The sequence below is a fragment of the Sphingomonas sp. 3P27F8 genome (assembly GCF_005502745.1).
GTDB lineage: Bacteria > Pseudomonadota > Alphaproteobacteria > Sphingomonadales > Sphingomonadaceae > Sphingomonas.
The window spans coordinates 57672-112532 of the sequence record NZ_SCNL01000004.1 but is presented as its reverse complement, the minus strand read 5'-3'; the positions used below and the strand labels follow the sequence as shown (position 1 = coordinate 112532).

Annotated in this window: 59 protein-coding genes (2 of these 59 running past the window's edge); 23 read left to right on the top strand and 36 right to left on the bottom strand. The window is 65.7% G+C overall.

The window, feature by feature from the left end; translation table 11 throughout:
- Together hmgA and hppD are read right to left on the bottom strand one after the other, a co-directional pair.
- On the bottom strand, nucleotides 1–1101 hold the 5' portion of the coding sequence (hmgA, locus tag FFS35_RS06620; RefSeq protein ID WP_137786347.1) for a homogentisate 1,2-dioxygenase. It extends 213 nt beyond the left edge of the window; the window shows 1101 of its 1314 coding nt (coding positions 1–1101); its start codon is at nucleotides 1099–1101; its stop codon lies off the left edge, out of view.
- A gap of 85 nt (nucleotides 1102–1186) precedes the next feature.
- Complete coding sequence (gene hppD / locus FFS35_RS06615) at nucleotides 1187–2224, bottom strand: 4-hydroxyphenylpyruvate dioxygenase (RefSeq protein ID WP_137786346.1); 1038 nt, start codon at nucleotides 2222–2224, stop codon at nucleotides 1187–1189.
- An 82-nt stretch (nucleotides 2225–2306) separates the two neighbouring features.
- Here hppD and FFS35_RS06610 point away from each other — a divergent pair, with 82 nt between their 5' ends.
- Together FFS35_RS06610 and FFS35_RS06605 are read left to right on the top strand one after the other, a co-directional pair.
- Nucleotides 2307–2750 carry a MarR family transcriptional regulator gene (locus tag FFS35_RS06610; protein WP_137786345.1) on the top strand — a complete coding sequence of 148 codons (444 nt, stop codon included), beginning with the start codon at nucleotides 2307–2309 and terminating at the stop codon, nucleotides 2748–2750.
- Entirely contained in the window at nucleotides 2750–3649 is a 900-nt protein-coding gene (locus FFS35_RS06605; protein ID WP_137786344.1) for an ROK family protein, read from the top strand. Before FFS35_RS06610 ends, FFS35_RS06605 begins: the two co-directional genes overlap by 1 nt.
- Before the next feature lie 3 nt (nucleotides 3650–3652).
- On the opposite strand, the gene dinB is transcribed toward FFS35_RS06605, so the two are convergent.
- From dinB to FFS35_RS06580, 5 genes are all read right to left on the bottom strand, one after another.
- Nucleotides 3653–4732 carry a DNA polymerase IV gene (gene dinB / locus FFS35_RS06600; protein ID WP_137786343.1) on the bottom strand — a complete coding sequence of 360 codons (1080 nt, stop codon included), beginning with the start codon at nucleotides 4730–4732 and terminating at the stop codon, nucleotides 3653–3655.
- 121 nt (nucleotides 4733–4853) lie between these two features.
- On the bottom strand, nucleotides 4854–6032 hold the full coding sequence (locus FFS35_RS06595) for an acetyl-CoA C-acyltransferase (RefSeq protein WP_137786342.1): 1179 nt from the start codon (nucleotides 6030–6032) through the stop codon (nucleotides 4854–4856).
- Between the two features lie 84 nt (nucleotides 6033–6116).
- Nucleotides 6117–6551 (bottom strand): MaoC family dehydratase, encoded by a 435-nt coding sequence (locus tag FFS35_RS06590; protein ID WP_137786486.1) that lies wholly within the window; start codon nucleotides 6549–6551, stop codon nucleotides 6117–6119.
- Between the two features lie 194 nt (nucleotides 6552–6745).
- Nucleotides 6746–7918 (bottom strand): mechanosensitive ion channel domain-containing protein, encoded by a 1173-nt coding sequence (locus FFS35_RS06585; protein ID WP_137786341.1) that lies wholly within the window; start codon nucleotides 7916–7918, stop codon nucleotides 6746–6748.
- Nucleotides 7919–7931: 13 nt separating this feature from the next.
- Nucleotides 7932–8936 (bottom strand): DNA topoisomerase IB, encoded by a 1005-nt coding sequence (locus FFS35_RS06580; protein WP_137786340.1) that lies wholly within the window; start codon nucleotides 8934–8936, stop codon nucleotides 7932–7934.
- 110 nt (nucleotides 8937–9046) lie between these two features.
- On the opposite strand from FFS35_RS06580, the gene FFS35_RS06575 reads away from it, so the two are divergent.
- On the top strand, nucleotides 9047–9604 hold the full coding sequence (locus tag FFS35_RS06575; protein WP_137786339.1) for a type 1 glutamine amidotransferase domain-containing protein: 558 nt from the start codon (nucleotides 9047–9049) through the stop codon (nucleotides 9602–9604).
- A 6-nt stretch (nucleotides 9605–9610) separates the two neighbouring features.
- Here the strand turns inward: FFS35_RS06575 and FFS35_RS06570 are convergent, their stop codons facing one another.
- Both FFS35_RS06570 and FFS35_RS06565 read right to left on the bottom strand, forming a co-directional pair.
- Nucleotides 9611–10972 carry a putative O-glycosylation ligase, exosortase A system-associated gene (locus tag FFS35_RS06570; protein ID WP_137786338.1) on the bottom strand — a complete coding sequence of 454 codons (1362 nt, stop codon included), beginning with the start codon at nucleotides 10970–10972 and terminating at the stop codon, nucleotides 9611–9613.
- Nucleotides 10965–11207 (bottom strand): hypothetical protein, encoded by a 243-nt coding sequence (locus FFS35_RS06565; RefSeq protein WP_137786337.1) that lies wholly within the window; start codon nucleotides 11205–11207, stop codon nucleotides 10965–10967. Before FFS35_RS06565 ends, FFS35_RS06570 begins: the two co-directional genes overlap by 8 nt.
- On the opposite strand from FFS35_RS06565, the gene FFS35_RS06560 reads away from it, so the two are divergent.
- The 4 genes from FFS35_RS06560 to FFS35_RS06545 all read left to right on the top strand — a co-directional run bounded on the left by FFS35_RS06560 (nucleotide 11200) and on the right by FFS35_RS06545 (nucleotide 13996).
- Nucleotides 11200–12438: a TIGR04063 family PEP-CTERM/XrtA system glycosyltransferase gene (locus FFS35_RS06560; protein WP_137786336.1), complete on the top strand. Its 1239-nt coding sequence runs from the start codon at nucleotides 11200–11202 to the stop codon at nucleotides 12436–12438. The two genes, FFS35_RS06565 and FFS35_RS06560, sit on opposite strands and share 8 nt — an antisense overlap.
- 2 nt (nucleotides 12439–12440) lie before the next feature.
- Nucleotides 12441–13106, top strand: coding sequence for a hypothetical protein (locus FFS35_RS06555; protein WP_137786335.1), 666 nt, complete (start codon nucleotides 12441–12443; stop codon nucleotides 13104–13106).
- A gap of 62 nt (nucleotides 13107–13168) precedes the next feature.
- A complete protein-coding gene (locus FFS35_RS06550) occupies nucleotides 13169–13732 on the top strand; it encodes a DUF2141 domain-containing protein (protein ID WP_171007542.1) in 564 nt (187 codons plus the stop codon).
- Nucleotides 13733–13825: 93 nt separating this feature from the next.
- Nucleotides 13826–13996, top strand: a complete 171-nt coding sequence (locus FFS35_RS06545; RefSeq protein WP_137786333.1) for a Flp family type IVb pilin — start codon at nucleotides 13826–13828, stop codon at nucleotides 13994–13996.
- A 46-nt stretch (nucleotides 13997–14042) separates the two neighbouring features.
- Here FFS35_RS06545 and odhB read toward each other — a convergent pair whose 3' ends face one another.
- From odhB to creD, 9 genes are all read right to left on the bottom strand, one after another.
- Nucleotides 14043–15254, bottom strand: coding sequence for a 2-oxoglutarate dehydrogenase complex dihydrolipoyllysine-residue succinyltransferase (odhB, locus tag FFS35_RS06540; protein ID WP_137786332.1), 1212 nt, complete (start codon nucleotides 15252–15254; stop codon nucleotides 14043–14045).
- A gap of 80 nt (nucleotides 15255–15334) precedes the next feature.
- Nucleotides 15335–18301, bottom strand: a complete 2967-nt coding sequence (locus FFS35_RS06535) for a 2-oxoglutarate dehydrogenase E1 component (RefSeq protein WP_137786331.1) — start codon at nucleotides 18299–18301, stop codon at nucleotides 15335–15337.
- Nucleotides 18302–18396: 95 nt separating this feature from the next.
- Nucleotides 18397–19287, bottom strand: a complete 891-nt coding sequence (gene sucD / locus FFS35_RS06530) for a succinate--CoA ligase subunit alpha (protein WP_137786330.1) — start codon at nucleotides 19285–19287, stop codon at nucleotides 18397–18399.
- 85 nt (nucleotides 19288–19372) lie between these two features.
- The gene (gene mdh, locus FFS35_RS06525) at nucleotides 19373–20335 is read right to left on the bottom strand and encodes a malate dehydrogenase (protein ID WP_137786329.1); all 963 of its coding nucleotides are present in this window, start codon (nucleotides 20333–20335) and stop codon (nucleotides 19373–19375) included.
- Nucleotides 20336–20520: 185 nt separating this feature from the next.
- Nucleotides 20521–21612: a cell division protein ZapE gene (gene zapE, locus FFS35_RS06520; RefSeq protein WP_137786328.1), complete on the bottom strand. Its 1092-nt coding sequence runs from the start codon at nucleotides 21610–21612 to the stop codon at nucleotides 20521–20523.
- The gene (locus FFS35_RS06515; protein ID WP_137786327.1) at nucleotides 21609–21872 is read right to left on the bottom strand and encodes a hypothetical protein; all 264 of its coding nucleotides are present in this window, start codon (nucleotides 21870–21872) and stop codon (nucleotides 21609–21611) included. The genes zapE and FFS35_RS06515 overlap by 4 nt, the downstream gene beginning before the upstream one ends.
- 35 nt (nucleotides 21873–21907) lie before the next feature.
- A complete protein-coding gene (locus tag FFS35_RS06510) occupies nucleotides 21908–22369 on the bottom strand; it encodes a PaaI family thioesterase (protein ID WP_137786326.1) in 462 nt (153 codons plus the stop codon).
- An 88-nt stretch (nucleotides 22370–22457) separates the two neighbouring features.
- On the bottom strand, nucleotides 22458–23240 hold the full coding sequence (locus FFS35_RS06505; RefSeq protein ID WP_137786325.1) for a succinate dehydrogenase iron-sulfur subunit: 783 nt from the start codon (nucleotides 23238–23240) through the stop codon (nucleotides 22458–22460).
- A 13-nt stretch (nucleotides 23241–23253) separates the two neighbouring features.
- Complete coding sequence (gene creD / locus FFS35_RS06500; RefSeq protein ID WP_137786324.1) at nucleotides 23254–24639, bottom strand: cell envelope integrity protein CreD; 1386 nt, start codon at nucleotides 24637–24639, stop codon at nucleotides 23254–23256.
- A gap of 155 nt (nucleotides 24640–24794) precedes the next feature.
- Between creD and FFS35_RS06495 the strand changes: the two genes are divergently transcribed.
- Nucleotides 24795–25283 carry a hypothetical protein gene (locus FFS35_RS06495; protein WP_249341493.1) on the top strand — a complete coding sequence of 163 codons (489 nt, stop codon included), beginning with the start codon at nucleotides 24795–24797 and terminating at the stop codon, nucleotides 25281–25283.
- 60 nt (nucleotides 25284–25343) lie between these two features.
- On the opposite strand, the gene moaC is transcribed toward FFS35_RS06495, so the two are convergent.
- The 4 genes from moaC to FFS35_RS06475 are packed head-to-tail and all read right to left on the bottom strand — an operon-like array spanning nucleotide 25344 to nucleotide 28142.
- Nucleotides 25344–25814 (bottom strand): cyclic pyranopterin monophosphate synthase MoaC, encoded by a 471-nt coding sequence (gene moaC / locus FFS35_RS06490; RefSeq protein WP_137786323.1) that lies wholly within the window; start codon nucleotides 25812–25814, stop codon nucleotides 25344–25346.
- Nucleotides 25811–26590, bottom strand: coding sequence for an indole-3-glycerol phosphate synthase TrpC (gene trpC, locus FFS35_RS06485; RefSeq protein WP_137786322.1), 780 nt, complete (start codon nucleotides 26588–26590; stop codon nucleotides 25811–25813). Before trpC ends, moaC begins: the two co-directional genes overlap by 4 nt.
- Nucleotides 26587–27576 carry an anthranilate phosphoribosyltransferase gene (gene trpD / locus FFS35_RS06480; RefSeq protein ID WP_137786321.1) on the bottom strand — a complete coding sequence of 330 codons (990 nt, stop codon included), beginning with the start codon at nucleotides 27574–27576 and terminating at the stop codon, nucleotides 26587–26589. The genes trpC and trpD overlap by 4 nt, the downstream gene beginning before the upstream one ends.
- On the bottom strand, nucleotides 27573–28142 hold the full coding sequence (locus FFS35_RS06475; RefSeq protein ID WP_137786320.1) for an aminodeoxychorismate/anthranilate synthase component II: 570 nt from the start codon (nucleotides 28140–28142) through the stop codon (nucleotides 27573–27575). Before FFS35_RS06475 ends, trpD begins: the two co-directional genes overlap by 4 nt.
- A gap of 137 nt (nucleotides 28143–28279) precedes the next feature.
- Between FFS35_RS06475 and FFS35_RS06470 the strand changes: the two genes are divergently transcribed.
- The 9 genes from FFS35_RS06470 (at nucleotide 28280) to FFS35_RS06430 (ending at nucleotide 37272) form a co-directional block, all read left to right on the top strand.
- Nucleotides 28280–28759, top strand: a complete 480-nt coding sequence (locus FFS35_RS06470) for a hypothetical protein (RefSeq protein ID WP_137786319.1) — start codon at nucleotides 28280–28282, stop codon at nucleotides 28757–28759.
- 139 nt (nucleotides 28760–28898) lie between these two features.
- Entirely contained in the window at nucleotides 28899–30833 is a 1935-nt protein-coding gene (locus FFS35_RS06465) for a heme lyase CcmF/NrfE family subunit (RefSeq protein ID WP_137786318.1), read from the top strand.
- Nucleotides 30830–31357, top strand: coding sequence for a redoxin family protein (locus tag FFS35_RS06460; RefSeq protein ID WP_137786317.1), 528 nt, complete (start codon nucleotides 30830–30832; stop codon nucleotides 31355–31357). Before FFS35_RS06465 ends, FFS35_RS06460 begins: the two co-directional genes overlap by 4 nt.
- Nucleotides 31354–31779 (top strand): cytochrome c-type biogenesis protein, encoded by a 426-nt coding sequence (locus FFS35_RS06455; protein WP_137786316.1) that lies wholly within the window; start codon nucleotides 31354–31356, stop codon nucleotides 31777–31779. The genes FFS35_RS06460 and FFS35_RS06455 overlap by 4 nt, the downstream gene beginning before the upstream one ends.
- A gap of 74 nt (nucleotides 31780–31853) precedes the next feature.
- A complete protein-coding gene (locus FFS35_RS06450; protein ID WP_212742177.1) occupies nucleotides 31854–33065 on the top strand; it encodes an LLM class flavin-dependent oxidoreductase in 1212 nt (403 codons plus the stop codon).
- Nucleotides 33062–33856 carry a glutathione S-transferase family protein gene (locus FFS35_RS06445; RefSeq protein WP_137786314.1) on the top strand — a complete coding sequence of 265 codons (795 nt, stop codon included), beginning with the start codon at nucleotides 33062–33064 and terminating at the stop codon, nucleotides 33854–33856. The genes FFS35_RS06450 and FFS35_RS06445 overlap by 4 nt, the downstream gene beginning before the upstream one ends.
- 1 nt (nucleotide 33857) lies before the next feature.
- Entirely contained in the window at nucleotides 33858–34928 is a 1071-nt protein-coding gene (locus FFS35_RS06440) for a zinc-binding dehydrogenase (protein WP_137786313.1), read from the top strand.
- Complete coding sequence (locus FFS35_RS06435; protein WP_137786312.1) at nucleotides 34925–35905, top strand: alpha/beta hydrolase; 981 nt, start codon at nucleotides 34925–34927, stop codon at nucleotides 35903–35905. Before FFS35_RS06440 ends, FFS35_RS06435 begins: the two co-directional genes overlap by 4 nt.
- An 11-nt stretch (nucleotides 35906–35916) precedes the next feature.
- Nucleotides 35917–37272, top strand: coding sequence for a cytochrome P450 (locus FFS35_RS06430; protein ID WP_137786311.1), 1356 nt, complete (start codon nucleotides 35917–35919; stop codon nucleotides 37270–37272).
- A 50-nt stretch (nucleotides 37273–37322) separates the two neighbouring features.
- On the opposite strand, the gene FFS35_RS06425 is transcribed toward FFS35_RS06430, so the two are convergent.
- A complete protein-coding gene (locus tag FFS35_RS06425) occupies nucleotides 37323–37706 on the bottom strand; it encodes a VOC family protein (RefSeq protein WP_137786310.1) in 384 nt (127 codons plus the stop codon).
- A 133-nt stretch (nucleotides 37707–37839) separates the two neighbouring features.
- On the opposite strand from FFS35_RS06425, the gene cysQ reads away from it, so the two are divergent.
- Nucleotides 37840–38676, top strand: a complete 837-nt coding sequence (cysQ, locus tag FFS35_RS06420) for a 3'(2'),5'-bisphosphate nucleotidase CysQ (RefSeq protein ID WP_137786309.1) — start codon at nucleotides 37840–37842, stop codon at nucleotides 38674–38676.
- A gap of 8 nt (nucleotides 38677–38684) precedes the next feature.
- Here cysQ and FFS35_RS06415 read toward each other — a convergent pair whose 3' ends face one another.
- A complete protein-coding gene (locus FFS35_RS06415; RefSeq protein WP_137786308.1) occupies nucleotides 38685–39425 on the bottom strand; it encodes a glucose 1-dehydrogenase in 741 nt (246 codons plus the stop codon).
- A gap of 122 nt (nucleotides 39426–39547) precedes the next feature.
- Between FFS35_RS06415 and FFS35_RS06410 the strand changes: the two genes are divergently transcribed.
- Nucleotides 39548–39862 (top strand): HNH endonuclease, encoded by a 315-nt coding sequence (locus tag FFS35_RS06410; protein ID WP_249341491.1) that lies wholly within the window; start codon nucleotides 39548–39550, stop codon nucleotides 39860–39862.
- 205 nt (nucleotides 39863–40067) lie between these two features.
- A complete protein-coding gene (locus tag FFS35_RS06405; RefSeq protein WP_137786306.1) occupies nucleotides 40068–40676 on the top strand; it encodes an opacity protein in 609 nt (202 codons plus the stop codon).
- 90 nt (nucleotides 40677–40766) lie between these two features.
- Here FFS35_RS06405 and FFS35_RS06400 read toward each other — a convergent pair whose 3' ends face one another.
- The 5 genes from FFS35_RS06400 to FFS35_RS06380 all read right to left on the bottom strand — a co-directional run bounded on the left by FFS35_RS06400 (nucleotide 40767) and on the right by FFS35_RS06380 (nucleotide 43132).
- Nucleotides 40767–40973: a hypothetical protein gene (locus FFS35_RS06400; RefSeq protein WP_137786305.1), complete on the bottom strand. Its 207-nt coding sequence runs from the start codon at nucleotides 40971–40973 to the stop codon at nucleotides 40767–40769.
- Between the two features lie 311 nt (nucleotides 40974–41284).
- Nucleotides 41285–42349, bottom strand: a complete 1065-nt coding sequence (locus tag FFS35_RS06395) for a ribonucleotide-diphosphate reductase subunit beta (protein ID WP_137786304.1) — start codon at nucleotides 42347–42349, stop codon at nucleotides 41285–41287.
- A gap of 5 nt (nucleotides 42350–42354) precedes the next feature.
- The gene (locus FFS35_RS06390) at nucleotides 42355–42621 is read right to left on the bottom strand and encodes a hypothetical protein (protein WP_137786303.1); all 267 of its coding nucleotides are present in this window, start codon (nucleotides 42619–42621) and stop codon (nucleotides 42355–42357) included.
- Nucleotides 42618–42818 (bottom strand): hypothetical protein, encoded by a 201-nt coding sequence (locus tag FFS35_RS06385; protein WP_137786302.1) that lies wholly within the window; start codon nucleotides 42816–42818, stop codon nucleotides 42618–42620. Before FFS35_RS06385 ends, FFS35_RS06390 begins: the two co-directional genes overlap by 4 nt.
- Nucleotides 42815–43132, bottom strand: a complete 318-nt coding sequence (locus FFS35_RS06380) for a hypothetical protein (protein WP_171007541.1) — start codon at nucleotides 43130–43132, stop codon at nucleotides 42815–42817. The genes FFS35_RS06385 and FFS35_RS06380 overlap by 4 nt, the downstream gene beginning before the upstream one ends.
- Nucleotides 43133–43203: 71 nt before the next feature.
- On the opposite strand from FFS35_RS06380, the gene FFS35_RS06375 reads away from it, so the two are divergent.
- Nucleotides 43204–43455 carry a DUF2171 domain-containing protein gene (locus FFS35_RS06375; protein ID WP_137786301.1) on the top strand — a complete coding sequence of 84 codons (252 nt, stop codon included), beginning with the start codon at nucleotides 43204–43206 and terminating at the stop codon, nucleotides 43453–43455.
- A gap of 312 nt (nucleotides 43456–43767) precedes the next feature.
- Here FFS35_RS06375 and FFS35_RS06370 read toward each other — a convergent pair whose 3' ends face one another.
- Both FFS35_RS06370 and FFS35_RS06365 read right to left on the bottom strand, forming a co-directional pair.
- Entirely contained in the window at nucleotides 43768–45081 is a 1314-nt protein-coding gene (locus FFS35_RS06370) for a nitrate/sulfonate/bicarbonate ABC transporter ATP-binding protein (RefSeq protein WP_137786300.1), read from the bottom strand.
- A gap of 22 nt (nucleotides 45082–45103) precedes the next feature.
- Nucleotides 45104–46852, bottom strand: coding sequence for an ABC transporter permease subunit (locus FFS35_RS06365; RefSeq protein WP_137786299.1), 1749 nt, complete (start codon nucleotides 46850–46852; stop codon nucleotides 45104–45106).
- 755 nt (nucleotides 46853–47607) lie between these two features.
- Between FFS35_RS06365 and FFS35_RS06360 the strand changes: the two genes are divergently transcribed.
- A complete protein-coding gene (locus FFS35_RS06360) occupies nucleotides 47608–48639 on the top strand; it encodes a phosphatase PAP2 family protein (protein WP_137786298.1) in 1032 nt (343 codons plus the stop codon).
- A 365-nt stretch (nucleotides 48640–49004) separates the two neighbouring features.
- On the opposite strand, the gene FFS35_RS06350 is transcribed toward FFS35_RS06360, so the two are convergent.
- From FFS35_RS06350 to FFS35_RS06330, 5 genes are all read right to left on the bottom strand, one after another.
- Nucleotides 49005–49280, bottom strand: coding sequence for a UvrB/UvrC motif-containing protein (locus tag FFS35_RS06350; protein WP_137786297.1), 276 nt, complete (start codon nucleotides 49278–49280; stop codon nucleotides 49005–49007).
- 70 nt (nucleotides 49281–49350) lie between these two features.
- Entirely contained in the window at nucleotides 49351–50457 is a 1107-nt protein-coding gene (locus FFS35_RS06345) for an NADH:flavin oxidoreductase (RefSeq protein ID WP_137786296.1), read from the bottom strand.
- A gap of 172 nt (nucleotides 50458–50629) precedes the next feature.
- Nucleotides 50630–51289, bottom strand: coding sequence for a TetR/AcrR family transcriptional regulator (locus FFS35_RS06340; RefSeq protein ID WP_171007540.1), 660 nt, complete (start codon nucleotides 51287–51289; stop codon nucleotides 50630–50632).
- Between the two features lie 5 nt (nucleotides 51290–51294).
- The gene (locus FFS35_RS06335) at nucleotides 51295–52740 is read right to left on the bottom strand and encodes an efflux transporter outer membrane subunit (RefSeq protein ID WP_137786294.1); all 1446 of its coding nucleotides are present in this window, start codon (nucleotides 52738–52740) and stop codon (nucleotides 51295–51297) included.
- Nucleotides 52741–54360 carry a DHA2 family efflux MFS transporter permease subunit gene (locus FFS35_RS06330; protein WP_137786293.1) on the bottom strand — a complete coding sequence of 540 codons (1620 nt, stop codon included), beginning with the start codon at nucleotides 54358–54360 and terminating at the stop codon, nucleotides 52741–52743.
- A 72-nt stretch (nucleotides 54361–54432) separates the two neighbouring features.
- On the opposite strand from FFS35_RS06330, the gene FFS35_RS06325 reads away from it, so the two are divergent.
- Nucleotides 54433–54861, top strand: the 5' portion of a protein-coding gene (locus tag FFS35_RS06325; RefSeq protein ID WP_137786292.1) for an HlyD family secretion protein. Its footprint extends 711 nt past the window's final position; only the first 429 of its 1140 coding nucleotides appear in the window; its start codon is at nucleotides 54433–54435; its stop codon lies beyond the right edge, outside the window.

Here is a 54861-nt window from a genome sequence, read left to right as displayed (position 1 = left end):
AAGCCCGCCGGGGCGAAACCCTTCCGCCTTCGCATCATAGGCGCCGGTGATGAGCCCCATCGCCTCCGACATCACGTTGCGGTGGAACCACGGCGGCCGGAATGTATCCTCGGCCACCATCCAGCGCGGCGGGAAGATCACGAAATCGGCGTTGGCGCGCCCAGCCACATCGCTGGGCGAGGTAAGCACCGTGAAGATCGAGGGATCCGGATGATCGAAGCTGACGGTGTTGATCGTATTGAACCGCGCAAGATCATAGCGATACGGGGCTAGATTGCCGTGCCATGCCACCACGTCCAACGGTGAGTGGCTGAGTTCGGCATGCCACAAATGGCCGAGATATTTCTGGATCACCTCGATGCGCTCGTCGCGATCCTCGAACCACGCCACCGGCGTTTCGAAATCGCGCGGATTGGCGAGACCGTTGGCGCCGATCGGGCCGAGATCGGGCAGGCGAAACATGCTGCCGTAATTCTCGCAGACATAGCCGCGCGCCGCGCCGTCCGGCAGGAGCGCACGGAAACGCACGCCGCGCGGAACCAGCGCGATCTGCCCCGGCGCGATCGCGATGCGGCCCATTTCTGTCAGCAGCTCAAGCCGCCCTTCCTGGGGCACGAACAGCAATTCCCCGTCGGCATTCACGAACACGCGGTCGATCATGTCCCGATCGGCGGCGTAGAGATGGAGCGCGACGCCTTCCAGATGCGCCGGATCGCCGTTGGCGAGCATCGTCGTCATGCCGTCGATCAGATCGGCGCCGGCGGGGAACCCGGCAACCGGATCCCAGCGTAGCCGGTTCGGTGCCAGCGGCTCCGGCGGCGTCGCGGGCGAAAAGCGCGGCGCGCCGTCATAGGCGGTGAACGCGGGATGCTCGGCGGAGGGACGCAGCCGATAAAGCCAGGAGCGGCGGTTCTCATGGCGCGGGGCGGTGAAGGCAGTGCCGGAAAGCTGCTCGGCATACAGGCCGAAAGGCGGCTTCTGCGGCGAATTGCGGCCGATCGGAAGCGCGCCGGCCACCGCCTCGGTCGCGATATGATTGCCGAAGCCGGGTGTGTAGGCGGCGGCGGCCGCCTGCGCGTCGATGCGGGAATGGTCGTTCATCCTGTGCCTCTCTAGTTCACAGCCAGGCGGTCGATGGCCGCGCAATCGCGCCGCATAGCGCGCAAGCCTACACCTCCGTCACCGGTCAGGCATCGACCTTGATGACGCCACGCCGGATCTGATCCAGTTCGATGCTCTCGAACAGCGCCTGGAAATTGCCGTTGCCGAAGCCCTCATTGCCTTTGCGCTGGATGATCTCGAAGAAGATCGGGCCAAACATGTTCTCGGTAAAGATTTGCAGCAGGATACCCTCGTCATTTTCGACCGAGCCGTCGATCAGGATGCGGTTCCTGCGCAGCCGCTCCAGATCCTCGCCGTGGCCCGGAACGCGCTTGTCGACCAGCTCGTAATAGGTTTCGATCGTGTCCTGCAGCTTCACGCCACGCGCGCGCAGGCGCTCCACCGTGTCGTAAATGTCCGGCGTGGTGAGCGCGAGATGCTGGATGCCTTCGCCCTGATATTCGCGGATGAATTCCTCGATCTGCGAATTGTCGTCCTGGCTTTCGTTGAGCGGGATGCGGATCGCCTTGTCGGGCGCGATCATCGCCTGGCTGAACAGGCCGGTGGCCTTGCCCTTGATGTCGAAATACTTCTGCTCCTCGAAGCCGAAGAGCGTGCGGTAGAATTCCGACCACACCCGCATCTGCCCGCGCCGCACATTGTGGGTAAGGTGGTCGAGGAGATCCAGCCCGACGTTGTTCTTCGCCTCCGCCTCGCGCCAGCCGGGCATTTCCGCCCAGTCGGCATAAAGGTCGATGCCGTCCGCGATGAAATAGAGGTAGCTGCCGCCGATACCCTGGATCACCGTGTCGTCTTCGTCGGTGGGCTTCGCGCCATGCTCCAGCGCCCATTTCATCGCCGCCACCGGGTCGGCGACGCGGAACGCCATCGCGCTTGCCGACGGCCCGTGCTCGCCCCGGAAAGAGGCGACGCGCCCCGCCTCGTCGCGGTTGAGCATCAGGTTGATGCGGCCTTGCTTGTAGCGGGTGATGTTCTTGGTCGGATGGCGATGCGTCGCCGTGAAACCAAGCTGCTCGAACTGCCTGCCCATCCCTTCCGGATCGGGCGAGGTGAACTCGACGAATTCAAACCCGTTCAGGCCAAGCGGATTGTCGGCGGTCATGGCGATTCTTTCCGTGATATGGTATCAATTGAAACCAATATCGCGTGTTGAGCCTGTGGTGTCAAATGCTACGCTATCCACGATGACCAAGCGCCTGCAACTCGATCGGTTCCTGCCGTATCGCCTGTCGATCACCTCCAATCTGGTGAGTGACCGGATCGCCCGAGCGTATGAGTCGATGTTCGGGCTGACCATCCCGGAATGGCGGCTGGTTGCGGTGATCGCGGAGGGTGATGGGATCAATCAGGCGGACATCGGCGAGCGGACCCGCATGGACAAGGTGACCGTCAGCCGCGCCGCGATCGCGCTGGTGGAGCGCGGGCTGCTGCAACGCGCCCCCAATACCGCCGACAAGCGCTCGCATCTGCTGTCGCTCACCGATTCGGGCCGGGAACTATACGCGCTGATCGCGCCCAAGGCGCTGGAGCTGGAACGGCGCATCTTCGCGAGCTTTGATCCGGCGGAGCTTGAGGGTTTCATGGCAATGCTGCGGCGGATCGACGCGGCGGTCCTGGAAACCGTCTGATGTCGCAGGCTCCGCTTGTCGCGGGGATCGAACTTGGCGGCACGAAGTGCGTCGCGATCCTGGCGCGCGGGCCCGACGAGATATTGGAGCGCGTTCGCGTGCCCACCACGCGACCGGAAGAAACGCTGCCCGCGCTGGAAGCGGCGATCGACGGATGGCGCGATTTCGCCGCGCTCGGGATCGCCAGCTTCGGGCCGATCTCGATCGATCGGCGCTCGCCGGATTTCGGCAGCATCACGATCACCACCAAGCCGCACTGGTCGCACACTGACATCGCGAAGCGGTTGGGCGCGCGCTATGGCGTGCCGGTGGGCTTCCACACCGATGTGGCCGGCGCGGCGCTTGGCGAGGCGCGCTGGGGCGCGGCGCGAGGGCTGGGCGATCTGGCCTATGTGACGGTGGGGACGGGGATCGGCGTCGGGCTGGTGGCCGGCGGGCGACCTGTGGACGGGATGACCCACGGCGAACTGGGCCATGTGCGCCCGGTTCGCCTCGCGGGTGATGACTGGCCCGGATCATGCCCGTTCCATGGCGCCTGTGCGGAGGGGCTTGCCTCCGGCACCGCGATCGGTGCGCGGACGGGTGTGGAGGGGCAGAGCCTGTCGCCCGATCATCCCGTGTGGGAATCGGTGACGCATGCGCTGGCACAATTGCTCCATACGCTGGTGATGACGGGGGTGCCGCGCCGCATCGTGATGGGTGGCGGCGTGATGGTGGGCAACCCGTTCCTGCTGCCGGTGATCCGGGCGGGCCTGCGGCGCTCCCTGGGCGGCTATGTCGCGCTGCCCGAGGTGGAGGAGATCGAGACGTTCGTCGTGGGCGCCGGGCTTGGCGCGGATGCCGGGCCGCTGGGCGCGATCGTGCTCGGCGAACTGGCGCTGGAGCAGGCGGACTGCTGAGGCTCAGCCGAGCGGCAACGCCGGCTGCGCCCCTTCATGTGCGTCCAAAATCCCTGAAAGCGTCAGCCCGAGCAGGCGTATGCCGCCGGCGACGGGAAATTCGCGCGCGAGCAGCGTCTGGCCGATGGCGACCAATTGTGCCCGATCCGTCACTGGATCGGCGAGCGATCGCGAGCGGGTGAAAGTGCGGAAATCGGCACGGCGGAATTTCAGCGTCACGGTCCGCCCGCGCTCGCCGCTGCGCGCGATCCGCTCCCACGCCGCCTCCGCGACGCGATCGAGCGCCGCGATGGTTTCGGCGGCATCGGTCAGGTTGCGATCGAAGGTGCGCTCCGCCCCGATCGATTTGGTGGGGCGGTCCGCGCGCACCGGGCGCTCGTCGATCCCGCGCGCCGCATTGTAAAGATAATCGGCGTAGCTGCCGAAATGCGCGCGCAGGAACTCGCGGCTTTGCCCGCGCAGATCCTCTCCGGTCTCGATCCCGAGCGCCGCCATGCGCCGCGCCGTCACCGGCCCGACGCCGTGGAAGCGTGAAACCGGCAGCGTCGCCACGAACGTCGCGCCTTTCGCCGGCGGGATCACGCACAGGCCGTCGGGCTTGTTCTGGTCCGAGGCGAGCTTGGCGATGAACTTGTTGTAGCTGACGCCGGCGGACGCGGTCAGCCCGGTGTCGGCGCGGATCCGGCCGCGTATCTGCTCGGCGATCGCGCGCGCGGAGCCGAGCTGGCGGGTGTCCTCGGTAACGTCGAGATAGGCTTCGTCGAGCGAGAGCGGTTCGATCAGCGCGGTATAATCCGCGAAGATCGCGCGGATCTGCTGGCTGATCGCGCGATAGACGTCGAAGCGCGGGCGTACGAAAACCAGATCGGGGCAGCGCCGCAGCGCGGTTGCGGAGGGGAGCGCGCTGCGGACACCGAAAGCGCGCGCCTCATAGCTTGCCGCCGCGACCACCCCGCGCGCCTGCGCGCTGCCCACCGCGACCGGGCGGCCGCGCAGCGCGGGATCGTCGCGCTGCTCGACCGACGCGTAGAAGGCGTCCATGTCGACATGGATGATCTTGCGCGGGGAAGCGGCGTCCGACACGCCGTGCCTGATGCCACAATATCCGCTTGAGGAACAGGCCGGGAACACCAACAAAAACCCCGGCCGCTGATCGCGACCGGGGTTCCCGGCAAAGGCGCCTGATGCGCCGTTGCGCCGGCGTTTAAAGCACTTCGAACAATCCGGCCGCGCCCATGCCGCCGCCGATGCACATCGTGACCACGACATATTTCGCGCCGCGCCGCTTGCCTTCGATCAGCGCGTGGCCGGTCATGCGCGCGCCGGACATGCCATAGGGGTGGCCGATCGAGATCGCGCCGCCGTTGACGTTCAGCAGCTCGTTGGGAATGCCCAGCTTGTCGCGGCAGTAAAGCACCTGCACCGCGAACGCCTCGTTGAGCTCCCACAGGCCGATATCGTTCATCTTGAGATTGAAGCGCTCAAGCAGCTTCGGGATCGCGAAGACCGGACCGATGCCCATCTCATCCGGCTCGGTGCCGGCGACGGCCATGCCGACATAGCGGCCAAGCGGGGTAAGCCCGCGCTTCTCGGCGAGCTTTTCTTCCATCAATACGCTGGCCGATGCGCCGTCCGACAGCTGTGAGGCGTTGCCGGCGGTTATGTTGAGATCGGGGCCGAGCACCGGGGCCAGCGCCTTCAGGCCCTCCAGCGTCGTCTCCGGGCGATTGCCCTCATCCTTGGCGAGCGTGACTTCCTTGTGGGATACTTCCTTCGTTTCCTTGTTCACGATCGCCATGGTGGCGGTGACGGGAACGATCTCCTGATCGAACTTGCCGGCGGCCTGCGCGGCGGACGTGCGCTGCTGGGACTGGAAGCCGTATTCGTCCTGCGCATCGCGGCTGATGCCGTAACGCTTGGCGACCACCTCGGCGGTCTGCAGCATCGGCATGTAGATGTCCTTGTGCATCGCCACCAGTTCGGGATCGGGCTGCACGCGCATCTGCGGGGTCTGGACAAGGCTGATCGACTCCACGCCGCCGCCGATCGCGACGTCCATGTTATCGACGATGATCTCCTTCGCCGCGGTGGCGATCGCCATCAGGCCCGAGGCGCACTGGCGATCGAGCGACATCCCGGACACGGTGACCGGCAGGCCGGCGCGCAACAGCGACGTGCGGGCAATATTGCCAGCCTGCGCGCCCTGCTGAAGCGCGGAGCCGAACACCACGTCCTGCACTTCGGCGCCCTCGATCCCGGCGCGCTCGACGGCCGCCTTGATCGCGTGGCTGGCGAGCGTCGGGGATACGGTGTTGTTGAACGCCCCGCGATAGGCACGGCCGATCGGGGTGCGGGCGGTGGAAACGATGACGGCGGAACGCATGGCTTGTTCTCCTGAAGTATCGACGTGCCTGGGGAGGGCATTCTCAGCGGCCGGCCGGAGCCGGGCCATCTCCGGGCATGGGGATCAGACGAAAATCTGCGTGATCCACTCGGCGATCATCGCCGGCTTCTCCGAACCCTCGATCTCCACCGTCGTTTCGGTGGTATACTGGAACTGGCCCGGGCGCTTTTCATCGAACTCGGTGATCTTGGATCGGCCGCGAACGCGCGAGCCGGAAGGCACGGGCGCGAGGAAGCGTACTTTGTTGCCGCCGTAGTTGACGCCCATCTTCACCCCGTCGAGGCGTGGAGCGTCGGCATTCTTCGCGGCGATCAGCGGCAGCAGCGACAGCGTGAGGAAGCCGTGCGCGATCGTCGTGCCGAACGGCGTCTGCTTGGCGCGTTCCGGGTCGACATGGATGAACTGGTGATCGCCGGTCGCGTCGGCGAACTTGTTTATCATGTCCTGCGAAACCTCGATCCAGTCGGACACGGTTTCCTTGCCGATGCTGGCTTTCATTTCGTCCGCGTTCACGGTCCCTCCGTAAGGTTCACCTGCGCCGAGGCGCGATCGGTTCCCTCTAGGCGCGTAACCGCCACCGCCGCAAGGCCCGCGAACCGCAAGCATGAAGATACTCGGGCGATCCCGCGTTTCCGCATGTGATTTACGAACCCGACATTCGAAATCCGTAGCGTAAGCATGGCTTCGCGCGCTCAACCGGTCGCCGGTCGCGCGGCATCCGGTTCGGGCGGATAGGGCATGATGAGCGTGCCATCCGGCGCGGCGGTAAGCGTGGTCTGAGTCGGATAGGGAATCGATATGCCCTGTTCCGCGCACATTTTCAGCAAGCCGACGCCGACATCGTGGCGTCCCTGGAAGGCTGCGCCGAAATCGGCCGATTCGCTGTCGAACTCGATATCGAAATCGAGGCTCGACGCGCCGAAACTCTTGAAGCCGCAACGGACGAAGACGAGGCCGCTCGCCTCGACCACGCCCTTCGCGAGGTCGGGGAACTGCCGGAGCTTTTCCACGGGCGTCTCATAGGCGACACCCAGGGTGAAGGTTGTGCGCCGGAACGAGCGGCGCGTGTTGTTGAGGATTTCCTTGTCGAGCAGCTTGCGGTTGGAGATGATCCGCTCTTCGCCGCTGGTGCCGCGGATACGGGTGGATTTGAGGCCGATCTCTTCGACGGTGCCGGTCGACTGGTCATAGGCGATCGCATCGCCGCGCCGGAACGGCCTGTCGAAGATGATCGCGAGCGCGGCAAACAGGTCGGCGAAAATGCCCTGCGCGGCCAAACCGATCGCGATGCCGCCGACGCCGAGGCCGGCGACGAGGCCGGTGACATTCACGCCGAGATTGTCCAGCACCACGATCAGCGCGATCGCGAACACCGCGAAGCTGACGAGCACTCGGATCAGTCCCATCGCGCTGACCAGCGCCTCGCCGGAATAATGATCCGAGCGCGCGCGCCGCTCGATCGCGCCGATAATAACCTCGCGTGCCCAGACGGCGCTCTGGAAAACCGCGACGATGGTGAACAGGAAGTTGATCGTCGAGGCGACTGGGCGGGGTGCGTCCGCATAGCCCGAGACGAGCTTGGCGGCGAGCAAAGCGATGAAGAGGTTGCCGGTGCGCTGAATGGCGCGCCCGAACACTGCCGGCCAGCCCTTTCCGGATTTGCTGCGCGTCGCAAGCTTCGGGCCGAATTTGCGTACCCACATCAGGAAGGCGGCAATGGCAAGGCCGATCGCGATCGCGATCGCGATCTGGAGCCAGTTGGTCGCGATCCACTCCGCGCTGGATTCGTAGAGCGCGCGCAGCTGCGCATCCAGATTATGCCGGGGCAGGACGGGCGCTTTCGCCGCGCTGCTGTTACTACTCATCCGTCTTCCTTTATCAGGCCGCGATCGCGGCCGGCGCTCCGGTTTCGAGGAACGCAATGAGGCCGCGCTCGATGCGGCTCAAGTGGCGTGTCTTGCGGGGCATGCGCAAGGCCTTGCGGAACGCGGCCTGCCCATTGCGCACCAGGCCGATCAGCGCGGGGTGAACATAGGATTTGCGCGCTATCGCGGGCGTGTTGCCAAGCTGGCGCGTCACCGGCTCTAGCATGGATTTGAGGCTGAGGTCGCGCTCGGCGGTGGCCAGCGCCTCGAAAGCGACGACGCTCGCGCCCCAGGTGCGGAAATGCTTGGCGGTGAAATCCTCGCCCGTCGCCGCGCGGATATAGGCATTGACGTCCGACGAGGTGACGGGATGCGCCTCACCGGCCTCGTCGAGCCAGGTGAACAGTTGCTGGCCGCTCAGATCCTGACAGGCGCGCACGAAACGCGCGAGCGCACGATCGGTGAGAGAGCATTCGCGCTCCACGCCGCCCTTGCCGCGAAAGCGCAGCCGCACGGTGGCGCCCTTCACCCGCACGTGGCGCTTGCGCAGCGTGGTCGCGCCGAAGCTGCGGTTGGCCTTGGCATAGGCTTCGTTGCCGACGCGGATATGCGTCTGATCCAGCAGCCGAACCACTGCTGCCACGGCGCGCTCGCGCGACATCGCGCGTTTGCGCAGGTCCGCTGCGACGCGTTTGCGCAGCAGGGGGAGAGCCAGGCCGAATTCCGCGCAGCGCTCATATTTCGCGGCATCCTGCGCCTCACGAAAATCGGTGTGGTAGCGATATTGCTTGCGGCCCTTCTCGTCCCAGCCGATCGCCTGGATATGGCCATTTGGCCGTGGGCAGAACCAGGCGTTGGTATAGGCGGGCGGCAGCGCGATGGCGTTCAGCCGGTCGATCTCGTCCCGATCGGTGATCCGCTCGCCTTTCGCCGTCCAATATCCCCAGCGACCGCGTATCAGACGCCGGGTGATCCCGGGAGCACTGTCATCGCAATAGACGATTTTCTTGGCGGCCATCGGTCCTCTTTCGCAATGACCGATCCAATGCGCGGTTCGTCGCGGGGTTCCGGAACGATAGGGTGAGGGCGGGGGTTTGGGAGGCGAAGCAACGCCAACGGAGTGCCGCGATGACCGAACTTTCCGATACCCATGTTCTGATGCTCGCGACCGACGGTTTCGAGGATTCCGAGCTGTTTGATCCGCGCCAGGCGCTGCTCGACGCAGGCGTCAAGGTTACGCTCGCGTCGATAAAGACCGATCCGATCCAGGGCGTGAAGAACGACGAGAAGGCAACGCGCACGATCACCCCGGATCTGACGCTGGAGGATGTCGACAGCGAGGATTACGATGCGCTGGTGCTGCCGGGCGGCCTTGCCAATCCGGACAAGATGCGCCTGCAGGAGCGCGCGATCGAGATCGTCGGGGAATTCATGGATGATGACAAGATCGTCGCGGCGATCTGCCACGGCCCGTGGTTGCTCGTGGAAGCGGATGTCGTTGACGGGCGCCGGGTGACGAGCTGGCCTTCGGTTCGCACCGACCTCACCAACGCCGGCGGGCAGGTGGTCGATGAGGAGGTGGTGGTTGACCGCAATCTCATCACCAGCCGCAAGCCCGACGATATCCCCGCGTTCAATCGCGCGATCCTCAAGGCGTTGACCGATGAGCTGGAAAGCGCCGATTGAGCGCGATCAGCCCGCCATGAACAAGGCGGCCGGTGCTTCCGTTTTGCGGAACGCCGGCCGCCAGTTCGTTTCGGCACGCCGGCGCGCCAGATAGGAGTCCAGCCCGATCTGCGCGCCGATCAGCATGTAGATGAACGGTTGGAACGCGATCCCGACGAAAGCGCCCCCGAGCAGATAGATCAGATGCGCGTGCTGCAACGCCCCCGCGAGCGCGCCGCCCCACGCCAGCTCGCCGTCGCGGAACCGACGCCGCAACACTTCCATCCGCACGATGCCGATCACGCTGATGAGCAGCCACAGCGCAAGGCCGGGATAGCCCTGTTCGCCGAGCATCTCGAAATAGCTGGAGTGATAGGCGCGGCTCTTGTCCACCGTCAGATTGCGCTGGAGCGTGGTCGAAGCGCCCGATCCCTTCACTGCCACGGTGTCATAACGGATGCGGTTCTGGATATAGGCGTTGAAGCCGCCGCCGAACGGGTGCGTCTTCGCATAGTCCCATGTCCATTGCCATACCGCTAGGCGCGTCGAGGCGGATTCGTCCGCCTGGTAGGTCTTGATCGTCGCCATCCGGTCGCTGAACGCCGAGGGCAGGAACGGCACCGCGATTACCGCGGCCAGCCCCAGCGCGGCAAGGTAGAGCATCCGCCGCTTCACCTCGCGCAACGTCAGCACGGCGAGCAGCGCGATGCACAACAGGCCCGTGCGCGCCGACGTGCCGACCGGTATCAGCAGGCAGGCGAAGGCGAGGCCGGCGGCGAAGGCCTTCACCCGCCAATCGGTGCCGAACAGCGTGCCGTATCGCGCCAGCCACAGGACGATCGGTATCAGGCAGATCGCCACCGCCGATATGATGCTGCCCTCATACAGCCCGGAATTGTTGGCGACCATCAGGTTCAGCTCGCCATAGCCGCCGCCCGACGCCAGCGTTTTAATCCCGCCGACGATGATGATCGATGCGGCGGAGAGGGTCATGAACAGCAGAAGCGCTTCGATCCGCAGCCGCGTGCGCAGTGTGAGCGGCAAGAAAGCGGCGAAGATCAGCGCTTTCCACACCCAATCCCATTTCTCCAGCGCCTCGGCCGGGAAATCTGCGGTGCGCGTGGTGATCCCGCAATAGAGCATCAGCAACAGGATCAGCGCCTGGCGCGGGGCGAACCGGGAATCGCGCTTGTCATCGAAGATCAGCCACCCGCCGACCGCCAGCGCCACGGCGATCAATGAGATCGGCACGCTGTTGAGCAGCATGTACGTCAACCGCTGCGGCGAGACGATATCGATATAGACATAGGCGAGCACGAACAGGAACGGCTTGCGCAGCCCCATGCCGAGCAGCGCGACGAGAAACCCGATGAACGCCAGATCACGCACGCGGGCGACGCCCCTTGCGCGGCGCGTCATCACGCGGCGACGGCTCGCGATCGAGCTCGGGGCGGCGCAGCAGCAGAAACGCTGCCAGCAGCATCAGCCCATGCGTCAGGCCCAGCGCGAAATTGTCGATCATCGGCGCATGCCCCGCATCATTGCCCGTATCGTGGAGCCCTAGCGCGGATGCGGTTGACGCGGCGTTAAGCGATCGTGTGGCAGTGCGGCGCGCAATGCGCATCCTTCACGTTCTCGATCATGGGCTGCCGCTGCACAGCGGCTATACATTTCGTACGCGGGCGATCCTCACCGCGCAGATCGGGCGCGGCTGGGAAGTGGCGGCGGTCACGGGGCCGCGGCAGGGCGCGACGGACGCGCCGTTCGAGCACATCGACGGCATCGATTTTCATCGCACCGTGCCGCCACGCGCGCTGCCCGCGCCGATCGGGGAATTGTCGGAAATCGCCGCCTTCGCGCGGCGCATCGATGCCGTGGTCGAACAGTTCAGGCCGGATGTGCTTCACGCCCATTCGCCGGTGCTTGGCGCGCTGGCGGCGTGGCACGTCGCGCGCCGCCGCCGGTTGCCGCTGGTGTATGAGATCCGGGCGTTCTGGGAAGATGCGGCCGTCGGCAACGGCACCGGGCGTGAGGGTTCGGCACGTTACCGGGCCACGCGCGCGCTGGAGACGTGGGCGGTGCGGCGCGCCGATGCGGTGGCGGTAATCTGCGAGGGGCTGCGCGGCGATCTGATCGCGCGCGGGATCGATCCGGGAAAGATCCTGGTGTCTCCCAACGGCGTCGATCTCGGGCTGTTCGGCGCGCCGGGGCCGCGTGATGATGCGCTCGCGGCTGAACTGGGGCTGGAAGGAGACACGATCGGCTTCATCGGCAGCTTCTACGATTACGAGGGGCTGGATGATCTGATCGCCGCGATGCCGATGCTCCTGGCGGCGCGGCCGCGGGCGCAGCTGCTGCTGGTCGGCGGCGGGCCGATGGAGGCGCAATTGCGCGCGCAGGCGGCAGCCTCTCCGGCAGCCGGGCGCATCCGCTTCGTCGGGCGTGTGCCGCACGATCAGGTCGAGCGTTACTATGGCATTGTCGAGGTGCTCGCCTATCCACGCAAGAAGATGCGGCTCACCGATCTCGTCACGCCGCTCAAACCGCTTGAGGCGATGGCGCAGGGGCGGCTGGTGGCCGCGTCCGATGTCGGCGGCCACCGTGAGTTGATTCGCGACGGCGAGACCGGCACCCTGTTCGCCGCGGACGATCCGGCGGCGATCGCAGCGGCGCTTGCCGGGCTGCTCGCGGAGCGGAGCGAATGGGATGTCCGGCGCAAGCGCGCGCGCGAGTTTGTGGCGGCGGAGCGTAACTGGTTGTCAAATGTTTCGCGTTACGAACCGGTTTACCAACGGCTGGTCAAAGCCGCGTGTATGGACGAGTCATGGTCGCAAACCTCCCCCCTAAGCACATGAATGTGCGCAAGATTGTCCCGTTTTTGTTTCTCGCGCTGGGATTGGTGGCGGCTGGCCTGATCGCCGCCGCGCCGGCATGGATGCTGGATATGGCGATCGGTCGGCTGCGTCTGGCGGTGCTGGTGCCTGCCGCTGCCCCGCCGATCGGCGTGACCGGGCGGACGTTGCTTGCGCTGGCGGCGGGCGGGGTGATCGCGATCCTCGGGCTTGCGCCGCTTCTTGCGCCTGCGCTGTCTGCGCGCGGACCACGCCGGGCGACCCGGCTGGGCATGACACCGCCGGTGCGCCGTGCGGATGCCCACCCCGATGCGCCGGCTTGCCGCCCGATCGCGGCGCGCAGCGAGCTTGGCGCGCCATTGCCGGCCGATCTCGATCAGCCGCTCGCCGCGTTCGATCCTGATGCGTTGCCGGCGGTGCCGCGCGTGCCGGTGCGGCCGGTCGCCCCGCTGGCGGAGGCGTCTGCCCGGTCCACCAAGGCGGCGCGCGAGGATTGGTTCGAAACCTTCCCATTGCCCGGCGCGAGCGAGGTCGTCGCTCAGCCCGCCGCCTCGATCGCCACGTTGCTGGAGCGGCTGGAGCGCGGCGCAAGCCGGCGCGCGATGGCGCGGTCTGGCGGGCAGGGGCTGGACGATACGCTTGGCGCGCTACGCAAGCTGGCGGCGAACTGACAACTCGCGATTACGCCGCATATTGCCTCAAAACCGTCGCAACTGTCATTTACGGCGGCATGATGGTCTATCGTTCAGCGGCGGTGTGCGCCGCAATACTGGCTTCCGCGACACCGGCGGCGGCGGAAACACCGATCCTTGGCCCGGATGCCGCGCATTGCGCGCCGGGCGGCGGTCCGGCGATCCTCGTCGATATCACCGGTTTGAAGAACAGGCTCGGCACCGTGCGGGTGCGTACCTTCGGTGGCGCGACGTCCACCTGGTTCGACAAGACCAAGTGGCAGACCAAGGTTGAAATCCCCACCCCCCGCGTGGAGCCGATCCGTGTCTGCATGCCGGTCGCCGCGCCCGGCAATTACGCGATCGACGTGCGCCATGATGCCAATGCCAACAATCAGACCGATCGCGCGGACGGCGGCGGTGCCTCCGGCAACCCGCGCGTGACGATCTGGGACTTTATCTTCGGCCGCAAGCCGTCGCCCAAGCAGACGGTGGTGAGGGTGGGGCAGGGCGTCACCGAGATTTCGGTGACGATGATGTATCTGAGCGGTACGTCGCTCAAGCCGCTCAGCGAAACAGGTCGAGAACGCCTGTCCCCCCGCCAGATCGCTTCCTCCGCGAGATAAGGCCGCCGTCTTCCGCGCAGTATTTTTACTGATGGTGATCTTAAAAGTTGAACAATCGCGCGGGCGCTACCGCTCCATCGGGGCGGCAGACAGATGGAGTTGCACGTGCGCAAATTGGCCGGAAACGTTCGTGGAGCCACTGCGATAGAATATGGCCTGATCGCGGCGCTCATTGCGGTCGCCGGGATCGCCGGGATGCAGGCACTCGGCAACCAGCTTTCCGTGACGTTCAACAACGTCTCGTCGAACATGAAGGCAACCTAGGCTGCGTATAAGCCGCCGGCCCCTCGCAGCGCCGGCGACTTACGGATCACAGGTCGATCAGAATCCGCGTCGGGTCTTCCATCGCGTTCTTGAGCGCGACGAGGAAGGTCACCGCCTCCCGGCCGTCGATCAGGCGATGATCGTAGCTGAGCGCGAGGTACATCATCGGACGTACCACGACCTGGCCGTCGCGCACCACGGGGCGATCCTCGATCCGGTGCAGGCCCAGCACGGCGGACTGCGGCGGATTGATGATCGGGGTGGACATCAGCGAGCCGAACACGCCGCCGTTCGAGATCGTGAAGGTGCCGCCCTTCATCTCGTCCATCTTGAGCGTGCCGTCCTTGGCGCGGCGCCCGAAATCGCCGATCGTCTTTTCGATGCCGGCCACCGATAGCTGGTCGGCATCGCGGATCACCGGCACGACGAGGCCGTTTGGCGCGCTCACCGCCACCGAAATATCGGCATAATCGTGATAGACGATCTCGTCGCCCTCGATCGAGGCATTGACCGACGGAATGTCCTTCAGGGCCATCGTCGCGGCCTTCACGAAGAAGCCCATGAAGCCCAGGCGGACGCCATGCTTTTTCTCGAACAGATCCTTGTACCTGGCGCGCGCCTCGATCACCGCGGTCATATCGACATCGTTGAACGTCGTCAGCATCGCGGCGGTGTTCTGCGCTTCCTTCAGGCGCTTCGCGATCGTCTGGCGCAAGCGCGTCATGCGCACGCGCTCTTCCTTGCGGCCCGCGGAGGCGGCGACCGACGGGGTGACGGGCGCCTCGGCCACGGCCGGGGTCGGCGCCTTGGCGGTGGCGGCGGCGGCGACGTCTTCCTTCGTCAGGCGGCCGTCCTTGCCGGTGCCGCGGATCGTCGCGGGATCGACGCCATGTTCCAGCACCGCGCGGCGCACGGACGGGGAGAGGGCCGCGGGCGTATTGCCCGGCTCGGCGGTGCTCGGGGCCGGGGCCGGGGCAGCCGGTGTCGCAGCGGGCGCGGCTGGTGCAGCCGCAGCGCCGCCGCCGGCCTCGACCGTCGCGATCATCGCGCCGACCTGCACGGTATCGCCGACCTGCACGGCATGCTGGCCGAGGATGCCGGCGACGGGCGAGGGCACCTCGACCGAAACCTTGTCGGTTTCCAGGCTGGCGATCGGCTCGTCCACCGCCACCTTGTCGCCGGGTTGCTTGAGCCATTCGCCCAGCGTCGCTTCGGTGATCGATTCGCCCAGCGTGGGGACCAGAACTTCGGTTGCCATCTCTACCTCGTCATCCCTGCCTGAGCAGGAATCTTGCTGTCACTGTGAGGCTCCGGCGGCAAGCGCCGGAGCAACGAACATCACGCGCCGGATTTGCCGGCTTTCTTCGCCGAATCGCCCTCGCGGGTACGGCGGATTTCTTCGCGAACATTGTGGCCGAGCGCATCGGCGACCAGCGCGCCCTGTTCGGCCTGGTGGCGCTTCATGAGGCCGGTCGCCGGGGAAGCGGCGGCGGTGCGGCCTGCGTAGCGCGGACGCTTCACGGGCGCGTCGGCCTTGATGAGCGCCTGTTCGATATACGGCTCGACGAAGAACCAGTAACCGTTGTTGCGCGGCTCCTCCTGTGCCCAGATCACCTCTTTCAGGTTCGGCATCCGTGCGATGCGTGCCGCCAGCGCGTCTCCGGGGAAGGGGTAGAGTTGCTCCACGCGCACGATCTGGGTGTGCTGGTCGCCCTCCGCATCGCGCGCCTCGATCAGGTCATAGGCCACCTTGCCGGTGCACAGCACCAGCCGGGTCGTTTCCGCGTCCGCCGGCGCCGACGGATCGGAAAGAATGCGGCGGAAGTGGCTGTCGCCCTGGAAATCCGCGGCGCTCGATACCGCCATCTTGTGACGCAGCAGCGATTTCGGCGTGAACACGATCAGCGGCTTGCGGAACGGGCGATGCATCTGCCGCCGGAGCAGGTGGAAATAATTCGCCGGCGTGGTGCAATTGGCGACCTGCATGTTGTCGCCCGCGCAAAGCTGGAGGAAGCGTTCGGGGCGCGCGGAGCTGTGCTCCGGCCCCTGGCCTTCATAGCCGTGCGGCAACAGCATCACGAGGCCGTTGGCGCGCAGCCATTTCGCCTCGCCCGATGCGATGAACTGGTCGATCATGATCTGGGCGCCGTTGACGAAATCGCCGAACTGCGCCTCCCACAGCACCAGCGTCTTGGGATCGGCGAGCGCATAGCCATATTCGAAGCCAAGCACGCCATATTCGGACAGCGGGCTGTCCAGCACCTCGAAATCGCCATGCTCGACCTGCGCGAGCGGGACGTATTTGTGCTCGTCGTTCTGATCGACCCACACCGCATGGCGCTGCGAGAAGGTGCCGCGCCCGGAATCCTGCCCGGAAAGGCGCACGCCATAGCCTTCGGAGAGCAGCGAACCATAGGCCAGCGCCTCGCCGGTCGCCCAGTCGAAATTCTCGCCCGATCGGAACATCTCGCGCTTGGCGTCAAGCACGCGGGCGAGCGTCTTGTGGATCGCGATCGTGTCGGGAACGGTGGTCAGCAGCCGGCCGATCGCGTCGAACAGCTTGGGTTCGATCGCGGTGTCGGCGATGCGTCGCGCGGTTTCGGGATCGGCGGGCGCGGACAGGCCTGACCAGCGGCCGGCGAACCAGTCCGCCTTGTTCGGCTTGTAGCTCGCCCCCGCCTCGAACTCGCCTTCGAGCAGGGTGGTGAACTGCTTGACGTTCTCGTCGACCCATGCCTGATCGACCACCTTCTCGGCGATCAGGCGCCGGCCGTATATCTCGCTCACCGGCGCGTGGCTGCGGATCGCCTTGTACATCAGCGGCTGCGTGAAGCTCGGCTCGTCGCCCTCGTTGTGGCCGAAGCGGCGATAGCACCACATGTCGATCACCACGTCGCGGTGGAATGTCTGGCGGTATTCGATCGCCATCTTGCACGCGAAGGTGACGGCTTCGGGATCGTCGCCGTTCACATGGAAGATCGGTGCCTGCACGCCCTTCGCCACATCCGAGGGATAGGGCGAGGAGCGCGCGAACTGCGGGCTCGTCGTGAAGCCGATCTGGTTGTTGATGACGAAATGGATGCAGCCGCCGGTATTGTAGCCGCGGATGCCGGAGAAGCCGAGGCACTCCCACACGATGCCCTGGCCCGCGAACGCGGCGTCGCCGTGGATCAGCACCGGAAGTGATCGGGAATGCTCGTCGAGATCCTTCGCGATGGTCTGGATCGCGCGTGTCTTGCCCAGCACCACCGGGTCCGCCGCCTCGAGGTGAGACGGATTGGCGACGAGCGACATGTGCACCTTGATGCCGTCGAATTCGCGATCGGTGGAGGTGCCGAGGTGGTATTTCACGTCGCCCGATCCGCCGATGTCATCGGGGTTGGCCGATCCGCCGGCGAATTCGTGGAAGATCACGCGCAGCGGCTTGCCAAGCACATTGGCGAGCACGTTGAGGCGGCCGCGATGGGCCATGCCGAACACGATCTCGTTGACGCCCATCTGGCCGCCATATTTGATGACGCTTTCCAGCGCCGGGATCATGCTCTCGCCGCCATCGAGGCCGAAGCGCTTGGTGCCGACATATTTCTTGCCGAGAAAGCGCTCCCACTGCTCGGCCTCGATCACCTTGTTGAGGATCGCCTTCTTGCCGTCGGGGGTGAACTGGATCGCCTTGTCCTTGCCCTCCATGCGCTCCTGGAGGAAGCGGCGCTCGTCCACATCGGCGATGTGCATATATTCGAGGCCGACGTTGCCGCAATAATTCGCGCGCAGCGTGTCGACGATCTCGCGCACCGTCGCCCATTGCAGGCCCAGCGTGCCGCCAAGATAGACCGGCCGGTCGAGATCGGCGTTCGAGAAGCCGTGATATTCAGTGGTGAGATCGGCCGGCAGCTCGCGCAGGCCGGAGAGGGCGAGCGGATCGAGGTTCGACGCCAGATGCCCACGCACGCGATAGGTGCGGATCAGCATCTGCGCCCGGATCGCGTCGGCGGCGGCCTTCACGATCGCGTCCTGGCTGGGGGCGGGAGCCTCGGCGGGGGCCGCGGGCTTGCCCTTGGCCGGCCTGGCCGCCGGCTCCATCTGGGTCGGATCGAGCGCGGCGGTCAGATCGTCGGTGCTGCTCAGCGGCCAGCGATCGCTTTCCCACGACGGGCCGGAAGCAGCGCCTTCGAGGCCCTCGAAGAATGAGCGCCAGCCCGGCTCCACGCTGTCAGGAGATACCTTGTAGCGCGCGTAGAGCGCATCGATGAACGCCGGCGATACGCCGCCCGCGATATCCGAGAAATCCTGGCCTTCGTAGCCCATTTCAACTTCACTCCGCCGGCCCGGCAGGTGCTGCCGAAGCCCCAGGCCGCCGATTCCCCCGCACCGTGCCGGGGAAGGCGGCCTGCCATGTCAATTCAGCCCTTCAACACTTCCAGCAGGGTCGAGCCGAGTTCGCTCGGGCTCGCCGCCACCTTGATCCCGGCGGCTTCCATTGCCGCGATCTTGTCTTCCGCGCCGCCCTGGCCGCCCGAGACGATCGCGCCGGCATGGCCCATGCGGCGGCCCGGGGGCGCCGTGCGGCCCGCGATGAAGCCGGCCATCGGCTTCTTGCGGCCGCGCTTCGCCTCGTCGCGCAGGAACTGCGCCGCTTCCTCTTCGGCAGATCCGCCGATCTCGCCGATCATGATGATCGATTCGGTCGCGTCGTCCGCCAGGAACAGTTCGAGCACGTCGATGAAGTTGGTGCCGTTCACCGGATCGCCGCCGATGCCGACAGCCGTGGTCTGCCCGAGGCCCGCGTTCGACGTCTGGAACACCGCCTCGTAGGTGAGCGTGCCGGAGCGCGAGACGACGCCGACGGATCCCTTGCGGAAGATGTTGCCCGGCATGATGCCGATCTTGCACTCGCCGGGCGTCAGCACGCCGGGGCAGTTCGGGCCGATCAGGCGGGATTTGCTGCCGGAAAGCGCGCGCTTCACCTTCACCATGTCGAGCACCGGAATGCCTTCGGTGATCGTGACGATCAGCGGCACTTCGGCGTCGATCGCCTCCAGGATCGAATCCGCCGCGAAGGGCGGCGGCACGTAGATCACGCTGGCCGTCGCGCCGGTCTTGGCGACGGCTTCGGCCACGGTATCGAAGTTCGGCAGGCCGAGTTCCTCATGCGTCGTTCCGCCCTTGCCGGGGGTGACGCCGCCGACCATCTGCGTGCCGTAATCAAGCGCCGCCTTCGTATGGAAAGTGCCGGTCTTGCCGGTCATCCCCTGCGTGATGACCTTCGTGTTCTTGTCGACGAGAATGCTCATTGGCTCTCCGATCAAACCCTTAAACCGGCCCGATGTTCGGGCCGGATCTCAAAACCATGCCTCCTCGCCGTAGCGGGGGCGCAAATCACTTCAGCGTTTCGTCGATGCCCTTGCACGCGACCAGCAGTTCCTTGACCGCATCGACCGAGACCTGAAGGTTTGCCTTCGCTTCGTCGCTCAGCTTCACCTCGACGATCTTCTCGACGCCGCCCGCACCGATCAGCACCGGTGCGCCGACATACAGATCGTTCACGCCATATTCGCCGGAAAGATGCGCGGCGGCCGGCAGGATGCGCTTCTGATCGAACAGATACGCTTCGGCCATCGCGATCCCGCTCGTCGCCGGGGCATAATATGCCGAGCCGGTCTTGAGCAGCGCGACGATCTCGCCGCCGCCGCCGCGCGTGCGCTTCACGATCTCGTCGACCTTCTCCTTGGTCGAGAAACCCATCGCGATCAGATCGCTCACCGGAATGCCGCTGACGGTCGAATATTCCAGCACCGGCACCATCGTGTCACCGTGGCCGCCGAGCACGAACGTGTTCACGTCCTTCACCGAAACGCCGAATTCCTCCGCCAGGAAATGGCTGAGGCGCGCCGAATCGAGCACGCCGGCCATGCCGATCACCTTGTTGTGCGGCAGCCCGGAAAACTCGCGCAGCGCCCACACCATCGCGTCCAGCGGATTGGTGATGCAGATCACGAACGCGTCGGGGGCGTTGTTCTTGATGCCTTCGCCGACCGCCTTCATCACCTTGAGATTGATGCCGAGCAGGTCGTCGCGGCTCATGCCCGGCTTGCGGGCGACACCGGCCGTGACGATGATGACGTCCGCGCCCGCGATATCCTTGTAATCGTTGGTGCCGATGATCTTCGCGTCGAAGCCCTCGACCGGGCCGCACTGCGACAGATCAAGCGCCTTGCCCTGCGGCACGCCCTCCACCACGTCGAAAAGGACGATATCACCAAGGCCCTTCAGGGCTGCCAAATGCGCGAGCGTGCCGCCGATATTTCCGGCGCCGATCAGCGCGATCTTCTTGCGGGCCATTCCATCCTCTTTCCGTCAGGGGTTGCGGCGTGAATGGAAAGGTCGCCTACGCCCATCCGAAGCCTGGGGCAACCCGATAACGGCGGGTGGTTAAGGAATTTACTGCAAAGAGTTCGCAATATCAATAGAGCGCCCGGGCAGGCGCTCCTGAACTCAGGCACGGCACGGAACAGGCATTGCGAAGGCTAGTTTCCGTGCCCGGCGGCGAGATATTCCTCCGATCGCATCTCCTCCAGCCGGCTGACGGTGCGCTGGAACTCGAAGCGACCATCCCCTGCGGGGTAGAGGTGATCCGGCTCGGCATCGGCTGCGGCGAGCAGCTTCACCTTGTGCTCGTAGAGCGCGTCGATCAGGCTGACGAAGCGCGCCGCCTCGTTGCGGTTTTCGGGGCCGAGGATCGGGATGCCGACCAGGATGACGGTGTGATAGCGTCGTGCGATCGCCAGGTAATCGGCGCTGCCCCGCGCTTCCGCGCACAGCCGCTTGAAGCTGAACACCGCGACGCCCTTCAGCGATTTCGGAACGTGCAGCGTCCGGCCCTGGACCACCATGTCCTCGCTCGGCACATGGCCGCTGTCTTCGGGGGGATAGTCGGTCAGGCGGAAGAAGGCGGCGGAAAGTTCGGTGGTCGCCTTGGCGCCGTTGGGGACGAGCCACGTATCCTGCTGGCCCAGCCGATCGCGGCGATAGTCTATCGGCCCGTTCAGGGTAAGCACGTCGAGCCGCTGTTCGATCAGCGCGATGAAGGGCAGGAAATGCTCGCGGTTGAGGCCGTCCCGGTAGAGGTCGCGCGGCGCGCGGTTCGAGGTGGTGACGACCGTGACGCCCGCCTCGATCAACGCGGTGAACAGCCGCGAAAGGATCATCGCATCCGGGGAATTGGTCACCATCATTTCGTCGAACGCCAGCAATCGGGCCTCCGCGGCGAGCGCCTGTGCGACCGGCAGGATCGGATCGCCCTGTTCCTTGCGACGCTCGATCGCGATGCGGCCGTGCACCTCCAGCATGAATTCGGCGAAATGAACGCGACGCTTTGGCTCAACCGCCACATTGGCGAAGAACAGGTCCATCAGCATGGATTTGCCGCGGCCGACATCGCCCCACATGTATATGCCGCGCGGTGCGATCGGGCGACGACGGAAAATGCCCTTCGTCTTGGGATGTTCAAGTTCGGCGGCGAGTGAGTCGAGGCGGCGCGCGGCAGCGGCCTGCTGGGCGTCCGGCCGCAGCTCACCGGCGGCGACGAGCGCTTCGTAGGCGGAAAGAACCTTAGTCAACGTCTGCTCCAGTCATCGCCGCGAGCTGCGCGGCCAGGGGGTGCGGATGAGCCTTCCGCTCCAGTCGTAACGGGAAGCTGCGCGGCAAGCGGCGGATGCGCCTCTGCTCCAGTCATCGCGGCGAACTGCGCGGCCAGGGGCTGGTGAGCCTCTGCTCCAATCGTCGCGGCGACCTGCACGGCAAGCGACGGATGCGCCTCTGCGCCAATCGTCGCGGCGAGCTGCGCGGCAAGCGACGGATGCGCCTCTGCTCCAGTCATCGCGGCGAGCTTCGCGGCCAGGGGCGGATGAGCGATCAGCGCGCGCTCGGCTTGCGGATCGTACCGGAGAACTCGGCCGCTATTTCCTCTCCCGCGCCCCCCTGCACCACTAGCCCGCGGAGAAATAGCAGCCGCCGGGTTTCGCGGAGCAGCTCGACCCGGGCCTCCAGCGGTTCGCCGATCCGGCCGGCACCGATGAAGTGCGTGTTGAGATCGAGCGTTACAGCCGTGCCCGCAGCGACCAGCCCGAAGCTGCGCGCGGCGGCGAACAGTGATACGTCGATAAAGCCCAAAAGCGCGCCGCCGTGGACGACATCGGCAAGATTGGAATGCTGCCGCTCCGGCGTCATCCGCACGCGCGCCAGACCATCCTCCACCCGCACGATCATTTCGCCGAGAAAAGCGTTGTATCGGGTCGAATCCCTGAACCCCCAGCGCATCCATCCTGGATGATCGGGATGTTCCTCATAGAGAAATTCGGTTTTGGGTTCGGTCATGGAGTCATTCCGGCAGGGACCGGATCGCCCCGAGCCGGCCAGTGGGGCGGCCCCGGGACGCGTCGGGGCCCGCCATTCGCTAACCGGATCAGACGATCCGTTCGGCTTCCATCTTCTTGATCTCTGCTATCGCCCGCGCCGGAGACAGCCCCTTCGGGCACGCGTTGGCGCAATTCATGATCGTGTGGCAGCGATAGAGGCGGAAAGGATCTTCCAGCGCGTCGAGGCGCTCGCCGGTCATCTCGTCGCGGCTGTCGGCAAGCCAGCGATACGCCTGCAACAGGATCGCCGGGCCGAGGAACTTGTCACTGTTCCACCAATAGCTCGGGCACGACGTGGAGCAGCAGGCGCACAGGATGCACTCATACATGCCATCAAGCTTGGCGCGATCCTCGGGCGACTGGAGCCGTTCCTTGCCGGCCGGCGGGGGCGTAACCGTCTGCAGCCACGGCGTGATCGACGCATATTGCGCATAGAAATGGGTGAAATCAGGGACGAGATCCTTGATAACATCCATCGCCGGCAGCGGCGTGATCTTCACCTCACCCTTCATGTCCTCAATGGCGGTAGTGCAGGCGAGACCGTTCTTGCCGTCGATGTTCATCGAGCAGGAGCCACAGATGCCTTCCCGGCACGAGCGGCGGAACGTGAGTGAAGAATCTTGCTCGCTCTTGATCTTGATGAGCGCATCGAGAACCATCGGGCCACATTCGTCGAGGTTTACCTCGAATGTGTCGTAGCGCGGGTTTTCGCCCGAATCGGGATCGTAGCGATAGATTTTGAAATTCCGCATCTTGCCGCCGGGTTGCGGCGACGGGATTTTCCGTCCGCCTTTGATCTTGCTGTTCGCGGGCAAGGTGAATTCGGCCATCGTTCTTCCCGATTCAGTCGGTTGCGGTCGCGGAGCGGAGGCCGCTCCAGTCGAGATTGCGCGTCAGGTACATGATGCCGGCCAACGCCGCAAACAGGAGAATCGCGCCAATCAACAATGAATATGCCTCAAGGCTGAGCAACACGTAGAGAATCGCGTAAAGCGCGGTGAGCAGGGCGGCGATATAACCGGCGCGGCGCCAGCTTTTCAGTACTGCCGCGGAATACGTCGTGAGCAGCCCGATAATCGCTCCCGCCGCCAGGATATAGGCCGCAGCAAAGCCGATCACTTCCGCAAAGGCGAGCAGCATCACGAAGAACAGCACCAGCCCCGCGCCCACCAGCAGATATTCCGCCGCAGCCACGCGCACGCCCGCGATCACATCGAACATCAGAAACGCCATGAAGGTGAAGCCGATGAAGAGGAAGCCGTACTTCACCGAACGGTTGACCTGACTGTAGAGATCGACCGGGGAAATCAGGTCAACCCGCGCCTCGTAGCTGCCGGCAGCCTGTGCAGTGTCATAGCGATCGGGAAGCGCATCGGGCGCGCGGTCCGGCGTTTGCTCGCCGGCGGAGACGAGCGCGCGACCCAGTGCCAGGTTCCCGACGCGCCAGGTCGCGCTGAAACCGCCTTTCGTGACCTGTTGCGCGGTCGGCAGAAAGCCGCCCTGGAAGCTCGGGTGCGGCCATTTGGATACAACTGTCCAGCGCGTATCCCCGGCCTGCGGGGCCAGCGAGAGCCAGCCGTTGCCGCGAAAGGTGAAGGCGAAGCGCGCGCTCATCGAGCGATCGCGCAGCGCAGAGGCGTCTAGCCACGTGAAGAACCCCGCCCCGCCTGTCGCGGGCGAGCCCTTACCGGGTTGCAGCATCAGCTTGCGTCCGTCGACCGCGACGACAGGCGGCGTGCCGAACAGGCCGCGCGCATCGCGTAGCCCGAAGCGGAGTTCGGCACGGTCGAAGAACAGGCGATCCCGCGTTATGCCAAAGCGGGCGAGATCGGCCGGCAAAGAGAAACGCGCGCTGCCGCTGGCGGTCGCTTCGAACAGCACTGCTTCGTAGATCGAGCGGCGGCGGCGCTCCGGGGTGAGCTCCGTCCTCAGGTCTGCCTGCTCGGGTGCCAGCGTCAATTCGCGCCACACCATTGTCGTCCTGGCGACCTGCCGGCCGCCTTCGTTGACCGTTTCGCTCACCTGTTCCTGGTATGGGAGCACGAGCACGGGCCCCGCCATCGTCTGCGGACCACCCCATCCTTCGGCGATCGAGACGCGCGCTACCTGCGACTGGGACTGGCGATCGTACACCAGCATGTAGACGGTGAAGAGCGGGATAGTGAGCAGGGCCGCGATCAGCACGACGAACAGCAATTTTCGGCCGGGCGTCCGTTCATCTACTGACATTTTACGCGCTCCCTGCGACGGACAGCGCCGAATTAGCGCCGAAACGATGGAGCGACAATCCTCGCCGGTTGTGCTGTTGCAAAACGCCGATGGATCAAGCGGTGCTTTGCTGCGTTCAACGGACCTTGCCGTTTGGTAAAAGGGGAAGAGAATAGATGCGTATCGCTCATGTCATCTGCGTGATGGCCGCTGTTTCGTTGCCGGCGGCGATCTCTGCCCAGGAAAAAAAGCAGGGTAATGATTCCACGCTGTCCGAGGCTGGCAAGATCGCAGCGCGGCCGGCGCATGACGTAGGGATCGCGAACAAGAAGGTTCCCCCTGTGCTGCAACGCGCCGCCGCTGCGCCTTACAGCCTGCAGGGAACTGCTTCGTGCGGGCAGCTTTCGAGCGGCATCGCATCGCTCAATTCGGCGCTCGGGCCGGATTTCGGCGAGAAGGCGGCGGTATCAGGCTCAAAGGCCGGGCAGATCGCCAAGATTGCGGGCGAAACGGTTGTCGACACCATCATCCCGTTTCGCGGGTTGGTCCGCGAAGTGAGTGGTGCGGCAGCGGCGCAGCGCCGGATGCAGGCGGCGACTTACGCGGGGCTCGCTCGGCGCGGCTTCCTGCGCGGGGTTGCACGGGGGAAGGGCTGCCGGATCTGAAACCTCGCCAGATGACCGCGGCGGAAGAAAGCCGCGGTCCCAACGATCGCTCGTAACTGCTTATTCTGCCTGCCAGTCTCCCGAGCGACCCCCACGTTTGGCGATCAGCCGCAGATCCTCGATGCGCATGCTTCGGTCGCGGGCCTTGGCCATGTCGTACACGGTGAGGAGAGCGGCGGAGACGGCGGTGAGCGCTTCCATCTCGACCCCCGTCTTGCCATCCGTGGCGACAGTGGCGGTGGCGGCGACATGATCGCCGGCGACGGTCAGGTCCAGCGTGACGCGAGTGAGCGACAGGGGATGGCAGAGCGGGATAAGGTCGCTCGTGCGCTTGGCCGCCATTATGCCGGCGATCCGCGCGACGGCGAGCACATCGCCCTTCGCTATCGCGCCCTCGCGGATCGCGGACGCGGTTTCCGGCTGCATGACGATTCGGCCCGTCGCCACCGCCTCGCGCCGCGTCACTGCCTTGTCGCCGACATCGACCATCCGCGCGGCGCCCGCCTCGTCGATATGGGTAAGGCCCTTCATCCGAGTAGCGCGCGCGTCGCCGCCTCGACGTCAGCCTGGCGCATCAGCGACTCCCCGATGAGGAAGCAACGCACGCCGCGCGCCGCCATTTCGTCCAGATCACGCCGCGAGTTGAGGCCGCTCTCCGCGACGAAGGTGCAGCCGGCGGGCGCATGCTCCACCAGTTCGTAAGTGCGCGCGAAATCGACCGAGAAATCCCGCAGGTCGCGGTTGTTCACTCCGATCAGGCGCGATCTGAGCTTCAACGCGCGCTCCAGTTCGTACGTGTCATGCACCTCGACCAGCACATCCATCCCGCGCTCGATCGCGGCCGCCTCGATTTCGGCGAGCGCCACATCGTCCAGCGCGGCCATGATGAGCAGGATCGCATCGGCGCCGATCGCGCGTGCCTCTGCCGCCTGCCACGGATCGACCATGAAATCCTTGCGCAGCACCGGCAGGTCGCAAGCGGCACGGGCGGCGACCAAATAAGCGTCCGCCCCCTGGAAGTATTGCTCGTCAGTCAGCACCGAAAGACACGCCGCGCCGCCGGCCTGATAGGCGCGGGCATGGGCGGCGGGATCGAAATCGGCGCGGATCAGACCCTTTGATGGACTGGCCTTCTTGATTTCCGCGACCAGGCCATAACCCGACGCGCGATCGAGCGCGGCGCGGAAGCCGCGCGGCGCGCTCTGCGCACTGGCCCTTGCGTCGAGGTCGGCGATCGAAGCGCGCGCGCTGCGATCGCGCACCTCCCCGCGCTTGGTGGCGAGAATCCGGTCGAGTATGTTCGTCATGCCCAGGCGATCCAGCGTTCGAGCAAAGCCTCCGCCGCACCCGAGTCGATCGCCTCGGCGGCGCGGGTGGCGCCGCCCGGCAATGTCTCGCCATCGAGAGCGAGCGCGGCGGCGGCGTTGAGGAGCACGGCGTCGCGATACGCGCCCCGCTCGCCGCGCAGCAGGCGGCGTAGCGCGGCGGCGTTATAGCCCGGATCGCCGCCGTGGATCGCCGCGATCGGATGACGCGGCAATCCAGCATCTTCCGGCGCGATACGATCGGGCAGCACGACGGCGCCGATCGATACCGCGATCGTTGGGCCGGCTCCCGAAACCTCGTCCAAACCCTCTTCGCCCGAAACCACCAGCGCCGCCTCGGCACCCAGTTCGGCCAGCGCAGCGGCATATACCGGCGCGTAATCAGGACGAGCGATGCCGATCAACTGACGGGTCACGCGCGCCGGATTGGCGAGCGGCCCCATCAGGTTGAAGATCGTGCGCCTGCCGATGTGGCGGCGGATCGGGGTGATCCGCGCCATCGCGGGATGATGGTTTGCCGCGAACAGGAAACAGATGCCAAGCTCGGCCAGCGTTTCCTCGGCCTTTGCGCCTGCGCGCTCCATGTTCAGGCCAAGCGCCTCCAGCGTATCGGCCGCACCCGCCTTGGACGAGGCCGCGCGGTTGCCGTGCTTGGCCACCGGCACGCCGCAAGCGGCGACCACCAGACTTACCGCAGTGGAGACATTGAGCGTATTGTGCCCGTCGCCGCCCGTGCCGCATACGTCGATCGCATGCGGCGGAGCGCCGATCGGGATCAGCCGGTCACGAAGCGCGCGCGCGGCTTCGGCGATTTCGGTAGCGGTTTCGCCCCGGTCGCTGAGCGCGATCAGGAATGCGGCGATCGCTTCCTCGCTGGCGCGCGCATCGAGGATATCGGCAAATGCCCGCGCCGCATCCGCCCGGCCAAGCGGGGCCGCGGGATCGGGCAGCGGCGCGAAAATGCTCATGCCGCGTCGGTCAGCTTCACGAAATTGGCGAGCAGGGCGTGGCCATGCTCGGTCGCGATGCTCTCCGGGTGGAACTGAACGCCGTGGATCGGCAGCACGCGATGGCGCAGCCCCATCACCGACCCGTCCGGCGCGGTGGCGTTGACCGCGAGCACATCGGGCACACCCTCTACGATCAGCGAGTGATAACGCGTGGCGGTGAAGGGGGAGGGCAGGCCCGCGAACACGCCCGTCCCGTCATGCGTCACCGGAGAGGTCTTGCCGTGCATCAGGCCGCCACGCACGACCCTGCCGCCGAAATGCTGGCCGATCGACTGGTGCCCGAGACACACACCGAGCAGCGGCTTTCCAGCCGCCGCGCAGGCCGCGACCAGATCGAGGCTGATCCCCGCCTCGTTAGGTGTGCGCGGGCCGGGCGAGATCAGAAAGCCGGTAGCGTTGGTGGCCAGCGCCTCCGCCACGGTCAGCGCGTCGTTGCGCACAACCTTCACCCCGGCGCCAAGCTCCATCAGATAATGGACAAGGTTCCAGGTGAAGCTGTCATAATTGTCGACGACAAGGATCATCCCGGCCGCCTTACTCCATTCGTCCGCCATCGCAACGACTGTTGCGCTCGGGAAACATGAAGTAATTGGATCGCGACGTTCAGGCGGGATACAACCCGGCCAGGCGACGTTACGTTGCATACCGAGGAGACCAGCCGATGTTCCGCCCCCTGATGATCGCGGCTTTCGCGCTCCTGCCCGCAGCGGCGCTGGCCGGGCAGGCAGCGCAACCCGCCGCTGCCTCGGGCGAGACCGTTCATCAGGAAACGCAGGCGCAAACCGGCCAGCCACCCAAGCGAATCCGAAGCGTGACGCTCACCGGCAGTGAGAAATGTCCCGCCTCCAGCTCGAGCGAGGTGGTGGTGTGTAACCGGCTTGATCCCAACGATCAGTACCGCGTGCCCAAGGAATTGCGTCGTCCGCCGGAAGTGCCGGCGAAGAATCAGAGCTGGGTCAATCGGGCGCAAAGCATGGACGAGGTGGGCCGTACCGCCGGCGGACTGCCCGATACCTGCTCGGCGGTCGGCACCGGCGGACAGAGCGGCTGTTCGCAGATGAACGCGCGCCAATGGTATCTGGAGCGGCAGGCGATCAAGCGGGCCCAGCAGGAAGGCACCAATCCGCCGCCACAGGATTGATCGCGCGTATATCGGATAGTCGTTGACCTTGTATCGCGTGCCCCCGTGCCGCAAGAGCGGCGCGGACCGGCGGCCGTCACGTTCGGGACAGTAGCGAGATAAGCGTGAATATAGAGAAGACTGCACGAAAGCCGGTGGCATGACCGCGGAGGCAGGCCTTGCCGCCTTGTGGTTCGCCGCCGCGCTCGCCGCGCTGCAACTGCTGCTTGCCGGGCTCGCGGTGCGCCGCGTGGACACGACGCTGCTCGCGGCAGTGCGACCGGTCGCGATCGTGCAGGGGCTTTTCGCGGCACTCGCGATGGTAGCGCTGATCGCGGAGTTCTGCGTATCCGACATGTCGGTCGCGCTGGTCGCGGAGAACAGCCACTCCGCCAAACCACTTCTCTATAAGTTCGCGGGCGCGTGGGGGAACCACGAAGGCTCGATGCTGCTGTGGGTCACGATCCTGGGGCTTGCAGGCGGTGCGGTCGCGCTGATCGAGCGGCGTCTGGATGAGCGTACGCTGATCGCGACGCTTGGCGGGCAGGCGGCGATTGCGCTCGGCTTCTATGCGTTTCTGCTCTTCGCCTCGAACCCGTTCGCGCGGCTCGATCCCGCTCCGGCCGACGGGCAGGGGCTGAATCCGCTGTTGCAGGATCCCGGCCTCGCCTTCCACCCACCCACGCTCTACATCGGCTATGTCGGGCTGTCGGTGGCCTTTTCCTTCGCGATCGGCGCGCTGGTGACACGCGACGTCGGCCCAGCCTTCGCACGGGCGATGCGGCCGTGGGTTCTTGGAGCATGGATATTCCTGACGCTCGGGATCACCGCAGGCAGCTACTGGGCCTATTACGAACTGGGATGGGGTGGCTGGTGGTTCTGGGATCCTGTGGAGAACGCTTCGCTGATGCCATGGCTGGCGGCGACCGCGCTGCTTCACTCGGTAACGGTGCTGGCGACTCGCGACGGCCTTCGGGCGTGGACGGTGATGCTGGCGGTTGTCGCTTTTTCCATGTCGATGATCGGCACTTTCCTGGTGCGCTCGGGGATTCTCACGAGCGTGCATGCTTTCGCGGTCGACCCGGAGCGCGGGGCGTTCATCCTCGCCTTGCTGGCGATCTATATCGGCGGCGCGCTGACGCTGTTCGCAATGCGGATCGGCACGGTGCGCGCGGGCAATACCTTCGACCTGGTGAGCCGCGAAGGCGCGCTGGTCGCGAACAATCTGTTGCTTTCGGTTATCCTGGGCATCGTGCTGATCGGCACTTTCTACCCGATCGTCGCGGCGGCGATGGGTACGCAGCTTTCGGTGGGGCCGCCGTTTTTCGACAAGACGGCGGGGCCGATCGCGCTGGTGCTGGTGGCGGTCATGGCGGCGGGCCCGCTGCTGCGCTGGCGGCGCGACGAGGCGCAGGCGGTGGTCGAGCGGTTGACCTGGCCGATCGCGGCGACCGTCTTCACCGCCGCCGGCGTCTTCGTACTGTCCGGCGGGATCGGGTGGATGCAGCTTGCCGGGCTGTCGCTGGCGGCGGGTCTGGCGGTGGCCAGTGTCGCGCCGCTCTGGAAGCGCGATCTGCGCCGCGCGCCGCTCTTCCTTTATGGCATGGTGATCGCGCATCTCGGCATCGCGGTTAGCCTGGCGGGCATGGCAGCCTCGACCGCGTGGACGCAGGAGCGGCTGGTCGCGGCGCGGGTGGGCGAGCCGCTGCGCGTCGGGCCGTATAGCGTCACGTTCGAGGGGCTTAACCCGGTGATCGGCGCGAACTGGTCGGCCCTGGAGGCGAGGCTGGCGGTAAAGCGCGGCGAGGACGGCGAGATATTCTATCTGCGGCCGCAATCGCGCTTCTTCTCCAATCCGGTCACGACGACGAGCGAAAGCGCGATCGAAACGGTGCTCGACGGGCAGCTCTACACGGTGCTCGGCCAGCCCGACGATGCCGGGCGGATACAGCTTCGCCTGTGGTGGAAGCCGTGGATAACATTCATCTGGTTCGGCGGCGCGCTCGTCGCGCTCGGCGGCGCGCTGTCGATGGTGGGCCACGTCCTGCGCGAACGCCGGGCGCGCCGGCGCGCCGACGAGGCGGCATGGCAATGAGGCGCTGGCTGCTGTGGCTGCCGCTCGCCGCGCTGCTGGTGGTGGTTGCCTTCGCGGCGCGCGAACTGATGAAGCCAGCCGACCGCACCGTGCGTTCAGCGATGGTGGGCAAACCCGTGCCCGATTTCGTCCTGCCTGCCTTGGTGGAGGGGAAGCAGGGCGTGGCGGCGGCAGGGTTCCGTGCCGGCCGGCCGCGTCTGCTCAACGTGTTCGCAAGCTGGTGCATCCCGTGCGTCGCAGAGGCGCCGCAACTATTGCGGCTGAAGGCGCTGGGCGTGCCGATCGACGCGATTGCGATCCGCGATACCGGGCCGGCTGTGCGCGACTTTCTGACGCGATACGGCGATCCCTATCGCGCGATCGGGGACGATAGGACGAGCCAGGTGCAGCTTTCGCTCGGATCCTCGGGCGTGCCGGAAACTTTCGTGATCGATGGGGCCGGAAGGATCGTCAAGCAGCATGTCGGCGATATCCGCGCCGATGACGTCGATGCGATATTCCGCGCCTGGCGGGATGCGAAATGAGGAGCGCCGCCGCGATAGGGCTCGCACTCCTATTGGCAGCCGCCGCGCCAGTGAGTGCGGATTCGGGGCTGCCGCCCGCCGCGCTCGCCTACACCCAGCTCCACGATCCGGAGCAGGAGGCGCAGGCCAAGGCGCTGATGGAGACGATACGTTGCGTCGTCTGTCAGGGTCAGTCGGTCGCGGACAGCGACGCCGACATGGCCGGCGACATGCGCGCCCTGATCCGCCAGCGCATCGCCGCGGGCGAAAAGCCCGACTCGATCCGCACCTGGCTGATCGCGCGATACGGGGATTATATCACCTTCGATCCGCCTTTCTCTGCGGTGACATGGCCATTGTGGGTCGCGCCGCTGGCGCTGCTGGCGTTCGGCGCGTGGATCGCGCGGGGCAGCTTCCGTCGACGTAAACGCAGCACCGAATAGGACTGGATTCTCCCGCAACTCTCCCATAGCCTGCGCTGCAGAACAAAAGTTATGTTGCAAGGAGAGACGGGATTATGGGGCAGAAGCTGCGATTCGGCACGTTCATCGCACCGTTCCATCCGCTGCGCGAAAATCCCACGCAGGCGATCGAGCGCGATCTCGATCTCGTCGTTCACCTGGACAAGCTCGGCTATGACGAAGCGTGGATCGGCGAGCATCATTCCGCCGGCTACGAGCTGATCGCGAGCCCGGAACTCTTCATCGCTTTCGCCGCCGAGCGCACGAAAAACATCAGGCTGGGAACCGGCGTTTCGTCACTTCCCTATCACCATCCGCTGATTCTGGCGGATCGCATCAACCAACTCGATCACATGACGCGCGGGCGCGTCATGTTTGGTGTGGGGCCGGGGGCGCTGCCCTCGGACGCGTTCATGATGGGTATCCCGGTGGCGAAGCAGCGCGACCGGATGGACGAGGCGCTCGATGTGCTCGTCCCGCTGTTGCGTGGCGAGACCGTTACGAAAAAGACCGACTGGTTCGAGCTGGCTGAGGCCCGGCTACAGATGACGCCCTATACGCGCCCGTCGGTGGAGATCGCGGTCGCCAGCCAGGTCTCCCCGACCGGCGCGCAGGCGGCCGGGCGGCATGGCGTGGGCGTCCTGTCGATCGGTGCGACGCAGGTCGGCGGTTTCAACGCGCTCGCTTCCAACTGGGCGATCGCGGAGGAAAAGGCGGCCGAAAGCGGCCAGCGGATGAATCGCGAAGCCTGGCGGCTGGTCGGCCCGATGCATGTCGCCGCCACGCGCGAGGAGGCGCGGGCGCAGGTGCGTTTCGGTATCGAGGACTGGCTGTATTATTTCCGCGAGGTCGCCGCGCTCCCGCTTGCCCCGACCGATGGCGATCCGATCGACGCGCTGGTCGCGAGCGGCATGGCGGTGGTTGGCACGCCGGCGGACGCGATTGCGCAGATCGCGCGGCTGCAACAGCAATCCGGAGGGTTCGGAGCATTCCTGACCCTCGATACCAATTGGGCGGAGTGGGACGACAAAAAGAAATCCTACGAGTTGATCGCCCGTTACGTCATGCCCGAATTCCAGAATCTCAATCCCAGCCGCGATGCCTCGCTGACGTGGGCGCGGGACAATCGCCCGCGCTTCATCGGAGAGGCGCAGGCCGCGGTAGGCGCGCGGCTGGCACAACATATCCAGGAAAAAGGGACGGAAAATATCCGGCCCGAAATCCTGGCGGCGATGGGGCTCGACAAGAAACAGGACGCTGCGGAATGACCGTCATTCTCTGGGATCACCCGCTGTCGCCCTATGCGCAGAAGGTGAAGATCGCGCTCCGCGAAAAGGATGTCGCGTTCGAGACGCGCGTGCCGGGGGGCATTGGCGTGGGTGGGGCGGCCGGCGATTTCATCGCCGCCAGCCCGCGCGCGGAGGTGCCGGCGCTGGAGCATGATGGAGCGGCGATCTTCGATTCGACGATCATCCTGGAATATATCGAGGATACATGGCCCACGCCTCCGCTGCTGCCCGCCCGCGCGATCGATCGCGCGCGAGCGCGGATGATCGAGGATGTGGTCGATACGCATCTGGAAGCGGTGAACTGGGGGCTGTCCGAATTACGTCATTTCCGTCGCGCATCCGGCGAACTGGGCGAAACGTTGACCGCACGCGCGATCGAGCAGGTTCGTGGCTATTTCGCCTGGGCCGAGCGCACGTTGGGTGATGGGGCGTGGTTCAATGGCGACACTTTCGGCTGGGGCGACCTCTCGGTAATTCCCTATGTAAATGGATCGGTCGGGCACGGTATCTCGCCTATGCCGGGCTCGCGCCTGGGCCAGTGGCTCGCCCGTGCGAATGCGCGACCGTCGGTCGCGCGCACCATGGAGGAGGCGATGCAGATCGCTTCCGCCGGTGGGATGGGCGATGTTGCCGCCCTGCTCGAGCAGGGACTGTTCAAGCGCGAATATCGCGATCACCGGCTGGAGTGGATGATAAAATCGGGCGGGCTTGAGGTGGTCAGCCAAGGCATAGCGCGCGGCAACATCCGCTTTTCCCCGGATCTGCGCTAAGATGCGCGCGGTTGTTCGGCGCGGACCGGAACTGGTCGTCGATACACTCCGGGAGCCGACCCCTGGCGCCGGGCAGGTGCTGGTCAGGACATTGTGCTGCGGCATCTGCGGCTCAGATCTTCACGCGGTCCATTCAATGGAGAAGATGGTCGAGCTGGGGCGGCGCATCGGGGAGCCGGGGCTGATCGATCCCGCGCAGGATATCGTGTTCGGGCACGAATTCTGCGCCGAGATCGTCGATCACGGGCCGGATACGGACAAGCGGCTGAAGGCCGGCACGCGTGTCGTGGCGATGCCGGTCGTTGTTTCGTCGCAGGGTTTCGAGACGATCGGTTATTCCAATCGCTTCCCCGGCGGCTTCAGCGAGGCGATGGTGCTGACCGAGCAGATGCTGTTGCCGGTGCCCAATGGTCTGTCCGACGTGCAGGCGGCGATGACCGAACCCTTCGCGGTGGGCGAACATGCCGTCGCAGAAAGCGATGCGGGGCCGGATACGGTTAACCTGGTGATCGGCTGTGGCCCTGTGGGATTGGCCGTGATCGCGGCGCTCAAGGCGCGAGGGCTGGGGCCGGTGGTGGCCTCGGACTATTCGCCCGCGCGGCGCCGGATCGCCGAGGCGTTCGGCGCGGATGTCACGATCGATCCCGCGGTGGAGAACCCGCATCTGCGCTGGGGCGCGCTGGGCGTGCCGCATTCACGAACCGAGCGATCCATACTGGCGATGGGTGGTGCTGCCGGCAAGCGCGCGGTCGTGTTCGAATGCGTCGGCGTCCCGGGCGTGATCCAGTCGCTGATCGAAGCGGTGCCGGTGGGGACGCAGATCCTGGTCGTCGGCGTATGTATGCAAACCGACGCGATCGAGCCGTTCCTTTGCATCAACAAGAGCCTGGAGCTGAAATTCGTGCTTGGCTATACGCCCGAGGAATTCGCGATCACCCTGCGCCATATCGCGGAGGGAACGATTGACGTGCGTGCAGCGATCACTGGCGAGGTGGGGCTGGACGGCGTGGCCGCCGCCTTCCGCGCGCTCGGCGACCCGGAGGCGCAGTGCAAGATAGTGGTGCGGCCATGAGCGGGGGCGCACTTCCAGGGATGCCCCCGCTAACCCATGTCGAGACGAACGGCATCCGCATGGCCTGCTATGACGTGGCGGGCGAAGGGATGCCCGTGGTGTTCTGCCACGGCTTCCCCGAACTCGCTTATTCGTGGCGGCATCAGCTTGCGGCGTTTGGCGCTGCCGGCCACCGTGCGCTGGCGCCGGACCAGCGCGGCTATGGCCTGACCGATCGGCCCGACGCGGTCGAAAGCTATGACATGGAGCATCTCTGCGCCGATCTGGTCGGGCTGCTCGATGCCAAGGGAATCGAGCGGGCGGTGTTCTGCGGGCATGACTGGGGCGGCTTCGTCGTGTGGCAGATGGCGCTGCGCCATCCCGCGCGCGTGGCGGGAGTGATCGGGCTGAACACGCCGTTCATTCCGCGCCTTTCGGCCGATCCGATCGCGCTGATGCGGATGGCGATGGGCGAGGACATGTATATCGTCTGGTTTCAGAAGCCGGGCGAGGCGGATGCATTACTGGCGAAGGATGTCGACAAGACGTTTCGCTTCTTCATGCGTCGTCCCGAGATGAGCCCGGCGGAATTCGCCGCGCTGCCGGCCGAACAGAAGAATTTCGCGCTGGGCCTGATGCTGGAGGATTATGATCCGGCGAGCGACGAGCATCAGTTGCTCGACGACGAGGAGCGCGGCGCGTTCGTCGAAACGTTCGCGCGCACCGGCTTCACCGGCGGGATCAACTGGTATCGCAATTTCACCCGCAACTGGGAGCGATCGTCGGCGATCGTTGATCGCGTGGATTGTCCCGCGCTGATGATTACCGCCGAAAGCGATCATGTCCTGCCGCCGTCGATGGCGGATGGGATGGAGAAATATGTGCCCGATCTTGACCGGCATATGGTGGCCGGATCGGGGCATTGGACGCAGCAGGAAAAACCCGAGGAAGTGAGCCGTGTGATCCTTGACTGGATCGCGCGCCGCTTCCCCGATTGAGGAGAGAAGAGATGCGGCTCGTTAGCGAACATATCGTGGAGGGGCGGCCGGGCCCGACCTTTCCGCCGGTGCACCCGACCTTGCCGGACGTGGACCTGACGAACATCTATTCCTTCACCAAGGGGCAACCTTGGGCGGAATTCGCCCGGATGCGCGCCGAGGCTCCGGTGATGTGGCACGAATTGCCGCGCGGCGGGGTAGGCTTCTGGGCGGTCACCGGGTTCGAGGAGGTGAAGCAGGTAAATGGCGATCCCGAAACGTTCAGCTCGGAGACCGGCGGCATCCTGATGGCGCTCGGGCCGGAGGAAACGCGGCATCCGACGCTTTTCTCCGCCTCCACCAATTCGATGATAAACCTGGACGGCCGGCCGCACCGACAGCTCCGCAAGGAGCATATGCCGTATTTTACCGCCAGTTATATCCGCACGCTGCGCGAACGCGTTTCGGGAGAGGTGACGCGGCTGCTCGATACGATGGCCCCGCTCGGCAAATGCGACATGGTGGAGAAATTCAGCCAGCGGCTGCCGATCTTCACGCTGTGCGAGATGCTGGGGGTGCCGCCGGAGGATCGCGAGCGCTTCATGGGCTGGATCCATTTCCTGGAAATGGCGCAGCAGGTCGCGACCGAGCAGATCGATCAGCTCGCCGGGCTTTCCGAGCCGAACCCGCAGATTGCCGCCTTCATCGAAATGTTCAACAAGAACGTCGCCGAAATGTTTGAATATGGTCGCTTCATGCTGGCGAAGCGGCGGGCGGACCCGCAAGCGGATCTGATGAGCGCTATCGCCAATGCGGTGGTGGATGGCGATCCGTTGCCCGATCCGTATCTCGATGGGGCGTGGCTGCTGATCGTGTTCGCGGGCAACGACACGACGCGCAACTCGCTGTCGGGCGCAATGAAGCTGTTCACCGAGAATCCCGAACAGAAGGCGCGGCTGCAGGCGGACGCCGGGCTTCTCACCAATGCCGTGCACGAGATTACCCGAATGGTATCGCCGGTGATCTACATGCGCCGCACGGCGACGCGCGACACCGAGGTCGGCGGGCAGCGGATCGCGGAGGGCGAGAAGGTCATCATGTATTACGGGGCGGCGAATCGCGATCCGGCCATGTTCCCCGATCCCGACAGGTTCGATATCGCACGCGCCAATGCCGAGAAGAACATCGCCTTTGGCTATGGCCCGCACATCTGCATCGGGCGCATGACCGCGCAGCTGCAGCTCGAGGAGGCCTATCGCCAGCTCTTCACGCGTTTCCCCGATATCCGCTGGACTGGCGACATGGATATCGCGCCGAACAACTTCGTTCACGCGGTACGCCGGCTGGAGGTGGAGTTCACCCCGGAGCGCGCGGCTCAGGCGGCCTAGCGCATTCGCATCGGGGCGCCGGCGCAAGCAGCGCACGGCGCCCCGCGGCGTTACGCTGGCATACGGTGCAGCGCGCAGAGCTTGTTGCCGTCCGGATCGCGCAGATACGCGAGATAGAGGTTCATGCCGGGATTTTCACGGACGCCCGGCGCATCCTCGATCGCGGTCCCGCCGGCTTCCACACCGGCCTTGTGCCACGCATTCGCCTGTTCCGGCCCGTCGACCGCGAAGCCGATCGTGCTGCCGTTCCCGTGCGTCGCGGGCTTCCCGTCTATTGGCGGGGTGACAAGAAACATGTTGCCGTTGTGCATGTAGATCAACCGGCCCTTGGGATCCTGGATACCCGGCTTGCCGCCGATCGCGCCGAACAGCGAGTCGTAGAACTTGCGCGAACGATCGATGTCGTTCGAACCGACCATCATGTGACTGAACATGGCATTCTCTCCTATGAATGAACGTGTGAGTCGTGCGGTTGCGACCAGCCTTTTTCGCATAGTCGCGAACTGGCGGGATAGGAAAGCTTGCTGGCATGGCGGTCTGCTTTGCCGCTATCGACAGGGAATGGACATGACGGGCAAAGCGGGCGTGGACGGGCTGGACCGCGCGACATTGATGGACGCGCTGGTGGCGCTGGCGGAAGCTGGCGGCGATATCGTGTGGCGGCACTTCATCGAGGGCGCGGCCGTCACGATCAAGGCCGACGAATCGCCCGTCACGGCGGCGGATCAGGCGGCCGAGGCGGCAATTCTCGCCGGCCTTTATGAAATCGCGCCGCATATCCCGGTGGTGGCAGAGGAAGAGGCCGCGGCGGGGCGCGTGCCGGATGTGGATGGCGCGTTCTTCCTCGTCGATCCGCTCGATGGGACCAAGGAATTCATCCGCCGCGGGGATGATTTCACGGTCAATATCGGCTTGATCGAGCAGGGCGCTCCGACGATGGGCGTGGTCTATGCCCCGGCGCGCCAGGCGCTTTACTGGGGCGATGCGACCGCTGGGACCGCGTGGCGCGCCGATCGCACGCCGTTCGCGACGCGGGGCGCCGCGGCGGCGATCTCGGTTCGCCCGGTTCATGTTCCGCCGTGCGCCGTCGCCTCGCGCAGCCACGTCGATCCTGCCACCGCCGCATGGCTGGATGCCGGCGGAATCTGCGATTGCGTGTCTGTCGGATCGAGCCTGAAGTTCGTGTTGGTCGCGAGCGGGGAGGCGGACGTATATCCCCGCACCGGCCCGACGATGGAATGGGATACCGCCGCCGGTGATGCCGTGCTGCGAGCTGCCGGTGGCACTACCGTCGATCTGGACAACCAGCCGTTTCGCTATGGCAAGGCCGGGTTCCGCAACACCGGCTTTGTCGCCTGCGGGCTTTATCATCCGGCGCCGCTCCGTCCTTTCGTCACACGTTGATTGCCCGATCAGCACCCACCGTCGCAGCGGAGCACGGTGCCGGTGACGAAGCTCGATGCCGGGCTGGCGAGGAATAGTGCGCTGGTGACGACTTCCTCCGGGCGACCGGGGCGACCCAGCGCGCTGTCGGTGCGTTCGCGCGCATCCTCGGTCCATGCCTTGGCGATGTCGGTAAGGAACGGGCCGGCCGCGATCGCATTGATGCGTACCTTCGGCCCGTATTCGTGCGCCATGCTCGCTACCATCGCGTTGAGCGCCGCCTTCGCACCGGCATAGGGTACGACCTGCGGCGTCGGGCGCAGCGAGGCGATCGAGGAGGTGGCCAGGATCGTTCCGCCATCATTCTGCGTCATGCGGTGCGCGATATTGGCGATCAGGCGGAACGGCCCCTTGAAGTTCAGCCCCACAACACTGTCGAACAGAGACTCGGACACTTCGTGGCTGGGAACGAGCGGCCCCATCCCGGCATTGGCCACAAGGATGTCGATCCGGCCGAATGCATCCCAGGCATCTGCCGCAAGGCGGTCCATCTCATCCCATTTACCGGCATGGGCGGGCAGCGCGAGCGCGCGGCGGCCCTTGGCGGCGATCTCCGCCACCACGGCTTCACATGCTTCCGCCTTGCGACTTGAGATGATGATGTCGGCGCCCGCATCCGCGAAAGCGAGTGCCATTTCCCGGCCCAACCCGCGCGATCCGCCGGTGATGAGTGCGATCTTGCCGCTGAGATCGAACAGGGGGTGGGGCATCGAGCTTTCCTCTCCGTCGTCGGCCGATTTGGATCGGCTTTTCCGTAACACTTGTTATGCGGGTTCTTCGCCAAGGTGCAAGCAAGCGCGCGCGTTGCTATGATTCGTGCATGGGCGGAAGGGTGAAGCGAAAGGCGGCGCTGATCGCGGCGACCGGGGCTGAGAAGCCCGCGGCGGAGACCTGCGCATTGTGTCGCCGCCCGCTGGGTGCGCGTATCGAGTGGCACCATGTCGTACCGCGCAGCGAGGGCGGACGTGAGACGGTTCCGCTTCATCCGATCTGCCATCGCGCGATCCACGCGACCTGGAGCAACACCGAGCTTGCGCGGATCGGCGGCATGGCAGCGCTACGCATGGAGCCGGCGCTGGGCGGTTTCCTGCGCTGGATAGTTCGCCGCCCGCCGGACTTTCACGCTCCGACGCGTCCCCGCGACTGATTGTCGCAGCGGTTGCCCCGGGACACCGCATTTGGTTCATCGGAGCGACAGAAACCGTGTCATTGTGGCAACAGTCTGCAAATGATGCCGTTTTTTTCTCCTTGCGCTGCAACAATCCGCGGGAGGGGGGGTTCGGTTGGTTCCCGTGCAGCGGGCGGTGAGCCGCCCCCGTAACTCCGCCGGGGAGAGTAAAAGAGGTATTATCATGCGTAAGATCATGCTGTCCGCCGCCGCTGCTGCGGCGACGTTTGTCGCGCTGCCCGCGCTCGCGCAGGATGCGGGCACTGCGCCCGCGGCCGACACCACCAGCACCGCCACCGCACCGGATGGCACGCGAGCTTTCGGCATCGAGCCGTATTTCGGCGTCATGGGCGGCTGGGAACAGTTCGATAGCGAGCCGAACAAGGCCGGCATCCCGCAGGTGTCGCGCTCGAACAAGCTGAATGGCAGCCTGGTTCAGGGCGTGGCGGGCGTGAACGTTCCGCTCGGACCGGTGTTCGTCGGCGCGGAAGGTAACGTCGCCAAGGGCATCTCCGGCGACATCAACTGGGAATATGGCGCGGCTGGCCGCTTCGGGCTTCGTGCCGGTAACAGCGGCCTGTTCTACGGCAAGGTCGGCTATCAGTGGGTGAATTTCGACAAGCGCGTAAACACCGATCGCCACTATAACGACTGGACCTATGGCGTCGGCTTCGAAGTCGGGCCGAAGGACATTGGGATGGGCAATGGCGGCTTTCGCCTTCGCGGCGAGGTTTCCACCTTTGGTGACTTCCACAGCTTCCGCCCGACGCTGGGCGTCATCACGCACTTCTGAGCTTAGCGGTCATGCGAGTACCGCGCGTGTAGCGTAACGCGCGGGCATGGCGGGGGGCGGAGCCGGCGACGGCTCCGCCCCTTTTTTGCGTCAGTTGGCGGGCATCGCATTCTGGAGCACGGAAAGATCGTGCTGATCCACGGGCGCGCCGGTCGCATCGGTCGCGACCGCGGCGGTGTTGGTCGCTGGCGCGTCACTTTTTGCATTGTCCGCCACGTCGATCGCGAACCAGACGATCCCGCCCGCCCACAATAGTGCGGCCCAGCGACTGCGAAAGATGCGTGGCGAGGGTAGCATCAGGCGCCTATGCGCCAACCATTATTAAGATCTCTTACGCGCCGGGCGACCATCGACTGCGGCAGGGTTCACGTATGCGCCTGCCCGCTGCCCGACGACCGCAGGTGAAATGGCCGCGACCGTCGCCCGATCGGAGCAGGTCGATCACCCCCGACAGGCTCGAGGTGTCGAGCGGCAGGCGATGCGCTGCGGATGGCGCGGCGTTCGATGCCCCATTTCTGATCCGCAACTGGCGCCGATGCGCCGTTTTGCGGGAAGCGGCATTCCCGGGATGGGCGAGATCGTTTTACCGATCTCGCCTCATCGAACGGTTACTCCGCCGCAACGCCCGCGGCCGAAAACATGTCGCCCTCGTTGTCGCGGCTGCCGGCATCCTCGTTCGCGGCCGGGCCAGCCTTGGCCTTCTGGCGCTTGTCGAACGAATCCCACACGTCTGACCACTGGCCCTTCGTCGCCGCCTTCGAATATTCCGTCGCGCGGGTTTCGAAGAAATTGGCGTGCTCCACACCGTTGAGCAACGGGGTGAGCCAGGGGATCGGATGCTCCTCGATCATGTAGATCGGCTTGAGCCCGAGCTGCCCGAGCCGCCAGTCCGCGATGTAGCGGATGTAGCGCTTGATGTCCTTCGCGGTCATGCCGTTGACCGGCCCCATCTCGAACGCGAGATCGATGAAATTGTCTTCAAGCCGGATCGTCGTCTGGCATTGATCGGCGATATCGTCCTTCACCGCCTTGGTGAGGCAGTTCCGCTCTTTCGTGAAGGTGTGGAACAGCTTGATGATGCCTTCGCAGTGCAGGCTCTCGTCACGCACGGACCAGGAGACGATCTGCCCCATGCCCTTCATCTTGTTGAAGCGCGGGAAATTCATCAGCATCGCAAAGCTCGCGAAAAGCTGAACACCCTCGGTAAAGCCGCCGAACATCGCCAGCGTGCGCGCGATATCCTCGTCGTTATCGACGCCGAAGCGCTGGAGATAATCGTGCTTGTCCTTCAACTCCGCATAATCGAGGAACGCGCCATATTCGCTTTCCGGCATACCGATGGTATCGAGCAGGTGGCTGTATGCGGCGATATGCACCGTCTCCATGTTGCTGAACGCCGTCAGCATCATCTTGATCTCGGTCGGCTTGAATACGCGGCCGTATTTCTCGTGGTAGCAATCCTGCACCTCGACATCCGCCTGGGTGAAGAAGCGGAAGATCTGCGTCAGCAGGTTGCGCTCGTGATCGGTGAGCTTCTGCGCCCAGTCACGGCAATCCTCGCCCAGCGGCACTTCTTCCGGCAGCCAGTGAAGCTGCTGCTGGCGCTTCCAGTATTCGAACGCCCAGGGATATTCGAAAGGCTTGTACTGCTTGGAGGCTTGGAGAAGGGGCATGGGAGTTACTCCGAGAGAAGCGAGATGATGACTGCCACGAGGCAGAGAGTGAAGAAGGCGCCGAGGACGATGTTCATCCAAGCTTGAAAACGCGCGAAACCTCTATCCAGTCGATTACGCGGGGGCGGTTCGACGCCGGCTATGCGATCGATAAGTAACTCGCCCAGAGGTACGCTGTCCCGCCAATGCTGTTTACGTACGCTGGCGATCCCCGACAGCATGAAAATCGGGCCGAGAGTCGTCAGAGGGAGGGCGAGGCCGATATCCTTCACCCCTCCAACCCCCCGCGCCACATCGCCGTCGCGCTCATCGCGAGCACGGCGCCGGCCGCCAGCGCCATGATGCCGGTCATCCGAAACACATAGACCTTCGCCGGCCCACTCGGCCGCGCCAGCGCAATCAGCAGCCCCGCGCCGACCAGCGCCAGCACCGCCGCCACCGCATACATGATGATGACGGCCAAGGTCATCCGTTGCGCCACTTAACGACCGTGACAGTGCGCGTCTTGCGCGCGCCGACACCGAAGAACACCACGCCGACGAAAAAGCCGAAATCATACCAGCCGCCATCGTTCGGCACGGCATAGACCGCGACGTCGCTCATGAACAGCGACAGTACCCACGCGACCGGAAAGATGAACCCATGCCACAAACCGAGCAGAAAGCCCGGTGTGTCCGGCGCATGGCTCACCGCGGCCGGCACCTGACGCGCGCAGGCGGCGAGCAGGAGCATCAGGCCGGACAGCGCGGGCGCGCGCCAGCGCGTGATCGTGGCGTGAATCATGCGGTCGCCTCCGCGCATCCAAATGGCGCCAGGCTCGTTCTACCCGCGAACCGAAGCAATGGAGACGCGTCATGCACGATCACACCAACATCAAACCGCACATGAAGGTCGTCGGCGCGGATGGTGTCCACGTCGGCACGGTCGATCATATCGATGGCGAGCGTATCAAGCTGACCAAGGCGGATAGCGCGCAGGGCCCGGGCGGCGAGGGCGCCAAGCATCATTATCTGCCGGCCGGGCTCGTCGCGTCGGTGGAGGGCGATACTGTGCATCTCTCCGCCACGGGGCAGAACGCCCAGGACGTGTTCGAAGAGGCCAACTGATCGCATTCGTCGCCGCGGCGACGATGGCGATTCGCAAACCCCGGTTCGCCTGGCGCGGGCCGGGGTTTTCAGCATCCGGTGTGGTGCGCTGCGCGAATAGCGGATGTACGCATATGCCGACGCCTCCCCGATGGCATGCCCCCCGGCAGACGGCGGGGGAATCCCTTGCCGCCGCAACCGGGGAGGAGCTTACCCCGGCGAGCGCCAGCCTCCAATGCCAAAAAGGATCGCTTCGCCGCTTTTTTCTGGGGATAACACCATCCCTAGTGTCCGTTCGTGCGCAGGCGACGCGATATAGGCGATTGGCTGCGATCAGCTGGGATTGTCCAGGCTGAACTCATCCGCGTCCTCGTCATAGGCGAACAGCTCGGCATAGCGACACCAGTGCGTTACGGACCGCAGCGTTTCGGCGGCGTAATCCGGGGACATATGATCCTCCAGCTCGTCCCGGAACCGGCGCGCCGGGGCGGTGTGGCTCGGCCGCTCGTCGAGAATGCGCCGGATGTGCTGCGCGAGCGGGACATGCTGGACCAGCGCCTGCGCGAATATCGCCTTGCGATCATCGGTATCGGCCTGTGCATAGCGGCGCGCGGCAGGGGTGAGCAACAGATCGCCGCCCGACAGATCGGCGAAGCGCATCAGTTGCAGTGTCTCGGCCATCGGGAACAGATCATCGATCTCCAGCTGTAACTGGTCGGAAAGGTCGGCCATCGCCGCGCGGCCGTCGAAGGGCGTGGCGTCAACCTCCTCGATCAGCCCGGCCAGGGCGTTGGTGGAGACGACCGGCAAGACCATCGAGATGCCGGTGCCGGGGAACAGGCCGTCGCGCGCGGGCTGCGCGGCGGTGCGCGCGGTCATCCGGGCGTAGATATCCTCGACCAGCGCACGGAAAGCAGGATCGAGCCGGTCGCGCGGTTGCGGCAGCTCCACCCTGATCTCGGCGGCGATGCGGCCGGGATTGGAGGCGAAGACGAGGATGCGATCGCACATCAGCACCGCTTCCTCGATATTGTGGGTCACGATCAGGATCGACTTGATCGGCATCCGTCCTTCGGACCACAGATCGAGGAGGTCGGTACGCAGCGTCTCCGCCGTCAACACGTCGAGCGCGGAAAAGGGTTCGTCCATCAGCAGCAGCGAGGGATTGACCACGATCGCGCGCGCCAGGCCGACGCGCTGGCGCATGCCGCCGGACAGCTCCTTCGGAAAGGCGTTCTCGAAACCGTCGAGGCCGATCAGGTCGATTGCGGCCAGTGCGCGGGTGCGCCGCTCCTCGGCGGGTACGCGCTGCGCTTCGAGCCCGAGCTCCACATTCTGGAGAACGGTGAGCCAAGGGAACAGTGCGAACGTCTGAAACACCATGCTGACGGTCGGCTCGCTGCCGTCCGGCTGCGGCTCGAACCGGATCTCGCCGTCGCTCGGATCGATCAGCCCGGCGATCGAGCGCAGCAACGTGGACTTGCCCGAACCCGAGCGGCCGAGCAGCCCGACCACCTCGCCCTCGTAGAGCGTCAGATCGACATTCTCCAGCACGAGCAGATCGCTGGCACCCTTGCCGTAATGATGGCGGACGCCCGCCACGTTGACGAGCGGCGTGGCGGCGGGGAGGCGGGCGAGCGTGGCCATGTCTGCGTCTCCTGTATCCGGATTATCCGAGCCGCAGGCGGCGGTCGGCAAAAGCGTAGAGTGGCCGCCACAGCAGCCGGTTGAAACCGATAACGAAGATCGACATCACCGCGATGCCAAGCGTTACGCGCGGGAAATCACCCGCCGCGGTGGCCTGCGCGATATAGGCGCCGAGGCCGGTTGCCGCCAGCTTTCGATCGCCCCACGTCACCAGTTCCGCGACGATGCTGGCATTCCACGATCCGCCCGAGGCGGTGAGCGCGCCGGTGACATAATAAGGGAAGATGCCGGGGATCGCGAGCGTACGCCACCATTGCCAGCGCTTCACGCCGAACATGCCCGCCGCCTCGCGCAGGTCCGTCGGGATCGCGCTCGCACCGGCGATGACGTTGAACAGAATATACCATTGTGTGCCCAGCACCATCAGTGGGGACAGCCAAATATCGGGGTCGAGCCGCCAGTGGACGATCGCGATCACGACGAACGGGAAAAGCACGTTGGCGGGGAAGGCGGCGAGGAATTGCGCGACCGGCTGTAGCCGCTCGGCCCATCGCGGGCGCAACCCGATCCACACGCCGATCGGCACCCAGATCACGCTGGCGAGCGCGATCAGCACCAGCACGCGCAGCATCGTGATGAGCCCCAGCCCGAACGTGCTCAGCACGTCGCCCAGCGCGAGATGGCGCGACACATAGGTTGCGATCAGCCATACCGCCCAGCCGACGCCGCCCGCCACGATCGCCAGCCACAGCCAGCGGCCGGCGCCGGTGTCGCTGCTCGCCATCTGCCGCTTGCGCGGAGCGGGCCGGCGATCGAGCGCCATCAGCGCGCGGCCCAGCCCGGTGAGCGGCGCGAACACCACGGGCAGCAGGCGGGTGCGGCGGAACAGATCATAGGCCCATGAACGCGGCCGGTGCGCGCTCGCCGTCTGTTCGAAGCGGAACCGGTCCGCCCAGACGACCACCGGGCGGAATACGAACTGGTCGTACAGCAGGATCACCGCCGCCATCGCCGCCACCGCCCAGCCGACGTGGCGGAAATCCTGCTGGTCGATCGCCAGCGCCAGATACGATCCGATCCCCGGCAGCATGATCCGCGTATCACCTACGCTGATCGCTTCCGAAGCGACGACGAAGAACCAGCCGCCGGACATGGACATCATCGCGTTCCACACCAGCGCGGGGGTAGCGAACGGCAGCTCCAGCCGGATGAACCGTCGCCACGGCGACAGCGCGAAGCCCTGCGCCACCTCTTCGAGATCGGCCGGCACCGCGCGCAGCGACTGATAGAAGCTGAACGCCATGTTCCACGCCTGGCTGGTGAAGATCGCGAAGATCGCGGCCAGCTCCACGCCGAACTGGCGCGCGGGGAACAGCCCCATGAAGAAAGTGACCGTGAAGGTCAGGAAACCCAGGATCGGCACCGATTGCAGGATATCGAGCGCCGGGACGATCACCATCTCGGCGCGGCGGCTCTTGGCAGCCAGCGTGGCGACGAGAAAGGTGAAGATCAGGCTGGCCCCCAGCGCCGCGAACATGCGCAGGGTGGTGCGCAGCGCATAGCCGGGCAAATTGGCCGGATCGAGCGTGACGGGGGCGAGGTTCAGCCGCGCGAGCGGGGCGGCCATGCCTTCCGCGCCCTGGATCACCAGCACGGCGACCCCCGCCAGCAGCAGGAACGCGATCGCGTCCGCCCAACTTGGCGCGACTCGTCCGCGCCATTGGCGCGACAGGCTCAGCAGGCCGCGTGCGGTCTGTGGTACGAAGTCCATGTCTCATCCCGTCTCGGTCGCCATCGGCGACACCCGTGGGCGAGACTGATGCGATCAGGCTCGGCCGGGCGCCCCCGATGGCGCGTTCAATCGACTACTGTCGCTTGGCATTTGGTTCGTTGTTTCCTGATCGCCCGCGCGAACATACGCGCCGGCAGCGCCGCCCCTGCGACGACCGCGCGGCGGAGTCAACGGGGAACCGTGGCGCTGCGTGGGAGGAGCGCATTTCCGGTCATCCGGTGATCGATCGCCGCGTTGAAATGGCGGTTAGATCCGGCACGCTCCCAAGCGGTGGCCGGTGCCGGACGCTCGGCAGGGCGAGCACCGCCGCCACGATTGGCTCGTCCGCACGGCCGGCTGTTCCAGTCTTGCAGGGCGATATAGCGCGGCACAATGCGGTTCGGGCAGCTACCGCCGCCAGACGACGATCTCGCGCGATGGAAACAGCCGAGATGCACGATCGCCTCCCGAATGAGGGGCGGCCCATCCGTAGCAAGTCGGCGGATATCTCCCTGACATCGCCGCGATCATGTCGCGCGCCCCTGTCCGCTGAGATCCGCGACGGTCATGGCGGTCGCGCGCAGCGTCGTCCGGTGGTGTGGCGATGGCGATGGCGATTCGGCCGAAACCTCGGTGATCCGCCAATGCATGATTCACACACCTGTCATATATTCTCGCGCCGCCGCGATTTTGGTGGGTGACAACGCCGCGCGGTCGCCGCATTCATCCCCGAGAAAGCATGTGTGGTCGAGGCGATGGCCTCTTTGAAAGCCTTGCCATTGCCGCCTGCCGTTTCCGCCGCTGTTCCACTGCTCCCCGCGCATTCCGAAGGCGTGGCGCTGATCGGGCCGATGCACCATGCGTCGCGTGGCTACGGCTGGACGATCTTTGCCGGCCTGATCGCCGGCGTCGCGGCGCTGGCGGTGCTGATGCACGCCGCCGGATTGCGGATCGATCCGTTTTCGCGCGGCATGGTTCCTTTTCACATGGCCGCTATTATCCTGCTTGCCCTAAAGCTGCGCGCCGCACGCTGGTGGCCAGGGCATGGACGCGCGATCGGCGATTGCGCGGAGTTTTTCGGGTTGTTTACCGCGATCTCGCTGATCGGCGCGGTGGCGAGTTATCCGGTCGCGGCGCTTACTGGCGGAATGCATGACGCGACACTGCAACGCATCGATGCGCTGCTGGGGTTCGACTGGCTTGCCTGGTACCGCCTCGTCGCCGATCACCGCATGCTGCAATGGCTGGGGCTTGCCGCGTATCGCACGATCTACCTGACGCCAGCGATCCTGCTCGGCTTCTATGCCTGGAAAGGGTACAAGGCAGCCGCGCATCGTTTCCTGATGACCTTCGGTCTGGCCGCGACGCTCACCCTGATGCTGTATCCGATGATGACCGCGGTGGGGCCGTTGTCATTCCTGTGGCATGGACCGCTGCCTTACCTGCCCGAGAGCGAAGAGTGGCAGGCCGCGCTCATCCCGGCGCTGCGCGCGCACCAGATGCATTATGTCGATCTTGGACAATTGCGGGGACTGGTCTCCGCGCCGAGCTTCCACACCGTCGCGGCGGTGCTCTATATCCGCGCGGCATGGCCTCATCGCGAACTGCGCGCGCCACTGTTGGGTCTTAACGCGGCCATGTTGATAGCGACCCCGGTGGAAGGGACGCACTATCTGATCGACATGATCCTTGGCGCGGTAGTGGCGATCGTCGCCACGCTGGCGATGGGCAGGCTGCTAGCCGGCTCCGCCACCCCTCGCGTCAGCGCGGTCGGCGCCATCGCCTGAACGGGGCGGGGTGGCCGCCTCGCAGTCTGGCGGTTTTTCGATACCCGACCGGCGTTGCGGCCCCGCCGTTTTCTCCTGTCCCGAGGAAACGGGAAGATCTCTCCAGTGACCATGCACGCGGAGAGCGCGACGGCGTCAGATTGGGGCTTGCGGTGCGCGCAGCGGAGGGGGAGAAATGGTCCGCGCCGCTCGCGCGGAACAGTTCATGGAGAACAACGCGATCCGGGGAGCGAAGCGCAAGGCGCTTCAGGTTGCGCAAAGCTGCCTCCGTTCGGCCTTGAACCGATCACGCCCAAGTCCGACCGCGGAGCACTCGAAAAGGAGCTGGCTGTCGCGCTCGAAACTGCGGGTCTGTGATCAATCCTCTACCGTCGCCTGCTGCGTCCTCGTGTCATTGGATCGGGCTTCGTCGGCGGTGTCCAGCCTGGCGGGGGCTCCATGCGCTGCCGGCTTGTTCCAAGCCCCATCGCACCGGGTCGCTGCCGCGTGATGCCGGACAAGTCGGCAGTCGCGGCGTCCTCCGCCGTCACACCGGCGCGCATCAGGCTGATCATATCCCGCAGTCGCCGAGCCTCCTCAAAGTCCATCGCCGCTGCGGCGGCTTCCATCTGCTCACGAAGCGATTCCGCGGACTCGACCATGCTGCTGCAACGCCTCGGACCGCCGGAGTTTCCCGGTCCAAACCAAAAGCCGGCTTGCCGACCGCTGAGTTCAGGACAGCGTCGCTAGCGCCTCACGACGGAACGGCTGCAACTCGGCCGTGCGCCCCTCCTTCACCTTGGTGGCCCAAAGCGGATCCTGAAGAAGCGCACGGCCGACGCCCACCAGGTCGAAGTCGCCGCGCGCGAAGCGGCGCTCCAGTTCGTCGAGCGATGCGGGTTCGGAGCCTTCGCCGCCGAACGCCGCGATGAACTCGCCCGACAGACCCACCGAGCCGACCGTGATCGTCGGCCGTCCGGTCAGCTTCTTTGCCCAGCCCGCGAAATTCAGGTCCGAGCCGTCATCCGCAAATTCGGGCTCCCAGAACCGGCGCTGCGAACAATGGAAGATGTCCGCGCCCGCATCCGCGAGCGTTCCGAGCCACGTCTGCATTTCGTCAGGCGACCGCGCCATGCGAACCTCATAGTCCTGTTGCTTCCACTGCGAGAGCCGGATGATGATGGGATAGTCGGCGCCGACCGCCGCGCGCACCGCCTTCAGGATCGCGGCTGCGAACTGCGATCGCTCTACGAGGCTCGGGCCGCCGTAGGGGTCGGTGCGCTCGTTGGTGCCCTCCCAGAAGAATTGGTCGATGAGGTAGCCGTGCGCGCCGTGCAGCTCGACTGCCTCGAACCCCAGCCGCTTCGCGTCGGCGGCTGCCTGGCCAAAGGCGGCGATCGCGTCGGCGATCTCGTGATCGGCCATCGCATCGCCAAACTTTTTGCCGGGACGGGAGAGGCCCGACGGGCTGTCATAGGCGCCCGCCGGCGACCAGCTTTCGTGGTGGGTCTTCACCGCGCCGACGTGCCAGAGCTGCGGCGCCATCACGCCGCCGACCGCATGCACCTCGTCGATCACGTGCTGCCAACCGGCGAGCTCCGCTTCGCCATGAAAGCGGGGCACGTCCGGGTCGTTGAGCGACGCCGGCCGGTTCACGCCGGTGCCCTCCGACACGATGAGGCCCACGTCCGCTGCAGCGCGGCGTCGGTAATAAGCGGCGACCTCCGCGGTGGGCACGCCACCCGGCGAGTGCGACCGCGTCATCGGCGCCATCACGATCCGGTTCTTCAGCGTCAGCGACTTGTAGCTGAAGGGGGAGAACAGGCCGGTTGTGGTCATCGTGGAATCCTATCTCTTAGCGGTGCAGGGCACCCGGTCTGTCTAAAGAGGTTCGCTACCGTCTGCCAGAATTGCAGCAAAGTCGAAATGATCGGGCTGTTGAGCTCGAGAATCAATGCGCAGCCGCATCGTGAGCCAGATACGATTTGTTGCTTGCCTCCAAGCCGCTTCCTCACGGGCGCTCATTCGGGTGATAGATCCGGTTGTCACCGGGCCCGTCTCCCACCGAGGAGGCATCAAGGCCGAAGGGTGGTACGAGTCCGAGCTTCCGCTCGACCGACGCCTTCGCGCTAGCGATGGTTTCTTCCGCGGCTGCCGCGTCCTGGGTCCGGCTGATCGCGATCGCGCCGACCATTTCGGCGACGGCGGATACCGCCCGCGTGCGCGGCGCGTCCACGCCGGCGCGTTCGAGCAGAGTCTCGATGCCGCCGGTCAATCGATCGACCGCGCGGACGAAACGTGCCTGCGCCGCATCGGGCAGGCGATGGAACTCGCCCGAGAGGATCGGGATCGGACAGCCCTGGTCGCGCGCGTTTCGGTGGCGCATCGAGAGGTAGTAATTCACCAGCCTGTGCAGCGCCGTCTGCGGATCGACCCGATCGACATCGGCGAAGAACGCTTCGTACCGATCCTTGAACATGTGATCGACCGCTTCGCTCAGCAACTCGTCGCGCGAGCGGAAATGCGCGTAGAAGCCGCCGTGGGTCAGCCCGGCGCGCTTCATCACTGCGGCGACACCGAGGCGGTCGGGGCCTTCTGCACGCAGCGCCGCGGCTGCTTCTTTCAGGACCCGATCGCGGGTGCGCGCCTTGTGTTCGCTGTCGTATCGCATCGACCTTACCTGTGCTCTGCGGCGGCGGATGCAAGCGTCCGGGAGGACGCGTCCTGCCATCCGCCACCAAGCGCCCGATACGCCGCCACTGCCGCGCGCGCTTCGTCGGCGCGGGTCGCTGCGAGGCGATCGGTCGCGGCGAGCAATTCACGGTTGGCATCGATGACGTCGATGAGGCCGACCGCCCCCGCGGCATAGGCGTCCTGCGCCTGCGCGCGCGCGCGGGCGAGCGCCGCCGTCTCTCGCTCCAGGCTCGCGCGCTCCTTATGCGCCTCGGCTAGGCGGGCGAGCGCGGTCTCGACGTCCTCGGCCGCCGTCAGCACGGATCCGCGCCACGCCGCGAGCGCCTCCGCCTGCCGGCCACGCGCGGCCGCGACCTCCGCGTCGACGCGCCCGAAGTCGAACAAACGCCATCGTAGTGCGGCCCCACCCGATGCCTGCACCGAATTGCCGGTGAAGAGGTTTGCGGTTCCGAGACTGGCGACGCCGAGCAGACCGGATAGCGACAGGTGCGGATAGTAATCCGCGAGCGCGACGCCGATCCGCGCGTTGCTCGCGGCAAGGCGGCGCTCAGCGGCGACCACGTCTGGCCGACGGCGGAGCAGGTCGGCAGGCGCGGCGCCGCCGGCCGGGGTCGGTGCCGCGGGCACCGGTCGCGCGTCGATCAACAGCGCTCGGTTGCTGCCGGGCGGATCGCCAACCAGCACGTCGAGGCGATTGAGCTGCGCCTCGATCCCGGCGCGGAGCGGTGCCATCGCGGCGCGCACGCCCTCGAGCTGCGCGATCGTGCGGTTGCGGTCGCGTTCTGCGGCGATACCCTGCTCGACGCGTTGACGGACGAGCTCGTCGAGCTGCGCCTGATTTCGCTCCTGGTCGCGGGCGACCGCCAGCCGCGATTGAAACGCGCGCAATGTCAGATAGGCGTCGGCGGTTTCGGCGGCGACCGCGATCGCCACCGCGCCGGCGCTCGCTTCCGCGGCGGCGAGATCGGCTCGTGCCGCCTCACGCCCGCGGCGCAGGCCGCCGAACAGATCGATCTCCCACGAGGCCTGGGTTCCGACCGCATATTCGGTGTAACCGCGCTCGGCACCCACGGCGCGCGTGATCCGGCCGATCGCGGTGTTGCGCGACTGGCTGACCGTGGTCGCGGTCGCCGCCGCATCCGCGGCCGGCAGCAGCGCCGCGCCCGCCGCGCGGGCGGCGGCGCGCGACTGATCGATCCGCGCGCGCGCCTGTGCGAGGTCCGTATTGCGCGCGACCGTCCGGTCGACGAGCGTCGCGAGCAGTGGATCGTTGAAGCCGCGCCACCATGCCGCATCCGCGTCGCGCCGCTCGATCAGGGCAGCATGGCCGAAGGCCGGCGCGATCGCCGGTTGGGGACGGACGTAGTCGGCGCCAACGGTGCAGCCCGCCAGCGTCACCGGCGCGAGGAGCAGGTAGATCTTCGACATTCAGTGCGACTCCGCCGGAGGGATGGGCGCGGCTTCCTTCGGCACGCGGCAGAACGGGACCATCACGAGCGCGAGCACGAACATCCACGCCATGATGCGGAACACCTCGTCGAACGCGGTCGTGAGCGCCTCACGCCCAACCACCCGACCGAACGAGGCCTGCGCCATCAGCAATGCCTGCGCGGGATCGGGCGTGTTGGCGGCCATCCGGGTTGCGATTGCGGCCACAAAGTCCGTCGCGCCCTGCGCCGACGCGCCCAATGCTTCGCCGAAGCGCGCAGTCTGCGTCCGCGCGGCGTCGTTCAGCCAGGTATTGACGGTCGCGATCCCGATCGCCCCGCCTAGATTGCGCATCAGATTGAAGAGCCCCGAAGCGGAGCGCAGTTCCGGCCCCTGGAAGGCGGATAGGGCCATGCCCACGCTCGGTACGATGCAGAGCATGACGAAGAGCCCGCGGGCGAGCTGCGGGATCAGCAGTTCCTTGAAACCCCAATTTGAGGCGATGTGCGAGGTCAACCACAGGCTGATCGCGAAGCCGGTCAGCCCGATGCCGATGACGATACGCCGGTCGATATGGTTGGAGGACCAGGCGGCGATGATCGTACTGAGCAGCTGGCTCGCCCCAACGACGAACACGGTCGTCCCGATCTCCAGGCTGTTGTAGCCGCGCACCCGGCCCAGGAACACCGGCAGCAGGTACGTCGAGGCGTAGATGCCGAACCCGATGACGAGGTTGAACACGCAAGCAAAGGTGAAGGTGCGATTGCGGAACGGCGACACGCGCACGATCGGGTTCTTGGAATAGAGCGATCGTTCGACGAACAGGCCAAACGCGACCGCCGCGATCCAGGCGACCATCACGATCGTGGGATCGCCGAACCAATCCTTTCGTGGTCCTTCCTCCAGGACGTATTCGAGGCCGCCGAGCGCCACCGCCATCGCGACGAGATGTGACCAATCGATGCGGGCGAACATGGATCGGTCCGCGCGATCGACGTCGATCAACAGGATCGTCAGGATCGTGACGAGCGTGCCCGGAACCACGTTGATGAAGAAAATCCACCGCCAGCCGATGCTGTCGGTGATGATTCCGCCGACGGTCGGCCCGATCGTCGGGGCCAGTACCGATACCATGCCGAGGATGGCCGGGATGAGCGCGCGCTGCTTGCCCTCGAACATGGTGAAGCCGACCGCGAAAACGGTCGGTACCATCGCGCCGCCGACGAACCCCTGGAGCGCGCGGAAGACGATCATCGACTCGATGTTCCAGGCAAGCCCGCAGGCGATGCTCGACAGCGTAAACAGCCCCGCGGAAAGCGCGAACAGCCATCTGGTCGACATCGCCTGACCCAGGAAGGCCGAGAACGGGATCATCACCAGCTCCGCCATGAGATAGGCGGTCTGCACCCAGCTGATCTCGTCAGGGCCGGCTGAGAGCCCCGCCTGCACGTCGTTGAGCGAGGCCGCGACGATCTGGATGTCGAGCAGCGCCATGAACTGCCCGAACGCGAGCACCGCGAAGATCACATATTTGTGCGATAGCGGCAGTGCCGCCGGGTTAGGTGCCGCGTCGCGGCCACGCCGCCGTGCCCATGCCCCGGTCGTAACCGCACCTCCCATTGTCTGATCGCCTCTTGTTGTATGATGACCATCATATTATAACCGTCATATCAAAGCCGCAAGAGGTGTGGGATGGATGCGATAACGGGCGGACCGGTGATTGAGACCGCCACCGTCGGCCGGCGGTTCAACCCACCGTCGCCACGAACGCTGATGGCGTCGGGCGTGGCGGTCGCGGTGGCGGCGGCTGGGGTCGTTTGTATCACCTCACCGGCAACGTCTGAGACCACCGACGACGCATATGTCAGCGCGGATACGACAGCGGTTGCGCCCAAGATCCGCGGGCTCGTCACCGAGGTTACGGTGCGCGACAATCAGATGGTGCGCGCAGGCCAGCCGCTCGTCCGGATCGACCCGGAGGAGTTCGATGCCAAGGTCGCGTCGGCGCAGGCGGCTCTAGCGGACGCGCAGGCCGGCGTCGGGGCGGCGCAGGCGGCGCTCGTCAGCCTCGCGGCGGAAGAGCGGTTGGCAAGCGCGCAGGTCGCGGCCGCGCGCACCGCG

Coding starts and splice junctions, on each gene's coding strand:
- FFS35_RS06535 (WP_137786331.1), bottom strand. CDS start 18,301: ATGGGCTACGAAGGCCAGGATTTCTCGGATATCGCGGGCGGCGTATCG.
- FFS35_RS06405 (WP_137786306.1), top strand. CDS start 40,068: ATGCGTAAGATCATGCTGTCCGCCGCCGCTGCTGCGGCGACGTTTGTC.
- trpC (WP_137786322.1), bottom strand. CDS start 26,590: ATGACGAACATACTCGACCGGATTCTCGCCACCAAGCGCGGGGAGGTG.
- FFS35_RS06335 (WP_137786294.1), bottom strand. CDS start 52,740: ATGTCGAAGATCTACCTGCTCCTCGCGCCGGTGACGCTGGCGGGCTGC.
- cysQ (WP_137786309.1), top strand. CDS start 37,840: ATGACGGGCAAAGCGGGCGTGGACGGGCTGGACCGCGCGACATTGATG.
- FFS35_RS06330 (WP_137786293.1), bottom strand. CDS start 54,360: ATGGGAGGTGCGGTTACGACCGGGGCATGGGCACGGCGGCGTGGCCGC.
- FFS35_RS06585 (WP_137786341.1), bottom strand. CDS start 7,918: ATGAGTAGTAACAGCAGCGCGGCGAAAGCGCCCGTCCTGCCCCGGCAT.
- creD (WP_137786324.1), bottom strand. CDS start 24,639: ATGTCAGTAGATGAACGGACGCCCGGCCGAAAATTGCTGTTCGTCGTG.
- FFS35_RS06350 (WP_137786297.1), bottom strand. CDS start 49,280: ATGGTCGAGTCCGCGGAATCGCTTCGTGAGCAGATGGAAGCCGCCGCA.
- FFS35_RS06395 (WP_137786304.1), bottom strand. CDS start 42,349: ATGCCCCTTCTCCAAGCCTCCAAGCAGTACAAGCCTTTCGAATATCCC.
- FFS35_RS06450 (WP_212742177.1), top strand. CDS start 31,854: ATGGGGCAGAAGCTGCGATTCGGCACGTTCATCGCACCGTTCCATCCG.
- FFS35_RS06545 (WP_137786333.1), top strand. CDS start 13,826: ATGGAGTTGCACGTGCGCAAATTGGCCGGAAACGTTCGTGGAGCCACT.
- FFS35_RS06440 (WP_137786313.1), top strand. CDS start 33,858: ATGCGCGCGGTTGTTCGGCGCGGACCGGAACTGGTCGTCGATACACTC.
- FFS35_RS06465 (WP_137786318.1), top strand. CDS start 28,899: ATGACCGCGGAGGCAGGCCTTGCCGCCTTGTGGTTCGCCGCCGCGCTC.
- FFS35_RS06470 (WP_137786319.1), top strand. CDS start 28,280: ATGTTCCGCCCCCTGATGATCGCGGCTTTCGCGCTCCTGCCCGCAGCG.
- FFS35_RS06610 (WP_137786345.1), top strand. CDS start 2,307: ATGACCAAGCGCCTGCAACTCGATCGGTTCCTGCCGTATCGCCTGTCG.
- FFS35_RS06380 (WP_171007541.1), bottom strand. CDS start 43,132: ATGATTCACGCCACGATCACGCGCTGGCGCGCGCCCGCGCTGTCCGGC.
- FFS35_RS06415 (WP_137786308.1), bottom strand. CDS start 39,425: ATGCCCCACCCCCTGTTCGATCTCAGCGGCAAGATCGCACTCATCACC.
- FFS35_RS06605 (WP_137786344.1), top strand. CDS start 2,750: ATGTCGCAGGCTCCGCTTGTCGCGGGGATCGAACTTGGCGGCACGAAG.
- FFS35_RS06575 (WP_137786339.1), top strand. CDS start 9,047: ATGACCGAACTTTCCGATACCCATGTTCTGATGCTCGCGACCGACGGT.
- sucD (WP_137786330.1), bottom strand. CDS start 19,287: ATGAGCATTCTCGTCGACAAGAACACGAAGGTCATCACGCAGGGGATG.
- FFS35_RS06495 (WP_249341493.1), top strand. CDS start 24,795: ATGCGTATCGCTCATGTCATCTGCGTGATGGCCGCTGTTTCGTTGCCG.
- FFS35_RS06510 (WP_137786326.1), bottom strand. CDS start 22,369: ATGACCGAACCCAAAACCGAATTTCTCTATGAGGAACATCCCGATCAT.
- FFS35_RS06475 (WP_137786320.1), bottom strand. CDS start 28,142: ATGATCCTTGTCGTCGACAATTATGACAGCTTCACCTGGAACCTTGTC.
- FFS35_RS06430 (WP_137786311.1), top strand. CDS start 35,917: ATGCGGCTCGTTAGCGAACATATCGTGGAGGGGCGGCCGGGCCCGACC.
- FFS35_RS06580 (WP_137786340.1), bottom strand. CDS start 8,936: ATGGCCGCCAAGAAAATCGTCTATTGCGATGACAGTGCTCCCGGGATC.
- FFS35_RS06365 (WP_137786299.1), bottom strand. CDS start 46,852: ATGGACTTCGTACCACAGACCGCACGCGGCCTGCTGAGCCTGTCGCGC.
- moaC (WP_137786323.1), bottom strand. CDS start 25,814: ATGAAGGGCCTTACCCATATCGACGAGGCGGGCGCCGCGCGGATGGTC.
- FFS35_RS06560 (WP_137786336.1), top strand. CDS start 11,200: ATGCGCATCCTTCACGTTCTCGATCATGGGCTGCCGCTGCACAGCGGC.
- FFS35_RS06340 (WP_171007540.1), bottom strand. CDS start 51,289: ATGCGATACGACAGCGAACACAAGGCGCGCACCCGCGATCGGGTCCTG.
- FFS35_RS06455 (WP_137786316.1), top strand. CDS start 31,354: ATGAGGAGCGCCGCCGCGATAGGGCTCGCACTCCTATTGGCAGCCGCC.
- FFS35_RS06505 (WP_137786325.1), bottom strand. CDS start 23,240: ATGGCCGAATTCACCTTGCCCGCGAACAGCAAGATCAAAGGCGGACGG.
- FFS35_RS06550 (WP_171007542.1), top strand. CDS start 13,169: ATGGTCTATCGTTCAGCGGCGGTGTGCGCCGCAATACTGGCTTCCGCG.
- FFS35_RS06370 (WP_137786300.1), bottom strand. CDS start 45,081: ATGGCCACGCTCGCCCGCCTCCCCGCCGCCACGCCGCTCGTCAACGTG.
- FFS35_RS06590 (WP_137786486.1), bottom strand. CDS start 6,551: ATGAAAGCCAGCATCGGCAAGGAAACCGTGTCCGACTGGATCGAGGTT.
- mdh (WP_137786329.1), bottom strand. CDS start 20,335: ATGGCCCGCAAGAAGATCGCGCTGATCGGCGCCGGAAATATCGGCGGC.
- FFS35_RS06435 (WP_137786312.1), top strand. CDS start 34,925: ATGAGCGGGGGCGCACTTCCAGGGATGCCCCCGCTAACCCATGTCGAG.
- FFS35_RS06515 (WP_137786327.1), bottom strand. CDS start 21,872: ATGACTGGAGCAGAGGCGCATCCGTCGCTTGCCGCGCAGCTCGCCGCG.
- FFS35_RS06425 (WP_137786310.1), bottom strand. CDS start 37,706: ATGTTCAGTCACATGATGGTCGGTTCGAACGACATCGATCGTTCGCGC.
- FFS35_RS06375 (WP_137786301.1), top strand. CDS start 43,204: ATGCACGATCACACCAACATCAAACCGCACATGAAGGTCGTCGGCGCG.
- FFS35_RS06360 (WP_137786298.1), top strand. CDS start 47,608: ATGGCCTCTTTGAAAGCCTTGCCATTGCCGCCTGCCGTTTCCGCCGCT.
- odhB (WP_137786332.1), bottom strand. CDS start 15,254: ATGGCAACCGAAGTTCTGGTCCCCACGCTGGGCGAATCGATCACCGAA.
- FFS35_RS06565 (WP_137786337.1), bottom strand. CDS start 11,207: ATGCGCATTGCGCGCCGCACTGCCACACGATCGCTTAACGCCGCGTCA.
- FFS35_RS06385 (WP_137786302.1), bottom strand. CDS start 42,818: ATGACCTTGGCCGTCATCATCATGTATGCGGTGGCGGCGGTGCTGGCG.
- trpD (WP_137786321.1), bottom strand. CDS start 27,576: ATGAGCATTTTCGCGCCGCTGCCCGATCCCGCGGCCCCGCTTGGCCGG.
- FFS35_RS06595 (WP_137786342.1), bottom strand. CDS start 6,032: ATGCGTTCCGCCGTCATCGTTTCCACCGCCCGCACCCCGATCGGCCGT.
- FFS35_RS06460 (WP_137786317.1), top strand. CDS start 30,830: ATGAGGCGCTGGCTGCTGTGGCTGCCGCTCGCCGCGCTGCTGGTGGTG.
- hppD (WP_137786346.1), bottom strand. CDS start 2,224: ATGACCGCCGACAATCCGCTTGGCCTGAACGGGTTTGAATTCGTCGAG.
- FFS35_RS06345 (WP_137786296.1), bottom strand. CDS start 50,457: ATGACCACAACCGGCCTGTTCTCCCCCTTCAGCTACAAGTCGCTGACG.
- FFS35_RS06445 (WP_137786314.1), top strand. CDS start 33,062: ATGACCGTCATTCTCTGGGATCACCCGCTGTCGCCCTATGCGCAGAAG.
- FFS35_RS06400 (WP_137786305.1), bottom strand. CDS start 40,973: ATGCTACCCTCGCCACGCATCTTTCGCAGTCGCTGGGCCGCACTATTG.